Raw genomic sequence first — 57671 nt, 5'->3', positions numbered from 1 at the left:
AAGTGTTTTCAATAATTGTTTAATGGTAATACCAGGCAATTTATTAATGAAGAATAAAAAGCGATGGTGTTGACGGCTCATGTCATATTTTTCAATAATTTCATCTGCCGTTTTTATAAATGTCTTATATGCGAAGTAAAATAACATATGTTCATAATCATTTTTATTACTATCCATAAGCTTCTTTCCTTTTCCATTTGTGAATGATTACCCACATTATAATCAATTTTCAAAAAACAGTCGAAAAAAGGTCAACATGATTGACTTTATTATTTAATGTATTTATATTGTAAGTGTATTCTAATTTATAAATAAAGGTGGAATGAATATGAAACAACGTGTAGGACAATACTTAATGGATGCAGTACATCGTGCAGGTGTCGATAAAATATTTGGTGTTCCTGGCGATTTCAACCTAGCATTTCTAGATGACATCGTGCGTCATGACGGTGTGGAATGGGTTGGCACAACTAATGAACTTAATGGGAGTTATGCTGCGGATGGCTATGCACGTATCAATGGACTAGGCGTGCTTGTTACGACATTTGGTGTGGGTGAATTAAGTGCGGTTAACGGAATTGCAGGTTCGTATGCTGAACGTGTCCCTGTTATTGCGATTACAGGTGCACCAACACAAGCAGTAGAACAAGCTGGTAAATATGTGCATCACTCATTAGGTGAAGGTCGTTTCGATAGCTATCAGAAGATGTTTGAACATATTACGACTGCACAAGCGTACATTACTGCTGAGAATGCTACAACTGAAATTCCTAGAGTCATCAATGCTGCTATTCATGAACGCCGCCCAGTGCACATTCATCTTCCTATTGATGTTGCAATGACTGAAATTGAGGTGGAATCATCATTTGATGTGACACCAGTACCAGACGTGAACGTTGAGCGCTATATAGATATGGTTGCAGAAAAATTACGTTCTGCATCACAACCCGTCATTATTACAGGTCATGAAATTAATAGTTTCCATTTACACGAGGCACTTGAGCAATTTGTTAATCGAACACAGATTCCAGTCGTTCAATTATCGCTAGGTAAAGGTGCTTTTAACGAAGAGAATCCATATTATATTGGTATTTACGATGGCAAAATTGCAGAAGAGCAAATTAAAGATTATGTCGATAACAGCGACGCAATTTTAAATATTGGAGCTAAATTGACTGACTCAGCTACAGCCGGTTTCTCTTATGAATTTGATATTGATGACGTCGTTATGCTTAATCACCATAACTTCAAGCTGAACGAAACAACTGCTGAAGACGTAACGCTACCTCGCTTAATCGACGGCTTGAATACAATTGATTATCGATATGAGGGTACATTCCCTCCTTTTGAAAAGGAAGCAACAAATGAAATGACTTTATCAGATGATATCTTAACGCAAGCAACTTACTTTGACATGATGCAACACTTTATTAAAGATGATGATGTCTTATTAGCTGAACAAGGTACATCATTCTTCGGTGCGTATGATTTAGCTTTACCGAAAGATATGACATTCATCGGACAACCATTATGGGGGTCTATCGGTTACACACTACCAGCTACTTTAGGTACGCAAATGGCTGATCCAAATCGCCGTAACATCTTATTAATCGGGGATGGCTCATTACAACTTACAGTTCAAGAATTATCTACGATGATTCGCCAAGATATCAAACCGATTATCTTCGTGATTAATAACGATGGTTATACAGTAGAACGCTTAATCCACGGTATGGAAGAAACATACAATGATATCCGTATGTGGGATTATAAAGCGCTACCGAAAGTATTTGGTGGCGATAACGTTGCTGTGCATGACGTGAAGACTTCTAATGATTTACAGAACGTCTTTGACGCCATTAACGCTGCACCAGAGCAATTACACTTCACTGAAGTTACAATGAAATGGGATGACGCACCAGCCAAACTTCGCGACATTTCAAAAGCCTTTGCAGCACAAAATAAATAAAAATATTGCTTCTGCTAAACAACAACAGGCTGGGACATAAATAATATAATAATGCTATTTTGCAAATTCGCAGTAGCTGACTGAACTGAGAAGGCACTTAAATCAGGCTTTTCTCAGTTCTAGTCATCCTTGCGGGGGTGGGACGACGAATTTAAAAGAATTCTGTCCCACTCTCTTGTTTGTGTATAGCTTTATTTATATACTCTTTTCATCTAAATAGTCGGAATCAATGACATCTTTCGTTATATCTTGGAGATGTTTAAGATTCCATTGACTTTTATTGTCGTGTCTCAAACCATGTTGTTGCGCTAAATCCTCATTATAATCATCTAAGTTGTACACTTCAAAATCATGTCTCGTGTCTTTATCGGTTTCATCCCACTGCTGATAGTGATTGACCATACTTGTCCACTTCACATGTTCTATGCGTGCACCTTTAGGCGCTTTAACGATATCAAAATTCAATCTTCCTAATAATTGATTATGTTCATTTCCAGTATCTTGTCCATTCAGAAAATTACCTAATGAATACGCAACCAATGTTTGATGATGTCCATGTTGACTCTTTACCCACTCAATCGGTTGTATGACATGGGGGTGCGTGCCTATTACGACATCTACGCCTTCATTCGCAAATAATTGCGCATATTTCCTTTGTGTACGATTTGGCTCATGATGATTCTCTAACCCCCAATGGGCCGACACCATCACGACATCACTTTGTTGTTTAGCTTTTCTTACTTCTCGTTTAATCGTCTTTTCATCGAACGTTTTAACTGTATAAGGATATTTTGAGTTCATATCATTCGTACCGTATGTATAACTTAGTAAACTCACCTTAATGCCATTTACAGTCATGACTGGTATCGTTTGAGCGTACTTTTCCGAATTAAAAATACCTGTAAATAAAACATGATCTTCAAATGGTTTCCAAGCCTTAAGATGGTTTAAGACCCCTTCATCACCTTGATCTAAGGCATGATTATTGGCACCATTGACCATATCAAAGCCTGTTGCGACGACATCTTGCGCAATTTGGCTTGGTGTATTAAAGTGCTTAAATCCAGAAAATGGGCGATCATCACCACCTAAAGGAGATTCTTGATTAATAAACGCAAGATCAGGTGCTTGTATGTCCTGCTTAATGTGTGAATACATAGGTTTAAAATTAAACGTGCCATCTTGTTGCATCGCATCATTATACACAACGGGATGTATTAAATTATCTCCGACTGCAACCACTGACGCCTCATCAGTCACATCTTCGGCTAACGTCATGCCACAAAGGATAGTAAAAGTAAAAAATAATATTATACAGCTGACATAATATTTAACCACAATACGTGCCCTCTTTCATTGAAGCATTATAATGTCTTTTATATTCAGAACATCTTTAAATAAATTGTATAACGCTTTATAATCATAGTTTTTATTTAATTTTAGTAGATTACTTATTTCGATGCAATTTGAATAAGAAAATAGTTTAATATATCATTTAATTGTATATTTTTATTAATTATTATAGGGAGTTATAACATGATATTATTACCACTAAGCATCATTATGGGGTGCTTTGGTTACATCTTTAAATGCCACCCACCTACCGAGCGCAACGGTTGGTACGGTTATCGAACAAAGAAATCCATGGCCAATGATCGTAATTGGATTAAAGCACAAAAACAATATGGCATCTATTCTCTAAAATACTTATGGGTAATCATATTGTTTGGAATTATCGGACTCGTGATTGAAATTGTAGGTATAGTGAGAAACAATGATTTAATCATTATGGCCGGTTTAGGCATAGAGTTGGTAGTAATGGTATGGTATTTATTCATCATCTATTGGAAAGTCGAGAAGGATTTTTAGTTTAATTTTTTAATATACGTTGAGTTGTCAATTTAAGTGCAACAACTCAGAATTTAAAATTTCATAAGACGTCTTCCAATTAAGACACTTTCTAGGACGATGGTTAATAGAGTTTAAAGCATAATCCAACTCTTCTTGAGTTACCTTTGATAAGTCTGTTTTCTTAGGGAAAAATTCTCTAAGTAATCCATTAGAATTTTCATTAGTTCCACGCTGCCAAGCAGAATATGGTTCAGCAAAATAAATATCGATCTCAAATTGAGATTCAATATTTTTGTAACATGAAAACTCTTTACCACGATCTACAGTAATCGTTTTTACAGCGTTGTTAGGCAAAGATGAAATAAGTTGTTTTATAGCTACTTCCATTGATTTAGAAGAGCGATCAGGCATTAGAAAACTAATGTAATAGCGAGATTTTCTTTCTACGAAAGTAGCCAGACAGCCTTTACTTTTCCTCGGCTTGAAACAACTGTATCTGCCTCCCAATGGCCAAAAGTATTGCGTTTTTTAATATCCTTAGGACGTTGAGATATTGATTTACCAATGTTGAAACGACCCCGGGTTTCTTTAGGTCGTTGTCTCTTGCCTTTTTGTCTTAAATAAGGAAACAAATCTAACGTAAATGAATTGGCATTAATCCATCTATAAATTGTTTTAAAACAAACCTTTTTTTGAAGTAATCTTCCAACAATTTGTTCAGGTGACCAATGTAATTTTAGATGATGGATAATTGTATTAATCAGTTCATTTGTTAATTTGGAAGGACGACCACAATTCTTTTTTCGAGTTTCATAATTAGTTTGAGCTGTTTCAGCAACATAATTATGAATGGATTTATTTCTTTTAATTTCGCGAGAAATGGTAGAAACCGAACGGTTTAACCGTTTGGCAATAGCTCTTAAAGAATAATTTTCTTTCCTAAGAATCTCTATACTTGCACGCTCAGTTATTGTAAGATGAATGTAGCTCATATTGGCACCCCTTGTATGTGTTTTTGTGGTTATTAACATCTTACAATAAAGTGCCAATCATGGGCCTTTTTATGGAATTTTATTAGTGTTGCACTTAATATTACAATTCGTCATACAAAAAAATGCACTCCATAAAATTAGATATTTTCAATCTAATTTTTGGAGTGCCATCATATTAATTATGCTTTTTTAAATCTTTGTTTATTTTGCTCATCGGATTTCAGTTTCCATATCATATCATAAACTTTATTTGATAGAAATTTATCAATTTCATTCTTAAATATTTTATTCACTACTTTTTTATCGTCATTATCCTCATTTAATATTTCAATAAGTTCTTTGTTTTGTTCATAAAATATTTTTCTTTTTTCATTCAAATCTTCAGTGTATTCAATTGGATCCTTTTCTTTTACTACTTGAGTAACACTATCAAGTATTTCATTTATAATATTATTTTCAGAAAAAGATTTCATCGTATTTCTCATATAGTATTTACTTGCTACTTTATTACATACGTACTCTATTTCTGCACCAGATAAGTTTGTTGATTTATTAGCTATTATTTCTAAATTATTGTTAGAAATATTTATACCCCTTTTTTGTAAATGGACATTAAAAATTATTTTTCTATCCTTAGATGATGGATTATCTACGTAGAAAATTTCATCAAATCTACCTTTTCTAATTAACTCTGGTGGTATATTATTGTCAATAGTATTTGCTGTCGCTACAACAAAAACACTTTTATTATCATCACTCATCCAAGTTAAAAATAAACCTAGAATTTTTCTCATCGTATCATTATTTTCATTATTTATTCCAGCAAAGGTTTTTTCAATTTCATCGATCCATAACACACATGGACTCATTGTTTGGACAATTTGAAGAGTACTTTGCATTTTCTTTTCACTTTCACCGACATATTTACCAAGAATTTTGCTTATATCAAATTTAATTAAAGGCATTTTCATCTCACTAGCAGTAGCTTTAGCTAACAAGCTTTTACCATTACCTGGTTTTCCAAGTATCAATACTCCTTTAGGGAGATTGATTTGCATTTCTTTTAATTGATTCATTTTATCATACTTAAGCTTAGTTTCGTTTATATAAGATTTTAATTCTTTTAGTCCACCAATGTCATTAAATGAGTTTAAATTTTCAACGATTGATAAAGTTCCATTTTTCTTTATGAACTGACTCTTCATTTCGTTTATTTCTTCTAATATTTTTTCTTTAATTTCATACTCATACAATAAATTAATACTATTTTCATAAAATAACATTGCTAACGTTTGTTCTATTTCAAATTCATTTAAACCTATTAAAGCATTTATCAAATATTTAGGTGGACGAATTTTCATATCCAAATCATCTACTTGAAAATCTAAAAATGTTCTAACTATTTCATGTATTTCGGTATAACTTGGTAATTCTTTATTAATAACTACTGAATATTTCTTTAATTTCTCTGGTATCTCAAAATTGTCGCCAATAAATACCAAAGTCAGATTCTTGTAAATAGATTCAATAACATTTTGTGAAACATCAGCCAGTAAATTAATAGTTTCGATATCTTCTTGTGCTAATTCTGTTTCAAAACCTTTTAATACTATTAAATTATTTCCTACTTCATACTGAGTCAATTTTTTCGAAATTTGATTTAAATTAGTTATATTTTCATTTTCTTTTATAGCAAAATCATAATGTTGGTTAGTCAGCGAGTTATATATATATATATTATCTTTAATCTGAAAATCATATAAATTGTTAATTACATTTTGTGAACTATACATAGAATTTTCAACAAACACTAAAGGAAAACCTACTTCAATGTACTTCACAAGTTTGTTTAAAATAGTTTCATTCATTTTAGTACCCATAACTTTCGAATTTATATTAATTCATTTTATTAATTTTTGATTTAAATGCTTTTGATAGCTCATGACCATAATTATCCATTAACTCTTTAATAGTTTTTTTATCAATACCTATAGAATTTATTCCACTTTCATTCATGTTTTCAAAACTATCAATAATAAACACTTCATATTTTAGTAAATTTTTTAAAAGTTTTTCTCTATGTGTATTGGAATAGACATCTTTAAGACTTAATTCTTTTATGATTTTCTTATAGTCATTGTAATCTTGTACATAATTATCATTAAAATTGGGAATAATTTTTTCCAATAATACATAATACAAATTACCATATACTGGAGTATTATTAATAAAATTCGTTAAATGACAATATTCTTTATTTGTTATAATATTCTTTCTAAGCAACCAAAAAAACACTTCAGTACTTTTACATTTTTCAAATAATTCTAATGATAATTTATACTTTAAAAGTTGCCTAGAATTACATATTATCTCCTCTTTAATTGTTAATTTGGGGGTTATTTTCTTTTTCATATTTTTTTTGTTCTATTTCCTTGTTATTTATGTTTTGCATATTGGAATTCTTATCAAATTCTTTATTTAAATCTATTTTAGCTTCTTCAAACTTATTATTTATGTCTTTATTAAAAATATGGCTACTTAATTTGAAAAGTGTTGAGATTATTGCTCTTGGTTTATTACCAAAAGTGAAATCTAAAATTTCAGTAGAATATTCTTGGATTTTAATATCTTCTTTCAAAAACTTTACTACTGAAATTGTATAGTTTTGCACCGTATCTTTAACTCTACTTATAAATCCAAATCTATCAAATTTATCTTTTGCATATTGATACGTAATTTTTGTAACTTTTAATCCCATAGTTATTGGAAAGGATACTAGTTTTATATATTCTTCTTCATCTAATTGATTTTGTAATTCTTTACTTTTGATAATATTCAATTCAATTATTTTACTTACTAATTCTTCTAATTTTTCATCTCCATCACTAGCTAAATACTTTTTGAAGTTTACTAGAAATTCTTCACCCTCTTTTAATTGATTCATAAAAACATCTGTGCTATCTTTAAAACCATTTTTCAATAAATTATTTATTTTTGATTTTACAAAATCATAATCGTCAGTTAATTGCGTTATTATTTGATTATCTGTCAATCCGCCAGATGTCATTTCTTGTTTCTTTTTGTTTACTTGATCATAAAATTTCATAGCATTAGCAACTATTTTTTTTATTTTTTCAATATTCATTATGCCACCTCAAACTTCAATTTTTCTAGTTCTTCTTTAATTGCTTTTTGTTTATCATCAACTTTGGCTTTCTCTCTTAATTCTGCTTCAACTTTTTCAAGTTGTTCATCAAATAAATCTACATTCAAAGCATTAATAGTATCTTCCCAATATGAGTTTGCTTGATATAAGAAAATTTCTTTTGGAGTATACCCTCTAAATGTTTGATCTTCATCTCTTTTCGGTTTTGATGCTTTATCATAACCTTTAACCAACTTTTTAGCTAAATCTTTCTTCCAAGCTGTTTTACTTATTAAAGTTTTTATAGTCATCCCTGCTACAATTGCTATACCTATTGCAATTGTCATCGGACCCCCGATCACCGAAACTGCTGAAGCTACACTAGCAGTTCCACCAACTGATATACCTAGTGATGTCAATACTGAAACAGCTTGTGAGATAAAAATGTAACCTCCTAAATTGCCTAAAGAACTAAAATATACGCTAAATGCCCCTACAGTAGCTAATGAACTTAATCCACCTACAAAATTTGCAACAAAATTGAATCCACCTACATTAACTTTATTTAATTCCTGTTCTGCTATATAATTTAGCTTTTTATTTATCATTTCTGAAAATGTTTGAGAGTGTTTGTTAATGACATCATTAATTTGAGATTCTATTTCATTTTGAAACCATTGTACAAATCTTTCTTGATCTCTTTTCTTTTTACCAAAATCCTTCATATCTATTAGATATTCAACATTACTTTCATTAATCTCATTTCTATAGATGTCTTTAATCTCATTGATAGTTTCAATTTTGAGTTCTTTCGCTGTTTGAGTAATTGAATTAACTAATTCTTCATTCTGTTGTAGGTGTTTTTTTTTCTCCTCTAGAAAATTTTCTAAATTTTTTTTTGCTTCTGATTTTTCACTTAAATTTTCAATAGTATTTCTTAACTCTACGTTATACTGATAAAATAATTCTTTTTCATATTTTTCTAAAATTTCATATCTATTATTTGTTATTTTTTGTAATAGTTCTAATAAAGCGTTTTTCAACCTTTTTTTAGCGCGCTCAGTTTCCACATCAAAATCAAATGCTCTTTCTCTAATAGAAGTAAAATTAAAATCTATACCCTTTTGCTTATTAAAGTATTTCTCTGGTATTGTTTCATAAAAATCGTTTATTCTTTTATCTAGAATTTCATCAATAGATTCATTATTATCGCTACCTCGCTTGATTTCATTAGCTTGGCTAGCTATTATAAAGAAATTCTCAAACAAATCGGTTTTATCATATCTATTAACAAAATCAGGCGCTTCCTTTACCAATTCTTTTATGTAAGCCATATCCTCTAATTGCATAAACTGTGAAGCTTTCGATAAATATAAAGTAATATCCGCTCCTTTTGTTGAATTTTCAGCTATAATGTCGTCTTCCTTTTTAGCATTTGTACCTGGAATGTCCCAAATATCACAAGCATGTAAAATTGGTTTATCTAAATAACAAACTATAGTATAGTTAAATTCCAATTCCTTTATTTTATTTTCTTTATATTTTTCACCACCGTGTTTACCAAAATCTTCAATTAAATTATAATCTCCCTTTGTTAATAAATGTTCTTTGAAATATTCTTTATTATAAAGTTTATGCGTTTCTACAAGATTATCTTCAAATTTTGATGTTTTAAAAACACCTACATTACTTTCACCCATATGCTTCGGTTTATCTTCTAAGTGAATAATTTTTGTACTTACACTTGTGGTAGGAGTCCAACTAGTTGGCAAAGTCTTGTCCCCTAAAATATGGTTAATCATTGTAGATTTTCCAGAACTACTTGCTCCAAATAATGTAATACTTGGTTTTTTTATATTATCTAGTAAGCTACTAATTATTTTTACTTTTCTATCATTAAAATCTTTCAATACTGGACTTTTAATTATTTCTCTTTCATCTAAAAGATTAGTTAACAAAAAATTATAAGAATTAATTTTATCTTTAATCATTTTATCTTTTTCTGGAATGTTTGGGACCCAAGCTTTAAATTGAATTTCTTTGTAATAATAACCTTCTCTACCTACTTCAAAGATATCTACACCCGTTTTTTCTACTATTTGTCTTGAAAGTTCTTCCGATAATGATTTTGAACCATTTTCATATTCTACGATTTCATTGAAATCTAAACCAATCATTTCCGATAATTCTTCTTGGCTAACTTCTAACATTTCTTCTCTAAATTGTTTTAATTTTAAAGGCATTTTTGGTTCCTCATTTCATTAATTGTTTTAATTTATCCCATCGTGGGTCTTGTTTAGTATGTTTGTGATCATGGTTTTGTTTTTTCATTTTTAGTTGTTTGATATCAACTTGTTTTTGAATTTCAAGTTTCTCTTTGAAGTTGGTGCTGTAATTATCTAAGATGTCTATCCAATTGACGAAGGTAAATGTTTCATCTAATGTGTCTTCAACTTCTTCTTTGAACTTTCGATCGTTTGTTTTAAATCGATGTATATCTTTATGTAAGGCGTATAGTAAACTTGTAAATTCACCTTTATTTTTCTCTAAAATATCTACGGTTTTTAATCCATATTCACTAAGTGTGTGATTGATGCTTGCTTGTGACAATGCATCAAAATCGTCAAAATGTATAACTCTGACATCATGTTGGTCTTTTAAATTTTTAAATACACGCGCTACATTTGAAAATTCTTGCGTATTACTTTGCCATTTTAGTATTTCTTTTTCTACAACATCGGAAAATTGCAAATAACCGTAATATGAAATAATTCGTTCGTAATAGCCTGACAATATAAGATAAACCCATATATCTGTATCAACGATTGGCGGCGTCATACCCTTATTAGTCATGATTGAGCACCTCTATTTTGTCGATAATTTCATTTATCTTCGCTCCAGAAACGAGCCCTTCATTATAGTTATGTTCTAGCACCGTCATAATATTAGGCGAGATTTGAATATCATTTGTCGGTTCTAAGATATCTGTTGGTAAATCATTATCTGTGTAAATTGCATACAATTGAGCCTTATGATCTATACGAGAGAGTGCACTCAATTGTTGATACGTATCATGTGGAATAGGATTCAGCTGCATTGCTCTTATCATAGCAGCACCAAAACTAATCTGATAATGTACACTCATGCGCGCAATCACATCGGGGCGCATAATATCATCATATGCTGCCATCCATTTTTGAATTTCTGTATTTGGCAATAACACAATACCTGCAAATATTTCTGCTTCTCTTTCTTCTAATGACTTATGATTAAAATCACTAATTCCATTTTGATGATTCATGTAATGGTGGTATACTTCATGCCACAACGAAAATTGTTGACGGCCTTTACTATGATTTGTATTCACAAAGATGAACGGAAATCGATCCTTCTTCATATAAAAACCAGATAAATTATTAGGTGCTTGTGCTTTTACAATGTAGTAGCCCATTTCAGATAACACTTGTGTTGAATTCGTTATCGGATATTGGAGTTGGTGATCTGAAATGAATTGTTCTGCCACTGGAATAATACGTTCTATTGTTTCACGGTATGATTCAGTCACGTGACTCACTTCCAACCTTTAATTGATATGTCAGCAATTGGAAGATGTCATCGAGTTGTTTGACTCTGTGGTTAATTTCTTCAGTATTCTCCAATGCACGAAATGAAATGCTATCTAAGTCTTCTTGAGGTAAATGTTCTAGAAGTATTTCAGGTGTCGTCTTTAATATTGTAGCTGCACGTTGATAATCTTGCGCTAACCATATTAAGTTTGGACTTAAAAGCTTACGCAGTTGCTTAGTATCATAATCATGATGTTTAGCAAATGTCACTTGATCTAAACCACTGAATTCTATTTCTTTTTGTATGCGCTTACTTATTTCGACTTGCGTGTATTTGGGTATCATATGTATTTCCTGCTTTCGTTTATGAATGATACATGTTTATTATAATTATTAAATTAATATTTTGCTATACATTTTATATTAAAAATAAGGTATCTATCCAATTTATTTAACTGCAAAAATTAGAAGATTTTCTTTTTACTACCTTTACAATATACTTCCCTTTTAATCATTGTAATGATGACATTTTCTACGTGTGTTCTTAGAAATTTAGGTTTTAGTAGTGCTTTTCTAGCTAACTTCTTTGCGTCGTGATCCAATTTAATCATAATTACAACTCCTCTTTGACTGATTTAATCATAGTTTATCGCACTACATAGACAAAAATTGTCTACCTATAATTCCCAAGTATCTTTTCAATTTCAGCTATATGTTTCTCTTTCAAACTATTAGGCGATAATACTTTCACTCTTGCGCCTTGTGATAACAGCCACATTAAAATGCCATCGCCAATGACTTCAATTTCTACTACAAATCGGTTATTGGTGTAATCTTTTTTCAATAATTGTGCAGTTGGGAAACGATCAAGCACTGACTCAATAATCCCGCCATTAAATTCAAAGCGTACTTTCTTCCAATGGCCGCCATACATGAAATAGATACGTTGTTTCAAAGCGCCTTCTCTAATATATGGTGAATTCGGAACGTTAAATTTAGTGTTCAATACTTTATATTCTTGAATTCGATCTATCCTAAAAATGAGTACCTGTTCTTTATCATTAACCCCTACTAAATAAAAGTACAGTTCAGAAAATGTAATATACATTGGTTTGATGACATGTGTACGCCCTTTGTTCATTGCATTAAAATAGTTAAATTCAATCACGCGATTTTGTTGAATAATATGATTTAAATCCCAAATTTTATTTAATAATGGCTCGCCATGATTCATGGGCTCATAATAAACTAGTTCAGATTGAATGGCCTTTTCAATTACACGTTGATTCTCATCAGACATATGTTTCGTAAGGTTATTAACAATCATTTGTAATTCATCTTCAGATAGTCCTCTTGTTGAAATAAGAATTTTTAATATCGCTAGCACCTGTGTTTTATCAAAGGTTTCACTACTATTGTGGACCATTTCATATTTACGGTCTGTCGTATTCATCGTTATCTTCAAATGCGCCATATCCGTTCTGTTAGCAAAGAAGTCATTTAAATGCGCGATATAACGCTGCACGGTTCTGTCAGATTTTTTACCTATGATGTCGCCTATTTGTGCCTTAGATAAGCGTTCGCCAGACATAAACTTTAAATATAGCTCTAGCGTGTCAGTTGTTTTAGTCATAGTTACCTCCCATTTTTGGAAAATGAATGATTCTACTTTATTAAACAACAATAAAATAAAAAATGTAAGATACATCTTTTTACTACGACAAAAATTGACGCACCTTGGAGGTATACTAAGCTCAAGCAGTTCAAAACACTTAGAAAGTTGGGAATAAAGAATGAATTTGCAAAACCAATCCAAACATCCGCAAATGTTTAACCATGTTTCAAAAGAAGATAAAACACTAGCAATGATTATGTGGGTCTTAACCTTTTTCACAAGTTTTGTAGCACCTTTAGTGATTTGGTTAGTCAAAAAAGACGAATCTGAATACATTGATAAGCAAGGGAAAAATTGCCTGAATTTCGCTATTAGTTACGGTATCTATGGTATTGTTAGTTTCTTATTGACTGTCATTTTAATTGGTTATTTCGCTCTAATGGCTTTAATCATTGCCAACATCACTTATACGATATTAGCAATTGTTTCATGCAATAAAGGTGAAGATTATGTCGTTCCATTCACAATTGAAATAATTAAATAAATCAAAACAAGCCTTCCACTTCGTTTAAACTTCGAAATGGAAGGCTTTATTTATGTGCTTTGTCGTTCTACGATATTTAATTTTAATACGTCATGATTACTTTCAAACGTTGTATCTTCAAGCAATGCCAATAAATAGTGAATTAATTGCTTACCAATGTCATTAACTGGTTGATTCACTGTCGATAAAGGAATCTTCAATAAACTAGAAATGGGTTGGTTATCATATCCCATAATCGCGATTTGATTAGGAATATCAATATGATGCTCAGTTAAAAAATGAATTAACCCTAATGCGACTTCATCACTGCCAGTAAATATAGCATCTGGCAACATGTCTTGTTCTAGCAATGTTTCCCCTATGCGTTCACCGTCTTCAATCGTATGCACATTATTAAAAATCCACTCTCGTCTAATGTCTAAACCATTGTCTTTCATTGCCTCTCTAAACCCAATATTTCTAGGCTTATTGAAACAATGATCATAGTAATGATTATCTGTACAATACGCTATATGACGATAGCCTTTATTAATTAAGTATTGAATGGCATCATATGTCGTTTGACGTTGATTAGTATGTATGATTTTCACTTTATCTGACTGAGTTGATTGATCCGCCGATAATACGATAGGACCATATTGCGTATACGGTTCTAAAACCTCTATATCATTTTCAAGCGTACCCATAATCACGCCAGCGATGTGCTTTTGTTTAAGCATATTTAATAACCGTAATTCTTCATCTTTATGATTATATGTCTGCATGATTAACGTATGATATGGCGTATCTTTAATTTCTTTGTCAATTGTATCTATTAAGTATGCGAAATACGGATTCGTAATTCTAGGTACAATAATACCAATCGTATAAGACTTGTTAGAGCGCAATTGCATCGCGATTGAATTTGGAACATAATCCAGTTCATCCATCGCTTGTTGGATTTTAATTTTCTTTTCCTCAGAAATATAGGGATGATGGTTCATATACCTTGAAACCGTCGATATGGATAATCCCGCTCTCTGAGCTACATCTTTAATTGTCGCCATAGTACCCACCTTTAATGAAACCGTTTTCATTATTTATGATAGGTTGTCGCTACATTTTTGTCAATCACTCAAGTTAGATATTCAACAGTAAATAGGGTGTGGAACAGGATTCTTTTAAAATTCGTCGTCCACTCCCAGCTTGCTTTGCTTGTAGAATTTCTTTATGAAATTCTCTCTGCTGGGGCCCCACTCCCAGCTTGCTTTGCTTGTAGAATTTCTTAGTGAAATTCTCTTTGCTTGGGCCCCGCCCACCTCCGCAAGAATGATTAGAACCGAGAAATGCTTGATTTAAGCGATATCTCAGTTCAGTCAGCTACTGTGAATTGGCAAAGTAGCATGATTATATTGTTTATGTCTCAGTCTCGAAGACAGCATTTTATTGGCACCATCTTCGTATAATGATGAAATCATTTGGGTTCCCTATTTATGCTTCCACTAACCATTCAATTGTACGTTTAATCGCTTTATCCCAGAAGGCATAATCGTGTTCACCTGGGCTTTCTTCGTATTGATAGTCTATCCCTTTATCATCCAAGTAGGCCATAAATTGTTGGTTGTCTTCGTATAAGAAATCTTCTGTCCCACATTGAATGAATAACTCAGGTAGAGTTAAGCCTTTGTCAACGGCTTCATCAACTAAATGATATGTATCGAGTTCAGTCCCTTTGATATTGGTATCTTCCCCAGTAATCGCTTTAGGTGCGAAATCAGTATAATCAAGTTCCATTAGTCCTTGTGCTTGAAAGACTGCAGATAATGGTGATGCTTTAGCGAATAGCTCACCTTGTGTTAATGCAAATTTCATCGTGCCATACCCACCCATTGAATGTCCTGCAATAAAATTGTCTTCACGCCGTGTCGATAATGGCAGTAACTTATGCGCATAGTGATACACTTCCAATATGTGGTCATAATAACTATGACCGTACGCCATATTCGCATAACCACTATGATCTGCATTTGGCATAATAATGGCTAATCGATGTTCATCTGCATATCGCTCAATACTTGTGAAACGTGTATACGATGTTGCATCACTTGATAATCCATGTAGTAGCATCAATGTTTGATACGATTTCGGCGATGGTGTATCGTCGAAGAAACTCGCGTCTTCTGGAATGATTGCTACAAACGATTGTTGCATACCTAAAGCTGGTGAGAAGTAATTGATTGTCATGAGTGCCATATTCATTATCATCCCTTCTAATAATAAATCATTATATCCATTTTACACTTTTTTCGACAAAGGTGTCACCAAAGCGCGACTCCTTCAGTCATCTCGCCAAGTTACTTTGCATTTCTATATCATTTCATATAAGAATGCTTAAAAAAATAAGGCACCTTTCGCATCATCTAACTTAATGAACGAGGTGCCTTATGTATCCAGGAACTTTATATCCCGGACTCAAAGTAGCAATTGTGTTTATATCGGTTTTGGTAGTTTAATATAAACGTTCTTTTATATAAAGGGGTCTTTGTGTCTTATTGTATTACTTTATAATCATCCAATTTTTGCCATTTTTTATTAATTTTTTCTCTTCTTTTAATTCATGTACAATATGGCCTGTTGTTTCACGTGAAATACCTGCTAAATCACTTAGTAGTTGAATGGTCATGATATGATTAATTTCGTAAAATTCATCATGATCGTATCCTATTGCATGACATAAATAATATAGTACTTTCTCAATACGTTCTCTCGCCAATTTTGTAGTTAATGCCATATTGTATTCCATTAGAAGTTCAAGTTCGTTATTTAACTTTTCGAACAGTGTAACAAATATGTCGTCATGATTTTTACAAAGATATTCCAACATATCTTTAGGTATGCCTATTACATTACATGGTGTAATAGCTGTACACATCTCGTTTAATTCCATTTTCCGAAAGAGATGATTTAACGGAAATAATACCTGCGATTTATTCAGCTTACGATAAGCGTCTCCATCTTCATTTATTGTTTCACGCAAAACAATCCCGTCTAGTAACAAATACACATATGTAGGTTGATCAGATGAATAATATATGATTTGTCCTTTATTGTAATGTCGTATGAAACACTCACTCTTGAATGCTTGAATGACACCTGTTGGAATATTTAAGTAAGACGCTAATTGTTTGAGTCCTTCACTTAAATCATTATCTCTGTTGTTGATAAATGTCTTTCCAGCCATTGAGATACACTCCTAAACCTTTTAAAACTTTTTATTAGAATACTGAAACGCTACCCATCGCTAAGCGAATAATACCTATTATTGCAAGTATGATGATGACTGCAAATAAGATATAATCACCTTTCGTTAACGGTTTATGATTATTACGTTGTACGAAACGATAAACAAATAGACCAGGGATATAGAGCAACATGGTTAATAACAAGTAATCAATACCTGCAGCGTACACAAGCCATATCGCATAGATAGATGCAATGATACCGATTGTCCATTGTTTCACTGTAGCGTGTCCTTTATGTTCAATTGTATATTTCAATTGATAAAAGGCACTAAACATATACGGAATTAAAATCGCGCTTGATGCAAGTGAAAATGCAAATTGATATGCACTATCTGTAAATAACATGCTGACTAAGAATATTTGTACTAAAATATTTGTAATTAATAATGCATTAATAGGTGCTTTATTTTTATTTTCTTTAGCAAACCATTTCGGGAACAAGCCATCTTTGGCCACTATGAATGGTAGCTCACCAGCTAATAACGTCCAACCAAGCCATGCACCTAAAACAGAAATGATTAAACCAATGTTAACGAGAACTGAACCCCAATGACCAACGATATGTTCTAAAACTTGTGCCATAGATGGACTTGCAAGATCAGCAATTTGATTTTGTTGAATGACACCTTGTGCTAAGACGGTCATTAAGAAATAAATAACGAGGACTGAAACAAGTCCAATAACGGTAGCAGTACCTACGTCTTTTTTCGATTTAGCACGACCTGAGAATACCACTGCACCTTCAATACCAGTGAACACCCATACGGTTACAAGCATTGTACTCTTCACTTGAGACATTGTATCGCCCCAACTAAATACACCTGTACCTCCACTTGTCATGCCATAGAATCCTGCTTTGAATGTATCGAAATTAAATACTACAATCATACAAATAATAACTAAGAATATAGGAATTAACTTTGCAACAGTTACAATACTATTGATGAAAGCTGCGGTTTCAACACCTCTAAGTATTAAGAAGTGCACACCCCATAGCAAGAAAGAAGCGACGATAATACTTGGTAGTGTATTACCACCTTTGAAGATTGGGAAGAAGTTACCTACCGCTGACATCAATAATGTTGCATAGGCTACGTTACCTAGAAAAGCAGCAAACCAATAGCCCCAAGCACTTGAGAAACCAATAAAGTCACCAAATCCAGCTTGTGCATAACTGTAAATACCGCCTTCTAAGTCCGGTCTTACATTAGTGAGATTTTGGAAAACAAATGCGAGTGAAATCATTCCAATTGCAGTGATGATCCAACCAATCATAATGGCTAAACCACCGGCTTGACCACCCATATCAGAAATGATGTTGAACGCACCGCCACCAATCATAGAACCAATAACTAAACCAATGAGTGACGTTTTACCAAGTTTGTTTGTGTCTGATTCATTCATAATTCATTTCCCCTTCTAAGGAGGATTACTTTTAAATTAAGGGCTTGAAGCATCGTTATTCAATTGATTGGCAATTTGCTTCAAACCCTTCTCCTTGTGTTATATTGCTACATCACTTTCTCAGCGATGTATTTTCAAAATAAGTCCTTATAGTTGCTCGAAATACTTTAAATGTCTTCTCTAAATAATGGTTGGCTCATACATCTTGGGCCCCCACGTCCACGAACAAGCTCACTACCTGTGATTTCAAGTACTTTAATACCTTTGTCACGAAGTAATTGGTTTGATACGTAGTTTCGGTCGTAAGTAACAACTACACCTGGGCGGATACATAATGTATTTGAACCATCATTCCATTGTTCACGTGCACCGTCGATAACATCACCGTTACCTGTTGGAATAAACTCGATTTTTTCAACACCAAGTACATCTGCAAGTGTTTCACGTAATTTATTAGAATGTGTGATTTTAATGTCGTCTTTGGCTTCATCGTATTCAATTGTAAATAAATTCATATTATTTTCTTCTTTGAAAATTGCTGAATGTACTGTGAATTTATCGTAGTCAATCATTGTGAATACGGTATCTAAATGCATGAATGTACGGCTATTTGGAATTTCAATCGCAATCACTTTTTTGAATGTTGTAGATTCATCTTTGAATATATTACGTGCTAAGCGTTCAATCGCTTGTGCTGATGTACGCTCTGAAATACCAATGGCTAAAGCATCTTTAGAAAGAATTAACTCATCGCCACCTTCGATGTTAAATGGTGAATTTCTGTCTAACCATACCGGTACATCTGCATCTTTAAATCTTGGGTGGTATTTTAGAATGTATGTCATAAATAGAGATTCTCTACGACGTGCTCTCCAATACATTCTGTTGATTGTCATACCTCTACCTACTGATGCTTGAGGGTCACGTGTAAAGTAAAGGTTAGGCATTGGGTCTAAATAGAATGGATATCTATCATCCATATATTCAACGAGATGTGTTGTTTTAAGTTCAATTTCTTCTTTTCTTACACCAGCCATAATTTTGTCGATTAATTCTTGGTCAGATAATGTCGCAAAGAATGTTTTAATTTCAGCTTCATGTCCTAAGACTGTTTTTTGAGATTCTGCAAGAATATCATCAATAAATTGTTCACGCACATCTTTATCTGCAATGGCTTCAGCTGCTAGTTTTTCTAGATAAACAACTTCTACACCTTCATCACGAAGTGTTTGTGCAAATTTGTCGTGTTCTTCTTGTGCCACTTTTAAATAAGGAATATCATCGAATAGCAAGCCACTTAAGTGATCTGGTACTAAATTTTCTAGTTCTTTACCAGGTCGTTTGAGTAATACTGTTTTCAATCTGCCGATTTCACTGTTTACTTGGATAGGTCCTTGAGTCATATTCATTTCCTCCTTTATTTATCTACAACTAGAGTATAAAGCGCTTTCAGATTTCATTATGTGATTGTTTTCACATTCTAAATGTGTGTTAATTCATGCTTTTTGGTTATTCAATGCATATTTTTGATTGAATATACAATAATGTTAGGTAATTAGTGATTATTATGTATATTTCATTCATGTTGACATGCTGATATCTAACCGAAAAAGTTTTTTATGCATCATTCTGTATTTATAAACACTTATCATTTTTACGTTTAACACGATGAACGCTCAAGATGTGAACATTATATTTTAAGCGTTTCACACACTATTATAGATAACATCAAAACGTAAATCCACATTATATTTTATGCATTAATTTGAATATTTATGATTAAACAGTTTATAGTGAACATATTTTGCCATTTCCTCTGAATTTGTAAGTACCATTAATGTGTCATTGCCCCCCACTGTTCCAAGGATTTCTGCAATATTCATGCGATCAATAAAATAATTTATACCTTGTGCAAATCCAGGAGAGGTTTTGATTAGTATGTAACTATCTTTGATGATGATACTTTGAATTTCATTATCGTAATAATGAAGTAGTTTCGTTTTAGCATCCATTTGTTGTGTATTATCTAACTTTTTATAATACGATTGGTTACTTACTGCTGGGACTTTAAATATCTTTAATTCTTTTAAATCTCTTGAAATTGTAGTGATGCTATAACGTACGCCAAAATGTGTATCAATATAATCTGCAATCTCTTCTTTTTTATTAAAGCGATTATTCTTAACTACCGTTTCGATGAGATCTAGACGTTTACTCTTTTTCATATTATAAACTCCTCTACCCCTATACAGCATAAAGCTGTATGTATTCTTACCTTTAACGTATCATCTTTTCGTATATCGTGGTGTTGGCTATTTCATGAATTTTGCTATCATTTTTATTTATTTTCACAAAAAAACTCCAAAAGTGAGCATTATTACTCAACTTTCGGAGTGTCACCATTATGCTATTTCGTTTCTTTCATTGCTTGTTTCACGGTACTATAGCCCATTACTACACGATCCACTTTACCTTTTTCTACATCAAACCAAACTGTCATTCCCTTTGTATTGGGTTGGTAGTAGTAAATGCCCGTTGTATTATGTTTATGATTATCAATTTTTTGTAAGTCTTTACCATAAACTTTATTTAATTGGTCTAATGATAATTGCCCAGTCACCTTTAAATCAAGTAATGATGCTGTTTTACCGTCTTTAGATACATTTCTGAAATATTGATCATATTTTTTAACATTTTTAGTCGATGATGTTGACTTTAATTTAACACCATTAAATGTGACATTCTCAGCTTTTACTGCATTTTTAAAATATTTGTCTAATACAAAAGATACGTCTTGACCCGCATACCCTTTATAATTGTAATAGGCAGATGTCGCATTGGCTTGAGTAGTCGTTGTGTTTGACATCGTTTTAGATTCGGCATGTGCGATAGATGTTTCCGTTAATGTACCGGTAACACCTACACCTAATAATGTACTTAATGCCAAGGTTGCAGTGACGAATGTTTGCGTTGATTTTCTCAAATGAATAGCCTTCTTTCTTTATAACTAAACATATCATACGCTATTCAAAGTGGTTATACAATTTTTATTCTTTGATAAGGAAAGCGCATTTGTGCTTAATCTGTGAATGTTATAAATTATACAAAATTAAATTTCACAAATCGTTAAATAATGTTTTTATATAAATTATGTTATACTAAATGTAGGAGTAACATCCCCATTAACTCCTTCACAAAAAGTTATATTATGTAATGACTATAGCCATAAGTTTACTTCCCCTTTGTTAAACTTATGGCTCTTTTATATAGTCTTTTTTACTTTTCCGCCATAAATATAAAATTCATTTATATTGTAAAAAACCTCTTCCAAAGTACGAACATATGTTCTATAATGATGTTGAGGTGGTTAACATGATTCCAAATCCTAATGCGCCAGATGAATATAAATATGAAACAGATTATCGTAAAATACCAAGACAATATTTAGACGCTAATATTCCTCAAGGACGTGGCATGGTGAAGTGGGCGCCATTTGCGACAATGCCAGAACAATATCAACGGTTGAATGATTTTATTGAGGAACAGAATAAAATTGCCATGCCTTCTTTATCAGATGATCAATTTGAAATGATTAATCGTCAGCTGACTTACAAGTTCACACAGCATCAACTGGCGATGATTAGTTATTGGAGAAATGGTTATATTCAATCCATTGCAGCCTATATACGTCGGATTGATTCATTGAATCGATGCATCACCATTAGTAATGAGAATGGCTCACAAACAATGAAACTCGACTTTGCGGTTATTTGTAATGTGGAGTAAGTGTGGTACGCAATGAGTGATGCTTATCACTGAACCAGGTATTGCGTTTTAGCTAAATTGAAATAAAGGGAGTAGAACCACATTCCTTTCGACTGTGTTGTTCCACTCCCAAATCTAAAGTTATTTACTTGTTGTAAAGCCTGCATAACTAATATCTACTTCTACAACTTTGCCTTCATTAAGTACGAATGATGCCGCTAAACCATTTTTATTAGGTTTGTATACGTAAATACCGCTACCTTTGGCATTTTTGTTACCTTTTACTTTTTTCAAATCTTTACCATATGCTTTTTTAAGTTGATTATACGTTAAATCACCTTTGACTATAAATTGTAACTTATTCGCTTTTTTACCGTCGCTCGTTACACCAGTAAATTTCTGATTATACTTCTCTTTAACTGTTGTACTGTTCGTTTTAGCAAGTTTAATACCGTTAAATTTAATGTTGTCATGCTTAATTGCGTTAATAAAGTTTTTATCTGTTAAGAATTTAGCATCTTTATCAACGTAACCATTATAAGCGTAATAATACCCTTTCGTTTGAGTTGCTGCATGGGCAGTATCTTGTACTGGTAGTACTGCGCTACTCACTCCTAAAAGTGTTCCAAATGCTAATGTTGTTGAGGCAATAGTTTTAACTACTTTATTCATGTTAGTCCTTCTTTCTATATTAGAATTACACTTCACTTATATTATCGCACAATACATACAAACATTCACTGTACTTAAGACCTATTTATCAAAATTTTAGTAAACAAAATTTAATATTATAAAGTTGTGTTAATACTATCTATTTTATGAAGTTTTATTATAATAAGATAAAGAAATGAATTAAGGACGGAGGACACACTTTGAAAAAAGTATTGGCAGGTATCATCATTTTATTACTTATTGTTGCTTTAGGCTTTTCAATATTTTTTGCAGCAACTGGTACTAAACATTCAAATTCGAGCGATGACCATAAAACTGAAAAACATGATAAAAAAGACAAAAAAGATAAAACAAGTGAAACACAAACTGAATCACAATCTAATGCGTCTGATAATGGGGAAAATGCACAATCAGAGCCAGCGTCAAACAATAATGTAAATACTCAACAAAATGATTCGACACAACCAAATAACTCTGCAACACAATCATCTAAAACAAAAGAAAACAGTTCTAGACAAAATAGTTCAGAAAGTGCTACTTCAGAGAAAAAGACGAAAGAAACACAAACAACACAACAACCAAGTACACAACCATCGACACAACAACCGGCAACCTCTCAACCGAACACTCAGAACAAAACAACAACTCAAAGTAGTTCAACACAAAGTTCAAGTAGTTCAGCTAAAGCAAATAATTCTAATGGTACAAACCAATAAAATTTGAGTGAGCTAACGCTAAATAGATGTTACCAAAACATCCGGGGCATAAAGTTCCAGGATAAGTAAATAAAGAAGGGAGTGGGACGACGAATTCAAAAAGAATTCTCTCCCACTCCCTATTTTGCTAGGAATTTTGTCCCAGTCGCTTCCTACTATCTAAATATCATTTTTGCGTCTATTCAGTAACTTTACTTTCATCTACACGTTTAGAAATTTTACGCATTACTGGATCTAACACTGGTTTGACTAAGATACCTAGAATAAAGAATCCTAATCCGAATAGTGCTAGGATAAGCATTTTTGTGATTAATATTTCCGGTACAATGCCACCTACTGTTTCACGTAATGAATCTATCACATACGTGAACGGTAAATATGGTGAAATGGTTTGGAAGAATTTAGGTGCTGTAACGACTGGGAAAGTACCCCCACCACCGGCAATTTGTAGTACTAATAAAATAATTGCGATTGCTTTACCTGGGTTACCAAGTAATGATACGCATGTATACACTATTGTGTTAAAGACAATCGCACCACATAATGCAACTAAGATAAATAGTATCGGTGATTCAACTTGTGCTTTCAAAATCACTAAGTCCCCAATGGTTACAATCAGTGTTTGAATGATTCCCATCATGATAAAGAATGCACCTTTACCTAAATAAATTTGACGTTTCGTCAATTCGTCTCTCAATGATTCATGTTTATTATCTACAGACAATAAACTTACTAATAGCAAGGCACCTACCCATATAGATAATGAGGTATAGAATGGTGTCATACCTGAACCATAATCTTTAACTGGGAAGACATCCACTTGTTTTTTATGAATTGGATTGGCGATCACATTAGCTTGTTTCTTCAAGTCATTCTTCAACGCATCAATGACTTTATCAACCGCATCGTCTTCGTCTAATTTCTTGAAGATTTTATTCGCTTTGTCTAAATCTTTTTCAATATCAGGCAAACGATTTTCAGAGAAATTCGCTAAGTTAGCTAATGCCTCTTTCGCACGTGGTTGATTTTGATTTAATAAATCAACTGCATTGTCATACTTATTAAACAATGTTGGTAAATTCGCATTTACAGTTGCTGTCGCATTAGCAAGTTGTTGCTCTAACTCAGGTAAATCATTACGAACAAAGTCTGCTGCATTCGCTACGTCTGCTTTTACAGTCGGGAAGTAGTTCTGTGCCGTTTGCATCGCATTAATATATGTTTGTTCTAAAGCCGGCAATTCGCTTTGAATATTAGCAATGCGATTTTGCCCATCCGCTACAATATCTTGACCCGCAATGATAACACGATTAATTGTATTTAATTTAGATTGAACGTCTGATAGCGTATTCTGACCTTTATTTAATTCTTGCGTAATTTGATTAGATACGACTAACAAACGATTGTTTAAGTCATTTTTAATAAAGTCACGGTAGTTACCTAACGCTTTATTTAAATCTGGTAATGAACGTAATACATTAACCGCTTCTGCTTTTCCTGAACTGCCATTTTTCAAGGCATCAATAAGTTGATTCGTTGAACGCAATGTATCACTGATGCGATTATTTGCACTTTCTACTTGTTTAATTTGTGATGATAAATCGACATGTTCTCTTTTTTCTAATTCCTTTAATACGTCGATCAGTTGTTGGTTATTTTTCGAGCTGTTTTCAAGACGTGTTTTTAAATTTCGTAACATCTCATTAAATTCAGTTGGTCGATTAGAACCGATGACGCCATAGGATATCGTTTTCAAGGCATTGATGTCTGACTGTGTCGCTTTCGCTTGAGTATCAGAATGACTAGAAAGTGTGAGTAACGCTTCTGCAAGCGCACTGTTCATCGACTTCACGTCTTTGTCTGACACAATTTGATTATCGTTGACAGTGTCTTGGCTACTATCCGTACTCAACTTCTGAATATCATAGTGTGGCAATCCCGATGTACTTTGTTGACGCAAGCTGTTATTAGCTTGATTATTTACCTCTTGTGCACGATTGGCCGCTTCTTGGTAATCACCTACACGTTGCTGCGCAGCTGTAAGATATCCTTGTGCATCGTTCAGACGTGAATGTGCTAAATCAAGCCCTTCACTAGCAATATCTACACCTCTATTAATTTTAGGGAACTGTGCTGGTATATCATTAGAAGCTACATTTAGCAATTTCTCAATATTTGGCATATATTCATTAAGTGCTAAGATGAGTTTTGCTTTCTCGTTTAATGATGGTATGGCCGCATTCACATCATTCAGTTTTTGTTGTGCATCTAAAACATCACCTTTATAATTACCTAGCGCACGAAATTGATTAGCATATTTATCAAGCTCATCTTGATGATCATTCAAATATTCAATACGATCTGCAATTTTATTAATTTCTGGTAATGAATTATGTGCTGCATAAACTGCATTTTTAATCTTATTAATTGTAGGCACTTCATCTTCCAGTTGAATACCTACTTTATTCGCTTCTTGTAGTAACGCTTTCGTCACTGTCTCATTGAATTGTTTGTTTGCTTCGTCAACAATGACCGTTGAACCTGTATCTGTCATTTTCGGTGCAACCGCATTAATTTTCTGATTAACTTTATATTCAATATCTGCTTTTTGCGGTTTCTTTCTCAATGTCCCAGTAATTTGATGTGAGAATTCTTTCGGTATGTATATGCCGGCATAGTATTTCCCCATTTTGATTTCATGGTCTGCCTTTTCCCGGCTAACGAATTGCCAATCAAATTTATCATTCTTTTTAAGATTGTTCTCAAGCGTATTACCCACGTTAATGTTCTTACCGCGAACTTTGTCGCCTCGGTCCTCGTTCACAACAGCGACTTTGATATGACCTGTATGACTATATGGATCCCACATGGCCCATAAGTTAAACCACGCATAAAAAGATGGTAATATTGCCAGACCAGCTAGTATGACCCAAACTGCTGGCGTCTTAGCCACACGTTTCAAGTCCGTTTTAAATAGTTTTAGTGCGTTTTTCATTTTCACACTCCTAAAAATGAAATATTAAGATTTTATCTCAAAATGATTTTAAGCATTGTTTTTTTCTTTATAGAGTTAGTATAATACTTTTATTGAGTAAAGCAGAAATTAGTTGATAGTGGTCAACTAAAAACCATAATAAGTATTATATCAAATTCTGATATATTCGCATACCACTATAATTTATTTGATAGGAGGCAAAGCGCGTCATGTCGAAGCATAAATTTATCATCTATTTTTTAACTACAACGCTAGTATTACCAACATTTACAACTAGCATTGCCCATGCTGAAGACACACAAGCAAATGCTAAGACACAAGCATCCACTACATCAAAAGAAGCAACTTATGATACTGAAGATGTAGATGATAACCATACGAATGAAACGACTGAATCAAATGACAAACAATCAGATAGTCCCTCTTCAGAGACACCAACTAAAGAAGCGTCAAAGAAACATAATAATAAAGAACAAAATAAATCTACACATACGTCATCAGAAAGAAGGGATGACGATAACAAAAACGTATCTCGTAGTCATCAAACGCGTGATGAAGACAAACAGGACACTTACCGTACACCCCTTTCTCCTATTTTTGACGAAGCACAATCTAGCGGCTTGTTTTCATCTAACTTTTTAAATCCTGATTTATATCAAAATGGATTTAGTTTAACCAATTTAATTGCATCACTATTCCATTTCGACAGTGATATTTCAGATTATGAGCAACCCGCAAGTTCTAGTGAATCAACAGATGACGACCATATCACAGATGAACACGATGCCGACACAGCTCATCGTGAGCATCAAGATGTGAAGCAAAACGATGAACAAGCTAATCAAACAGACCATTCAACACAACAAGATGACACGGCGACGAACCAGCAATCAACAGCTAATCAAAATAAAGATGATGCGAGCGTGAGCAAAGCATTAGATGCTATTGATGATTTCGTTTCTGATACCACAGATGATCATCAAGCAAGTCATGATGTAGCTAACACTGACCGTCAACACGAATCTACTACGGATGATGCAAGTACTCGTACTAATGATGACGCTAATCATGCCTCATCTTCTGATAGTAAGTCTTTAACTGAATCCGCTTTAGATTCTGTACTGGATCAATACAGTGAAGATGCTAAAAAGACGCATCACAATTTTGAATCATCTAAAAAAGATAACATATCAGACACGTCTAAAGATGAACAAGATAATGATGATACGACGACATCTAATAATCCACAATTACCAACTAAAGACGAACTTGAACATAAGACAGCACCCGCACAATCGTTTGAAGATGACTTTAAACAAAGCAACACACGTTCAACTAGTCTCTTCCAAACCTTACCTCAATTTAATGGTAATGAAGTAACTGACGGAGACATAGCAGTAGTTGAAAATAAAGATACACGTGACTTTATTAAATCTATTGCTAAAGATGCACATCAAATTGGTCAAGACAAAGATATTTATGCCTCAGTTATGATTGCACAGGCTATTCTTGAGTCAAGTTCAGGTAATAGTGCTTTAGCACAAGCGCCAAATTATAATTTATTTGGAATTAAGGGGAGTTATAAAGGACAATCTGTTAACTTTAATACTTTAGAAGCTGGCAGTGATCAAAGTATGTTTAGTATTAATGCCGGTTTCCGAAAATACCCAAATACGAAGGCATCATTGGAAGATTATGCTGATTTAATTAAACATGGTATTGATGGTAATGCCACAATCTATAAATCTACCTGGAAGAGTGAAGCTATAGATTATCGTGATGCAACACAACATTTGAGTCGTACATATGCTACGGATCCGAACTATGCTACTAAATTGAACAGTTTAATCAAGCACTATCACTTAACAGATTTTGATAAGAAAACAATGCCTGATTTAGATCAATATGCTAAACAAACATCGAGTGGCAAAGATACTTCAGGTCGTGGATTTAAATCATTCGAAGTAACGGATGCGTCTTCACCATATCCTCAAGGTCAATGTACTTGGTATGTATACGAACGTGTTCAACAATTTGGTAAGCAAGTCAGTGGTGACTGGGGCGATGCACATCATTGGGATAATCGCGCAGAACGTGATAACTATGATGTCAGTCAAACACCTTCAACTCATAGTGCCGTTGTCTTTGAAGCAGGACAAGCTGGCGCCCATGACGTATATGGTCATGTGGCTTTCGTTGAAAAAGTAAACAGTGATGGCTCAATCGTCATTTCAGAATCTAACGTTAAAGGTTTAGGCATCGTGTCATATCGCACTATTGATGCAAACACAGCTAAAACCTTACATTACATTGAACCAAAATAACATTGCAATGGATGGAGTAAATAAACTGTTACACAAAAAAGGTGGTGCACCCTACCCGGGTGAACCACCTTTTTAATTCATTTATTAAGAGTAAATTAATACTTGAGTGATTAGCATGCCACCACCAAAGATGAATACGAAGGCAACGACTGGCCATACGAATTTCAACCAATGAGAGTACTTCATGTCTAACATTTGTAATGTTGCCATAATCAATCCTGTTGGTGCTAAGAAGAGCATTGCATATTGACCAAATTGATATGCTGTAACAATTACAAATCTAGGAATTCCTACTGTATCAGCAAGTGGTGCAAAGATTGGCATTGCGAGTACTGCTAATCCAGAAGATGATGGAATAATGAAACCTAGGAAGAAGAAGATAATCAACAATATTACAATGAAGATTGGTCCACTTACACCCTGTACAAGTGATGAACTGAAGTTCAAGATTGTATCTGAGATTAAGCCATCATTCATAATCATATTGATACCACGTGCTAAGCCAATGATAAGTGATACCCCTACCAAGCTTGATGCCCCTTCAACAAATGCATCGACGACGACTTTCTCGCCGAGTCCATCTTTACCTAATGCAACCATTAGCATGATTACAATCGTAAATGCTAGGAACATTGAGGCCATGATTGGGAACCACCAACCTTGTGTCATAACGCCCCACACCATGATTGGGAATGGTAGAATGAATAAAATTAAAATGATTTTTTTGCGTAATGTAAATGGTTTTTCAGCACCATCATCGTTAATAACTGACCATTGTTTTTCGAATTTAGCTTTATCTTCATAAGTATATGATGCTTTTGGATCTTTTTTGATTTTTTTAGAGTACCAATATAAATAACCTACTGTGAATATTGTAGCTACGATTAAGCCCGCGATTCTCCAGTATAAACCGTCAACGAATGTTGTACCCGCTGCATTTGATGCGATAACAACTGAGAATGGGTTAACAGTTGAGAATGTACTACCCACAGAACTCGCAAGGAAGATTGCCCCAACACATATAATTGAGTCATATCCCATTGCAATAAAGATTGGAACAAGTATTGGATAAAATGCTACCGCTTCTTCTTCAATACCACAAAGCGTACCGCCTAATACCATTAATACAGATACCATGAATACAAGTAAGAATTCATGACCTTTTGTTTTTTTAGTCAGTGCTAAGAGTCCTGATTCGAATGAACCACTCTTTTGTACAACACCAATAAGTCCACCTAATACGAGAATAAATACCATTACGTCTACGGCTTCAATCGTACCGTTGACCATACTTGATGTAATTTGGTCTGGTCCAGCAGGATTTTGATCTAATCGTTCATATGTTCCAGGAATTGAGATAGGTTTATTGATGGCACCTGATTTAAATTGGTCTACATCAATTTTTACACCTAATTTATCTAATTGCTCTTGTGTTCCAGGGACTGTTTTTGATTTATTATGCGCATCAACAATTTTGAATTCTTGCGCACCGCCATCATATGATAACTTAGAATAAGCACCAGCTGGTATGATCCACGTTGCCATAACCGCAATTACAGTTAAAATAAATAAAATTGTAAATGCGCCGGGCATCTTAAGCGAGAATCGTTTTTTCCGTCCTTTGCTTGTGCTGTTAGTTACGTCATTAGTATGTGTCATGCGTTTCAACCCCTTCAAGTATTTTTTATCTATGAAAATGCTTACACATTCAAAACTTATACTTTATTGAAATATGTCAAATAAGTGACTTTGTGAAAAAATTATCAATTTCTTTTTCCACTATTAGTGTATGTCTAATGCAATTTACAATCAATATGAATATATATAAAAGTGTAAATATTTTAGATAAATTCATAATTATTTCACACAACTTTACCAAGAATTTCTCGAAATTCGCTTGCTATTTTTGGTAAATTGTGCAAACGCTTTCTTTTTCTAATCCTCGTTTCCTAATTGAAATGCGCAAGTCAGAGTCAACATTCCTCATGGCTCTATTAAATTCGTTTATACTCATAAAAAAACTGAGAAAAGCTTACTATAAGCATTTTCTCAGTTTAGCTTGTGCTACATTACGTGTGCAATGTAACTTACAATATAAGTTTATATTTATTGTTTTGTGTGTTGTCGTTTGCGGCGACCTAACCAAATCAATGTACCACCCGCTACCACTAATAGCATGGTTATCGGTAACCATGATTTCTTAACTACTTCCCCGGTATTAGGTAAAGATAAATTACCATCATCATCAAATAAGCCACTTAAAAAGCCATCATCGTTTCCTAAATGTCCTAAAGATAACCCTTGTACTGGATTAGGAATGTCTTCAATACTATCTAAAAGATGACCACCTGAATTAAGGCCATTTAATAGACTGCCACCAGTTAATCCATCTAATACATGAGACCCTTGGTTAAGAAGGTTTGAGTTAGATGTAGTATGATTTGAAGTACCATTAATACGATCAAGTAGTGATAGTCTTTGTGTAATCGGTGCTAAGATATAATTTAAATTCTTTTTGGCATTGTCGAGTTGATTTTGTAGTTGAAGTAAATCGCTCGTAGTACCATTTAACGCATTCTTCACTAAATCTAACGTGTTTGCTTTACCTGTTTGTGCTCTAGCAATGATATCTGCCAATGCTTTTGCTTGTGACTGATTTAACTTTGTCGCTAACAACGTTTCAATCGTTTGTTTACGGTCTGATGATTTTTCGAGAACATCTTTAAGAATATCATCTGCAGTCACTGTTCGTTGTGCATTGATTTCTTGTTTCACTTTATTGACTAATTCTGAATTAGACAGTTGTGCTTTAGCAAGTCGTTTCGCAATTTGTGATGCCTCACTATTGCCTAAACGCGTTGAAAGTAATGTTTTAATTAACGCTTCTTTATCTGGCGCTTGGTCGAACATGGATGCTAAGATGTCATCGCTTGTCGTCGTTTTCAAACGATCTAGCTGTTTCATCACTTGGTCTGTAATTTGCTTATCTGATTGACCTTTAGTGTTAATCTCTTTGGCTATATGTTGTGCCTCATTTTTACTAAAGACACTTCCGATGATTTGGTCAACTGTTGCTCGTTTATCTTTCGATTGTTCTAGGCGATCAAGAATTGTATCTCGATTTGCTTTAACATCTTGTCGAACATTTGTTATATCATTTTCAACATTTTGTTTCTGTTTAGTTGTCAAATTTTGGTTTTGTTTTACTTGTTGTTCGAGTTGTCTTAATTGCTCAAGTTTACGATTACTATATCGTTCAGTTGTATTGTCTTGTGCACCTTCTACTTTTGAAATAGCTTGGTCAATTTTTTGAGTAGCTGATAACTTATCATTCAATGCGTTAAGTGCATCACTTTCTGAATGATTCGTGTTTGCGTGATGATTTGTGACATCCTCTTTATCCATTTGTTTAACATCATTTAAAACACGTCCATCTGAATGGGATTGTGCCGTATTCTCTGAAGAAGATGGTGCTGATTGGGTATCTTGCGTCGTAGATTCTACATCTCTTTCAGTATCTTCCACTGATGTATGCTGATTGTCTTTGACTGATTCGACATCATTTTTCAGATCGTCTAATTTATCTAAGACGGACGTATCATCACTTTCTTTTTCTAAATGGTTTGAATCTCCAGACGTTGATGGTTGATCACTACTTAACTGTTCATGATCATTAACTGTTTCTTCTGACTCCAAATCATCATTTTGTTGATGAGTATCAACCTTTTCAGATAAAGTATTTAAATCTGTGATGATTTTATCTAATTCATCTAATTGATTTTCTTCATTTACTGACGAATGTTTAGACATTGAATGTGCGTCGTTCGTTGAAGGTATTTCGTTGTGATCCGCTTCTTCAGTACTTTCTTCATCAGATATACGATTTTCTGCTTGTGCATCCCTTACAATTTGATCTATTTCAGATTGGTTACGTGCATCTTCAATATCTTGTTTATAGCTTTTAATTTCGTTCGTTTTTAAGTGTTTTAAACGATCAATTTTCGTCTTCGCTTTATCTATCGCTAGATCAAGTTGGCCTTGAACCGTTTTCACTTCACTTGAAGTGTTGTTAGCATGGTCATTTGATTGCGCAAAGCTATCCTTTGTAAATCCATAGCCTACGAATGTTCCACTCATTAACAATACTGAACATGACACTTTTAAGTACGAACTGAATTTAGAATGTTGTTTATGCTTATCCACGCATGTCACCCTTTTTTATTAATATTCCACTACATTATATAACATTTATTTTAAAACTTATACTTCTGTTTATTGAAATCTAATACAAGCTTTCCTTTTTTGACTAATCGCAAATGTTTATAATTTAATACTTTTCGTGTTAATGCTACTCATATCTGTGACCTTAACAGAATATTGATACGCATTCGTTAAATCTATAAGCGATAAGAATTTATTATGACCTGCACCTGTATCAATATCTAATATATTTTTCTTTTGATATAACTCATCATTTTTAAGACCATAGCGATAATTAGGGATATGACCATGGATCAAGTATTTATTTTTAGGGATGTTTCTATTTAAATTGTGATTATAATGCCCGTTGTGTATTCTTTGATTTGTTTATTTAAAGGCTTTGACGTATCAATGCCAGCATGCGCAAATATGTACTCATCGATAACCTCAATCGTAGACAATTCTCTTAAAAACTTATGCCATCGTTTAATTTTTTTATCTTTACTTTCCAACCAACGCATCTCATGGTTTCCAGCTAACGCGCGCGCACCTCGACGTTTTAACCGCTTCACTAACTTTAAAGTACCAAATGAGTCAGGACCATTATTAACATAATCTCCCATTAAAACCAGTTGATCTTTTCTAGCATTAAAATTTACTGCTTTCAAAAGAGAGACAAGCGCTTTCCGATGTCCATGAATATCAGAAACCACCAGTATCCTTTCTTTCATATGCCTTCTCTCCTAACCTACTGCTAAATGCATACTAATATAAAACCACTGTTTAACTAACTTTAAACAAATTATTAACGTGTGCTCAAAATTCTTTATTTATTATAGGAAATAGTATAAACAAAATATATATTTTGGGGAATCAATTTATGAATACAAAGCAATTACACATTTTTAAACATTTCGTTGAAGCACAAAATGAAAACGCCGTCGCTGAAAAGCTCGGCATCACACAACCAACAGTAACATTTCATTTAAAGAACTTAAGTAAAGAATGCGGTTTACCACTCTATTTCAAGAAAGGTAAACATTTCAACCTGACTGAAGCTGGAGAATTACTTTATCGAAATGCGACTAAAATGATTAATTTAATTGAAGAAACCACAGATATGATGGACGATTTTAAGCAATCTAAACGAGGTACATTGAGAATTGGAGCTAGTCATGCACCGATTTATAGTATTTTGCCCTCAACCTTTAAAAACTATATGCATGAACATCCAAATATAGACATTAACTTAACGGTAGATACCGCACCAGTCATTATTGATCAAGTCAAAAATCGTAAAATTGATATTGCTGTCATAGCCGAAAAAGGCTTTAACGAAAGTGAACTACAAGTTAAACGTCTTCACGACAACCCACTCGTACTTGCTATGGATAAACGTCACCCGCTAGCTCAACATAAACAATGTACAATTGAGGATATTAATAACTATCGTTTCATTATACATAACGGTGGTTCAACTCGAGACAGTATTAATGAATGGCGAAAAAAGAACTTTATCAACTTAGATGTCCATATGGAAACAAATAGTATTAGCAGTATTCTAGCAACGATTAAAGATTCTAATTACTTAAGTTTAGTGAGTGAAAACGCCATTCGTCATCATCCTAATATTATTAGTAAACAATTGCCTAACGCCCCAACGACAAGTTATATATCACTCATTTATCGAAATGATAGACATCTGACTACAATCATTCAAGACTTTATTACGTTAATATATAACGCTAAATAACTTTCATATACCTTAGCAATCACGTTGATTAGACTTTCGTTAACGCGATTGCTTTTTTATATACGTACTATTCCGATGACGATGTTCCTTGATGACTCATTCATTCAATTTAAATACTTATAGTTTGAAAAATCAGTTTATTATTATATTTATAAAATATTAAGATAGCATAAAGTTTGTTAATAAATATTCTAAAAAACAATAACAATTTTACATTATATTAATAAATCGCTATAAAAAATTGTGTTCACATAATATAATAGATTTGAATGAAAGATATACATATTAATCAATTTGCTATTTTGTATATTATTGATTAGGAGGCAATGTTAATGCTCGTTCTTTCCATCACCTTATTACTCCTAGGTCTTATTCTAATCGGTATTAGTCGATTTGTTGCATATCAGCGTGACATTGATCTTAGAGAAAAAATTTATATTCCAGGTATTATTTTTGTATTAATTGGCGCATTACTTCTCCTGTTTGATTTAATGAAATAACCACAACTTAATACATGCACCCTATTATCTTCAGGTACACCAGCTTCAAGCGGTTACCTGTTTTTTTATTATCCCCACGAAATCATGCTATTTTCTCCAACATTTCTTCCAAAGTGTTGCATTTTCCAACGTCATATAACTTTTAATGGTACCGAACAAGGGTATAACTTGTTACATTATCAAATGTAACATTTTAAATAAGCTTAATTTGCGATGGTGATGTAACATCCTTGCTCACAATTCATCAACACACTATCTATAGGTTAAGCAAATAAAATCATAATGAAATAGGGGGAAATGTCTTGGCAAAGCTATTATATAAATTAGGAAAATTTATAGCTAAAAACAAATGGCTAAGTGTCATAGGATGGCTTGTCATTCTAGGTGTCATTATTACGCCTTTAATGATCAACTCACCTAAGTTTGATAGTGACATTACTATGAACGGCCTTAAGTCATTAGACACAAACGACAAAATCAGTAAAGAATTTCATCAGGATAGTGAAAAAGCCTCGATGAAAATTGTCTTTCATTCTAATAAGAATGATGGATTGAATAATAAAGATACGAAGAAAGATATTGAAGATGCACTAGATAACATCAGACAAAATGATGATTACATCCAAAACATCTCAAATCCATATGACACTGGACAAGTTAACGATGAAGGTGACACTGCGATTGCTAACGTAAGTTACGTCGTTCCACAAACTGGATTAAAAGATTCATCTAAACATATCATCGACAAAGAATTAAAAGATGTAACAGATAACCATAATGTTCAAATCGAGAAAACACAAGGTGGCGCTATGAATGCCGAACCTGGTGGTACATCTGAAATTGTTGGTATCGTCGTAGCATTTGTAATTTTACTTATTACTTTTGGTTCGCTGATTGCAGCGGGTATGCCAATTATTAGTGCAATCATCGGCTTAGGTTCAAGTGTTGGTATCATTGCGTTATTAACTTATATCTTTGATATTCCAAACTTCACACTTACACTAGCCGTAATGATTGGTTTAGCTGTTGGTATTGACTACTCACTCTTTATTCTATTCAGATTTAAAGAACTTAAGAAAAAAGGTGTCGATACTGTAGAAGCTATTGCAACTGCAGTTGGTACAGCAGGTAGTGCAGTCATATTTGCTGGTCTTACCGTTATGATTGCTGTTTGTGGATTATCACTCGTGGGCATTGATTTCTTAGCAGTAATGGGATTCGCTTCAGCAATTAGTGTATTATTCGCAGTATTAGCAGCATTAACATTATTACCTGCACTGATTAGTATCTTCCATAAGAGCATTAAAATTAAAGATAAACCATCTAAAAGTAAAGATCCTAAAGATCACCCTTGGGCAAAATTTATTGTAGGCAAACCAGTTATTGCAGTGATTGTGAGTTTAATTATTTTAATCTTAGCTGCGATTCCAGTCAGTGGCATGCGTTTAGGTATTCCAGATGACAGCTTAAAACCAACGGATTCATCAGAGTATAAAGCCTATAAATTGATCTCAGATAACTTTGGTGAAGGTTATAACGGACAAATCGTTATGTTAGTTAATACAAAAGATGGTGGCAGTAAAAACACTATCGAACGTGACTTAAATAATATGCGTAGCGATTTAGAAGATATCGACAATGTAGATACCGTGTCAAAAGCGCAATTGACTGACAATAACAATTACGCACTATTCACAATTATTCCTGAAAAAGGACCTAACGCTCAATCTACAGAAAATCTCGTATACGACTTACGTGATTATCACAGTCAAGCTCAAGAAAAATATGACTATAGTACAGAAATTTCAGGACAAAGCGTCATTAATATCGATATGTCCGAAAAATTAAATAACGCTATTCCAGTATTCGCTGGCGTTATTGTTGTATTAGCATTCTTCTTATTAATGATTGTATTCCGTTCAATCTTAGTTCCATTAAAAGCAGTACTAGGATTCATCCTATCATTAATGGCTACATTAGGTTTCACAACATTAGTTATTCAAAACGGCTTTATGGGTGGCTTATTCGGAATTGAAAATACAGGACCATTACTTGCATTCCTTCCAGTGATCACAATTGGCTTGTTATTCGGACTTGCCATCGACTACGAGTTATTCTTAATGACACGTGTCCATGAAGAATACAGCAAGACGGGTGATAACGACCATTCAATTCGCGTCGGTATTAAAGAGAGTGGACCTGTCATCGTAGCAGCAGCACTCATTATGTTCAGTGTGTTCATTGCATTCGTCTTCCAAGACGATAGTGCAATCAAATCAATGGGTATCGCACTTGGATTTGGTGTCTTATTCGACGCATTTGTCGTACGTATGACGTTGATTCCTGCGCTAACTAAACTGTTTGGCAAAGCTTCATGGTACCTACCTAAATGGTTAGGTTCAGTATTGCCAAATATTGATGTAGAAGGTAAAGCTTTTTCAGAAGATCAACATCAAGACGCATCTTCTGAAAAAGATCATGACAACGATAGACATGGTGAATACGCTAGCCCAGACAAACAAGATCATCGTTATCAAAATGGTAGCCGTCACGATAATCACAACTATAATGATGAAGATTATAATCGTTCTGTACATCTAGGTCATCATCACGACACCCGCACGCACCAACATCATTACTATGATAACCAATATGATGATATTGATTATGCGTCACTTTACACGCAAAATGGCGATTATAGTCAGCACGATAAATATAATGATCGTGCGCGTCGCGATCGAGACAAATACGATAGACAAGATGAAAATCGTTATAACAGTGATGAACAATACAACGATCGTCATCATGAGCACGATTCAAATTTCGACAAAACAACAAATCTTTATAAAGAATTAACTGATAGCAATGTCGATCAAGATGTATTATTTAAAGCACTTATGTTATACGCTCGTGAAAATAATAAAGGTGTTTACGATAGATATAACCGACCATCTCACCATCGTCACGATGACGAATATAGAGACTAATGATTACAAAGGAGGAAACACGTTATGTTAAAACGACGTAGTTCGAAAGTGATAGGACTACTAGCCACACTTGCCTTAGCCATAGTGCTAAGTGCTTGTGGTAATAGTGGTAGCGGTAGTGGTTCATCTGACGATAGTCAAACATCACTTGGTAATAAAGAAATCGAAATACCCTATATCGCGAGTGATAATTCCACACCACGTTCACTAGTGATAGCAGAAGTATTGAAAAAAGCAGGTTATGATGTAACGACTACACCTGTAACAGCAAGCGGTCCATTATATGCTGCTGTCTCAGAGAACACTGATTCATTCCATGCATCAGGTATCTTCCCTACTACTGATAAAAGTTATTACGATAAATTCAAAAGTAAGTTAACTATTTATGATGACAAACATTTAATTGATAACGCAAAAGTAGGCTTAGCAGTACCTAAATATGTACAAGACGTTGATTCAATTAGCGACTTAAAAGATAGTGATTTCGGTAAATCTGTAGATTGGACAATTCAAGGCACAGATGCACGTAATGGTGTGATGAAAGAAACGAAAGATGAACTTGATAGTGACAATCTTGATAAATATAGCTTGAAAGAAAGCTCTGACCAAGAACAATTCAAAAAAATCCAATCAGCTTATAAACAACAAAAACCAATTGTCTTCACAGCAATGGAACCAAGTTGGTTCTCTAAAGAATTAGACGTTAAAATGTTGAAAGATCCCGACAACATTTATGGTAATAACAATCAACATATCGATTTAGTATTTAACAAAGACTTTGAAGAAGCACATCCTGCAGCATATACAATTGCAACACGTATCGCAGATGACTGGAGTAAATCTGATGAAGAAAAATTAGCTAAACAAATCTTTGTTAATAATAAAAATCCAGAACAAGTAGCTAAAGACTACGTGGACGGCAATGATAATAAAGTGGATGAATGGTTAGACGGTATTGATACAAAATAACCTTTCACATGGGAGAAATTAAATAAGGGGCATGCTTGCTTGATATAGCATGATTTAAAACGGGAGTAAAATGGAAATCTCTATCACAATTGATTTCTATTTTGCTCTCATTTTTTGTATACATTAACCTTTCATAACTATAAACGTGTTGCGCACATATTTTACTTTTTATTTTTGATTCATATTCAATTGCACTATCCACATATGTAATCCCATTACATAATGGTTATTTTTGGAAATATAAAAGTCATTGTGATAAATTACTCTTATTACGTCAGGCTATCTGACAAGATTAAAGATATAGGAGCATCAGATAATGCCGTCAGCAAATCAAAAACGTATGATTAAACATATACATGAAACTGTGTTTGTACTTTTACATGATTATCATTTTGATGAAATCACTGTTCAAAAAATTTGCGATATTGCAGAGATTAACCGTAGTACGTTCTACAGATACTTTCAAGATAAATACGATTTACTCTACACCCTACCTGATTTCATTACTCAACAAATTATAGCTAAAGGTGACACGTCAGCCAATATTACAACACCAGAGTCGTTTGAAGATTTTATATACTTTATTGGCAATAATAAAAAGATTTTCAAGCATTTATTAGTATCATCGCGTCAAGCTGATGTATTTAGAAGCTTAACCAATGTAAGTCGCGATATGATGCTTAATAACTCCAAACGTCAAGATGATCCATTAGCTAAGAAGATTAGAGAAAGTAAACATCCTGAAATTGTAGCCGATTTTTATAGTAGTGGCGTAATAGAAGTACTACGCCGTTGGGTCGAAAATGACTACAATTACAATGTTGAAGAAGTGTTTGAAACATTAAACAACGTGCTTGAAACATCTCTAAATAGCCATAACAAATAAAAGCAATCTCACACAAACCAGGCGTGAGATTGCTTTTTAATTGATTACTTCCGTTTTCTATCTCCTGTTGTTTTATAAACCATGAAGATACTATTAGCAATGATTAATAGTGCTAGTATGACCATTGGCCAAACACCTATATTAACCATATTGAATACAATAAGTATTATCATCAAAACAAGATTTAGTGCATTTGAAATCAACATTAATCTATCCACTAAAATCACCTCTTATTACGTTATCCCCTGTTCCACTCAATTTAATTACAATTTTACGTCTACGATTGAAAGTTTTGTTTTTTCACAAATTGATTACCTACTAATTATGCTGTGCCGATAAGACGAATAAACAACATCGAACTTATTTCGTTTGAAATTGAAATGAAGTGAGAGGTTACTCAGTGTTATCTTACTTCATTCTTCCTACGTGGCAGGCATAAAGCAATTATGATAGCTATAATGCCAATGACGGCAATGATATTAAACTGGATTGTAAAGCTTGAAATCGCATTTAACACAATACTTAATACTGGTGCAATCGCTGTACCTAAAAATAAAATAAATGTATTAACTGATAAAAAGAAGCCTTGGTTACCATTCACGGTTAACCCTACTTTAGAAATCGTTGATGGGATTGCGAAGGCAATGCCACTTACAAATAGCACACTCCAAAATATGAGTAATACGATATTCGTTGTCATAGACATCAAGATAAGCGAACCTGTGCTCACAATCAGTGCACCTAAGATGAGATTTTTAACGCCAATACGGTCGCTAATACGCCCCGCTACAAGTGACAGTAGCATACCTATAATACCGAACAATTTAGCGTTAATCGCAGTCGTTTCATTTCCACCAATCGTATCGGACGTGACGTAATTATTAAACACTGTATACATACTAATAAACATCGTTAATAGTGTTAGTGACACACCATAACATAGTAGCACTGCTTTATTTGTCTTAAAATCACTAAAATTATTAAAGAATTTAAGTAACTGAATGTTTGGATTTTTCACTGGGCTTTCAGGAATTTGTTTAAGAATAACGAAAGCTAGGATAATATAAAGCACCGTTAATGTGAAATAAACCATGTGCCAATTTGAAAAGCCAACGATAATTTCACTTAAGTTTTGACCAATAATCCCGGATAGCATAAAACTTGTACTAATAAAGCTGATCGCAGTCATACGTTTAACCGGCGCGTAGGTTTCTGTGACATATGTGATAGATATGGGTGAAAAGGTAGCGGCAAATATGCCTTGTATGGCTCTTAAAATAACAAGTATCGTGAAAGAATGTACAAATCCTATAACTAAGCAAATAAGCACTAACCCACTAATACCAAATAATATAGTACGAATACGTCCATATTTTTCTGAAATAGTACCATAAAACAAACAACTCACTGAATATGTAATGGAAAATGCAACACCGTTTAACGTTGCAATGGATTGTGGAATTTTAAAGTCTTTCGCAAATTCTGCTGTTAATGGGATAGCAGTATATAAACTACTCATAACGATAATTCCAGCAATAAAAAATATGGTTGTTATTTTGTTATAATTCATTGGTTTTTGGATAGACATTTTGCTTCTCCCTTCTTCAATGTTTTCTACAACATTTCTATTATGACACTTTCGACTACTTTTCAAAAGACCACTTAAAATTGACGAAATACTTTTAAAGTTCATGCATTTAATAAATTTATACATCACCCTTTTCAAAAAAATCTCTAATTCGAAACATTTCTATTGACTATTCCTAAAATAAGGGCTACAATTCTAGTATAAATTTTATACCAATGGAGGTGACGTGTTGAAAATAGAATTAGGTTTGACTTCATTTGCAGACAATGGTGATATGGTGATGCCTGATGGTACACAACCCGCCGTGTCAAATGCGCAAAGAATTCGCGATATTGTAGAAGAAATTGAATTAGCAGATCAATTAGGTTTAGATATATATGGATTAGGCGAACATCATCGTCCTGATTATGCTGTATCAGATCCAGTCACTGTGCTTGCTGCTGCAGCATCGCGTACGAAGCATATTAAATTATCTTCAGCAGTAACTGTGTTATCATCAGATGACCCAGTACGTGTGTATCAACGCTATGCGACATTAGATGCTGTATCTAATGGGCGTGCTGAAATTATGATTGGTCGAGGGTCATTCATCGAATCTTTTCCATTATTCGGTTATAATTTAAATGACTACGAAGATTTATTTAATGAGAAATTGCAACTGTTATTACAGATTAACGAACATGAAGTCGTAAGTTGGGAAGGTAAGTTACGTCCAAGTTTCGACCCAACAGGTATATATCCTCGTGTCGAGCATGGTAAATTACCTATTTCCATTGCAACTGGTGGCACACCTGAATCCTCATTAAGAGCAGGTGCCTTTGGATTGCCGATTACGTATGCGATTATTGGTGGTAATCCTAGACGATTTACACGTAATATTGAGATTTATAAATCCGTTGCAGAATCATACGGTCATAATCCAGATGAATTATCTGTATCGGTGCACTCATGGGGCTACATCGCTGAAACTGATGAAGAAGCTAAGAAAGAATTCTTCCCTTCTTTGAAAGCACATCATGACATTTTAGGTCGCGAACGTGGTTGGCCTAGCTTTGATGAGAATATGTTAGAACGAGAAATTGGAAGTCACGGCGCAATCTACCTGGGTAGTCCTGAAACAGTTGCCCAAAAGATTATTGATACTGTGGAAACCTTAGGTCTTAACCGTTTCATGATTCATACACCTGTAGGCTCAATGCCTCATGCGAATGTAATGAAATCAATCCGTCTATTTGGCGAACGCGTTAAACCTATTGTTGATAAATACTTTGAAAACAAATAAAAAGGAGATTTTAAATTATGATTTTACGTTATGCTGCAAACTTAAAACTTGCTAAAGAATTATACACTGCTTCAAAACCTAAATTAAAAGGTGACCAAGAAATGAAAGACACATTCCAAAATGTATTTGGTTTACCAGAAAGTTCAGTTAAATTAGCTGGTACTGTAGAAGCTGCTGCTGCTGCTTTTTATGCTGCAAGTTTCTTAAACAAAAACTTATCACGTTTAGGTTCAATCGCTACTTTCGGTGTATTAGGCGTTGCTGCTTACAAACACTTTGAAGCTGGCCATGGTAAAGAAGGCGCTCAACACGCTTTAGACTTATTAGGCTTAGCTGCTTTAAGTTTCGCTGATACTTTCGATTGCGATAACAAATAATACAATTTAACTATAATATGAAAGTAGGACGTGTGATTAATGCTATCACACGTCCTACTTTCTTTATTGATCACTTTTCAAAAATTCTGGGAAAGTTTGTGGTTTATCATGAACAAGTTGTTCAAAGTCATCTGAATGTTGGTCGAGTAAACCTCTTGCACCCGCATCGTACATTGACGCTAGCAATGCGCCAAATCCTTTCGGTTCATCGTACATTTCTGCAAAAGTGTCAAAAGAAACAGGATCGTACTCAATCTTAGTACCTGATGCTTCAGAAAGTATTGCTGCTAACTCTGTCATAGAATAGCTATAACCTGATAGTAAATATCTCTGTCCAAACTTATCCGGTTGTTGTAATAACGCGACAATTCCTCTGGCAATATCGTCTCTTGAAATATAATTAATACGCCCTTCTCCTACTGGATAAATTAATTTATGCATTTTTGCAAGTTCTGGCAAATAAGGTTTCAACGGATCCATATACATCGCCATTCTGACATACGTATAATTTAAGCCACTTGAGGCTAGCAAACGTTCCGCATAGCCAAAGTATGGGCTCATATGAAATGGATTATTATGTTGATCTGCATAATAACCAATAAACATGATGTGTGAAACGTTGGCTTCTTGAGCTGCACTAACTAAATTCTCGACTTCTGGAAGTCGTTTAAATGATGGATGAATGATACTTGGAATAAATACAACTGTATCAATACCTTTAAATGCCTCAACCATACTTTCTTTATTAAAATAATCTAACTCTCGAACATTAACTTTATCTTTCCAATGCGCTGGCATTTTATCTGGATTTCGTATACCAATATTGAAATCAGATAACTGTTCTTTAATAGCATGTTCCGTTATATGTGAACCAAGATGGCCTGTTGCCCCAGTGAGTAAAATAGTCATATTTATCGCTTCTTTCTCTTTATATTTAAATAATTCTTATTTTATTATACTTCCTATAGTTATGATATTGCCTAAATAAGCTTTGTTATGCATAATCTTTTCTGAAAAAATATTGAAGGACGTTATAGAATTTAATATTTTGAGCAAACTTGATCGTAGTTAAAGATATTTTTGCAACATCTCACGACTAATATGACAATATGAGATATCCTCTGGATGTTTATCGAGTCGGTCCTGATGTTCATCCGCACTTGGAACATAGTTATTTAAGGGTAATACCTCTACAGCAATACGCGCCTTATCGGGTCGACTAGAAATGAAGCTTCGTGCTTCTTCAAGATGTTCCGCCTTCTCACTATATATCCCTGTACGATATTTTGGCCCTTCATCTACACCTTGTTTATTAATACTATACGGATCTATAATTTCGAAAAGGTAATTCATTAAATCAGTAATTGTTAATACCATAGGGTCAAACGTCGTTTTAACACATTCTGCATAACCGTCATATGTATCACTCCGTTGCGAGGAGGTCCCATTTGCACGTCCCGCTTCGGTCGTTAAGACACCCGGCAATGTTTTAATAAATGCTTGGACACCCCACAAACATCCACCTGCAATATAAATTGTTTCCATCTCTAGCACCTCATTTCTAATCTTAATTATAAAAAAATAGAAGGCACTTTGTTATCGTTTCCTTCTATTCCATCAAATTATTTTCTAACTAACGCAATGATTCCTGCAACAATAATTAAAATGCCTGATAAATAACCCATAAATTCCATTAAAAATATGTCTAGTAAGCCACCAACGATTAAAATAATTCCTATAGCTATTCTATCTCGTTCAATTAGACAGCTTAATATTAAAGTAAAGATACATAATAATAACGCGCTAAGTGCTATTACAGTCATTTTAAATGAATTTTGAGTTCCTAGTATCCAACCTATAGTTACGATTACCATTCCAGTTAGACCACCGATAATACCAAGTGCACTACCTAAAATACCTAATGTTTTTTCAGCAGTTCGATTCGTTGGTTTAGGTTTATTCATGTCTATATACGCCATTGTTGTCTCCTTCTTTATGCTGCATCATCTTCAGAAGTTGCATCTTCTGAATGACTGTCTACTGGTGGCTCATCAGAACCAGGTCCACTTGAATTGTCATCAGACTCTGATGCTTCATTGGCAGCTTCTTCAGCTTGTTGCTGTTCATATTCTTCTTGTGCCAATTGATCTTCATATGCTTGCATTGCTTTTTCATATTCCTTTTGTGCTTTTGCATTTTCTTTTTCATATAATGCTTCTACACGTGCCTCTAATTGATCATATTCAATTTCTAATACATCTTTAGAGACATGGTTCATCTTTTCCCCGTCAGTAAGTGAATTATATTCATCTACTAAGGCATTATACATATATGCTGGATACGTCACACCAACATCAGCTTGATCTGTATCTTTAGTTTTATTATTAGTGGTTGAGTCTGACTCATCTTCAACATCAGTAGTTGAGTCAGCCGAAGTATCTTTGCTGCCATTTGAATTTTTAATTTCTGATTTATTGATAATCCATTGGCCTCTTATTTTATTGAGGTTAGGTACTGTATCTAACTCTAACGTGTATTGATCACTATCGGGTACATCATAGGTAATGTAGCCTGAAGCCGTGTTATTATGATTCAATTGATGGCTGAACCCTTCATGCATGTCTTCGCTTCCATACCATTCTTCATAATTCTCATTATTCACTTTCATACTAAAATCTGTATTATCCATTAAAACTTGATCATCATTATTATTTCTAAATTTTATGTATAATCTCAAGGCTTTGCCATTTTCAGGCGCATTGTAGTCAGTGTAATGATCAATAAATTCCGCTTTAACAACTTTGATATCTACACCATCAGCATCCACAACTTGTCCTATTTTAAATTTCTTCATTTTGTCCGTAGCTTTTGCCTTGCTATTTGATTCTTCACCCTCAGCCTCATCCTTGTTGTCGCTGAAAGAACATCCTCCTAAAAAAATTAAAAATATAATACTTATAAAAAATAATCTTTTCATATTAGCCTCCTCATCTTTTTTGTAAATTAAAAGAATACTATTTACATATATTATTTTATATTTTAAAACTTAAAAAGCAATATATTTTTTATATTTAATTTAATTAATTTAGTCGATTAGTGCGTTACAAAATTTTGCAAACCAAAATAGATGTTTATTCATAACTTTTTCAGAATTACTTTTTAGACTGATATTACAAATTGGATAAAGGAGTGCAGACAAATGACTAATATCATAGCTTCAATATTATTACTCATTTCAATGGGGAGTTTAGCAGTAGCATTTCTTACAGGAATTTATCAAATACTTTCATGGTTAAGAGACAAAGATTATTCTCCTAGTTTTAAATTACCTATATTATTCTTTTTATTATACGTGGTATTCTATATCCCAACATTTATATTAATCAATTAAACATAAAGGTGGTTTATATGAAATGATTCGTTAAACTCCCTCCTCAATTCCTAAAATTAAGTGTCTGGATATGATTACTAGAGAAATAGGAAGGGAGTGGGACAGAATTCTTTTGAATTCGTTGTCCCACTCCCCGCTTGCTTTTCAACAAGTATGAAACTTTAAAGTTCTCTCTTAAAATTATTGTATCGCATCATTAACTATCGTTTTAAATGCACGTTGATCAATGCTATTGTTCTTCTCTTGTTGCGCAACAATACGTTGTTTGAATTGTTTTTTATCTTGTGCGACTTCGTTCAATATTTCAATTAACTGTTGTGGCTCACTTTGCTGAGTGATATTCTTTTCTGAAATAAATGCACGGCGATGTGCGGTTTCATCATAAGCTATAATCAATTGATTATTAAGCATTGCACGCTCAATGGCATTTACAATTTCGCCACCCTTATTGATATCTAAATAAACATCGCAAGTTGCGAATAAGTGATGAATCTTTTCTTGAGTAATGGTTGGATAGAGTTTAACGTTATCATATTTGCCTAAGTCCATTAACTTAGCGGACATTTCAGTAATCGCACCTATATGAAATTGATAATCTTTACATTGCTGTATGATCTTTTCCAAATTTGGAATATCATCAGAATTTGTTAAATTGAGTATTTGTTTCGTATATTGATTGGATTTCTGATAATCATACACATAACCCGCTTGACAAATCAATGGACGATAATGTGATGCAATATTGGATGTAATATTTTCAAACTCTACACGATCTGGGATAATTACACTTGCATGAAAGCGCCCATTATCTAGCAATAAGTTCATATTTCCCGGGACATCTCCATAACTCTGTTCTTGCCAAAATAACACTGCATTTGCAATATGATTCGATTGGTATAATACAAAGAAAGGTGTCGCTAATGAATTAATAAAGACGTCTGATGTATCAACATCTAATTGTTCTAAGAAGAAGCTGATAAAGTCCTGCTTCGTCGCAAAGAAATGCGACTGACCTTGCCAATCTAAGACGATATCATTAGTGACAAAGTTCTCGTATAATACCTCATTGCCTTGTCGATCCACATACGTTTTCAAGATTGCCGTTTTATTTAAATCATATATCGTTTCCGCATATTTAAAGCCATCTTTATTGTAAAAATCAACCGACCGCAGTTGACCATTTGTATCAAACCATTCTACAAAGTTTACGATTCTATTTTTAAAGTGTTCACGATAAAAGATACGACCTCGAACATGACCGTTATCTATAATTTCAGCTTGATCATGATTACCTTTAATTTCCCATAATGGTGGTACTTGAACTTCATTGAAAAAGGCTGCTTTATCACTATTCTTATGTTCGTAATTTGCAAAAAATTGATAAGGTGATATAAAGCCATCAGGTAAAAAACCATCATCGTCCATCACAATAGTTTGATGCTGAAAGCCTGCTAGTTGAAGTGATTGTTGAAGTTTTTGTGATGCTTCATCATATTTTTCAAATAAATTAATCATATAGCACCTCATCGATTAGATTTTGCCATTTTTGCGTAATATACTCGGTTTTAAATGATTCTGCTATAGTATATGACGTGTCATGTGGTTGCTTAGGTCCATCATTAAAATACTGCACGATTTTCTCAGCCATATAATCAGTAATAACCTCGATATCTTGGTTATCCCTATCGATAGGAATGAGGTAGCCATTTTCACCATGCTTAATAAAGGTTGGATTGCCATAATTCACATCAAAACCTATCATTCCAAGTCCTGAACCTACCGCTTCCATTAGCGTTAAGCCAAAGCCTTCACTTGTTGATGCCGACATAAACAAATCATAGTTGGCATAGATATCATCTAATTTCACATGCCCTTTTAACTGAATATAATCTTGCGCTTGATGTTCCGTAATAATGTCTTCAATCTTCGTTCTTTCGTTCCCATGACCATATATATCAAATGTTAACTGTGGTACCTCTTTTTTAGCTTTAATGACCGCTAGCGCTATCCAATCTACATGCTTTTCACTCGCTAATCTTGAAGCTGTAAGCATTGAATATGGCTTTCTCTCCGTCTTTGGATAACTCAATTGATGTAAGCTACCAACAGGTATGGTACGAACACGAGGTTGATGTGCGGTATAGGTTTCGAATTGTTCTGTTAGAATCCGGTTTTGTAGGTCTGTTGCTGTAATGTAAAAATCAATATAAGGTGCTTGCGTAAAGACATATTCATAATAATTATTCCACAAAATATAACGGTCATCTGTAGCATTGTCACTATAATGTTCTGCATGCACAACGATGCCGACTTTACTTTGTCCTTTATGTTCCAAAATCGCTTGCCCCACTTCAGTTGAACGATCGATAATGACAACATCATTCGCGTTTAAGTTTAATTTCTCCATGAAATAAGCTACAAACGCTTGTTTACTGTATAAACGTGCATCATCAAATACATACACACTGGATTCTCCGTCAATATGTTCCTTATAAGCAATAGAACCATCTTCATTATAAAACTGTCTCTTATATAACTTGGCACGATTTTCATATGGTGCATAATACTCTGAGAATGTACGTACATAGCTATAGTAATCCTTTCGCACTAACATACCGTTAATGACAAATTCTGCACGATCGACAATTGTGTCATTTTCATTTTTTAAATAACAACTCACATATGAATTATCATTTCCAATGTATAAACGAATCGTTTTACCCGTGATGGTTTGGGCAGTGACAGGATTACCTAAATCGTTAATCAAATCATCAATAGTATACGTTGTTGGTGCAATGGGAATATCACTAAAATATTGATACAACCATATCACTTCATCATCTTTAAACCCGATATTGGCTGTTAACGTTTGAATATTTTCTGCGGAAATAAAGTCCAGAAAAATAAATTTAGCTGGTTGATTGACCGCTCTTAATAATTTAGCACGATAAGCTTGGGCATATTCTACACCACTGCTCGCCCATCCAATGCCAAAATTGATATTATATATTGTCACTTATGAACACCTCATTTTAAGGGAAATGTACTACTAAATCTTGCGCTTTATCAAACGTTAAAATACTTAAGCATAAATTACGAATGATTCCTCGTTTAATATTAATCAGCATCATGTCATAGGTTTCTAGCGCTACTTTATGATACTCGAAAATCGCATTACGTTGACCATTTTGTCGGTTATTGACACTCGCTTTAAGTTGTTGCAATTGATCAACTTGACTGATCCATTCAGCATCGATTGCTTTTAATATCGCTTTTTGTTGAAAACGTAATTTAAAATAATCATTATCTGCAATTTCCATATTATATTTTAGTTGCTTGTTGAATTGTTGTATTAAATAATCGATGGTTTGGTCACGGGTTTGTATATGTTGGCTAATTGATGTGTCATGGAAACTAAAACTCAATTGCTCATATATATAACGCACAATGTCATCTTCTGTATAGATTCCCCTTGTTCTCAAATCATAGTCAAAGACATCACGCGCTAATGTATCATAGTCAAATGCACTAAAGTCAGATGTTTCAAGGATACGATTGCGTTCTTCATACACACGATCACGTTGAATACCAATACTTTTTTCAAATTCATTCGCCATCTCACGTGCCATCATTGCAGTTTCTTCAGATACACGCTGTGCTTTCGAAACAATGCCCCTCACTTTATTTCTGAAAAAGGGACTATTTTGTAATTTCACTGAATCAATATTTCTTAGTTTCTCATTTTCAGCTAACTTCGACTTACTCCATCGTTTAACAATATAGTCATCTAATGACACATATATCTGTGAAACGCCTGGATCACCTTGGCGACCTGAGCGTCCACGTAATTGTCTATCAACTCTACTATTCTCCATATGTTCATTGATAATCACAGCTAAACCGCCGAGTTCATGTACGCCGTCACCAAGTTTAATATCTGTACCTCGTCCTGCCATACTCGTTGATACTGTAACAGCACCAAGTTGTCCTGCCTCAGCAATCATTTGTGCCTCTTTGGCAACATTTTGTGCAATCAATAGATTATTAGGAATATTTTGTTTAAACAATTGTGCTGAGAAATATTCAGCCGCTTCTGCAGTTCTTGTAATTAAGAGTACCGGCTGTTTAGTAGCATGAATATTGACTACATTTTCAAGTATTGCCTTATTCTTATCTTCGGATTTCGCATAAACACGATCTTCTTTATCATTACGTATAATCGGATTGTTAGTTGGAATTTCTACCACTAATTTAGAATACAAATCGAAGAATTCCTTTTCACCTAACTTGCCCGTTCCCGTCATTCCTGAAAATTGATGAAATAACTTAAACAAATTTTGGAACGTAATTGTCGCCATGACACTTAAATCTTGTGATAAATCTACAGATTCTTTCGCTTCAATAGCTTGATGTAGACCAGATTGTAGTTTCGTACCTGGCAACATTCGTCCTGTAATACGGTCAATCAGTACAACTTCACCATTGTATATAAAGTAATCCAAATTATCTTTAAATAGATATTTTGCACGTAATGATAAATTGATGATACGTACTAAATCAAAATGTTGTGGTAGATAGATATTATTCACTTTAAAATAATGATTCGCTACATCAATACCTTCATCTGTAAGCCATACTTCTTTTTTGTTTAATTTTACTTTGAAGTGCTTATCCTCGACTAACGTTTCTACAAACATTTTTACAATGTGAAATAAATTTGATTGGACACGTGGCGCACCAGAAATGACTAGCGGTGTTTGTGCAGCATCCAATATAATAGAATCTACTTCATCAATAATCGCAAAGTTTAATTCAGGTAAATATTTAGCGTTAATATGATCTGCTAGATTATCAAATAAATAATCAAATCCTAAACGGCCATTCGTAGTATAAATAATATCATGATGATATAATGCTTGCTTTTCATTATCGGCATAGTCATAGTCGGGACTATCAACAAATCCAAGCGACGCTGTTAAACCTAACCATTCATACAACGGTCTCATTTCTTGAAAGTCACGATTAGCTAAATAATCATTTGTGGTAATTAGAAACGCACTTTTACCAGTGAGCGCGTTTAAATAGAGTGGCATAGTTGCTGTTAACGTCTTACCTTCTCCAGTTTGCATTTCTGCAATGTTGCCTTGATGCATAACAATCGCACCCATCACTTGAACATCTTTCGGATACATGCCTAATACACGTTTTGATGCTTCACGAATCGTTGCGTACGCTTCAGGTAACAATTTATTTAAAGTCGTTTCATTATTAGCCAAACGTTGTTTAAACTCAGCCGTCTTAGCTTGTAATGCTTCATCTGAAGATTGACGCATTTGTTCACTTAATCGATTGACTGCTGTCAATTGCTTCTGTAACCGTTGCAAACGCATTGAATTAATCACGTTACTTACACGACTAGCCATTTTGACCACCTCTCATATCGCTTCTTACGCCAAATATGACCCGATTTAATACGTCTAAATTCACTTCACTATCTACATTCTCATGCGCTACAGTATCCGCCTTACCTATTTCTTGAATTTTAATATTTTTGAAAAAGAGATGCGACAAACCAGCATTAATTAATTCAATTTTATAAGCATAAGCTTCATCAGGAAATTGAAATGTAGTATCGCTATGTTTAATAATTAAGTACGAATGTTCAGTATCATTTTTACGATAAAATGTCATCTTAATATAGGCACTTCCTTGAGGCTGCGCATCAAAGTTCAACAATACATTATAGTGATATCCCTTTTTCAAAATAGGAAGTGAGGGCACAGTCTTATGTTCACTAAATGTGGTTAACATACGCCAATCATGTATCACAGTTCCTGACGGCATTAATGGATTATTAAAATCCGTCCCCTCATCTTGAAAGCGCAGTTTCGTACCATACATAAACGTTCCCGTATTAATATGACGCCACAATAATGTGTAACTATTTAATACTGACATTGCTATCTCTCCCGAATTGATCTTTTAGAATAATGTTATAAAAATTGACAAACCAGCTAGTAATGGTAGGTGAATCATCATTATGTCGTCCTGGTACACCACGGCTCATCATATGTGCACCTTGTTTCTCCAATACTTGTGATACATTTTGGAAGGCTTTGGCATCGTAATCATCATTGTGCATGTATGCAATAGCAAAGATTGTATGCGATAAATGACTCGCTTTTAATTTTTCCCAAAATCGTGTATCCAAGCGTTGAATGTTTGGCATTGCGTTATCTCTTTCATTCGCTAGTAAAACATCATTCGCTGTTCCAAATTCATTAGGCCGTAACAATTTCATATTATCTGCTATCGTTCCAATATTTAATAATGGTTTCCCTACTACAACTGCAGCTGGTTCTAATTGAGCTGCATAGTACAGCGCACCAAATGAGCCCATCGATAATCCTGATAGTATGAGCTCATCATGTTTAAAGCCTAGAAAGTCTAAAGCATGGCGTATTACGTCGATGATCCCTTGTTCAAATGTTTCGGATCCAAGGTAAAATGAACCACCTTCAAGTCGAGGATCTCCAATTAAAATAAATGGCGCATCCATCTTATTCATCATAAAATAACCTTCAAATCCTTCAGCAGGTCGATAACCACTAAAATACACATTGAGCGGTGGTTTCATATCACCTGGATTGAAATAATGAATAAACTCATCTCGCTTCTCATCAGCAAAACGCTGTCCACCCATAATAAATTGTCCCATTTCTAATCGTGACCAACGTTTATGAATCGCACCAATACGTAACTTACCCTTACCTTTCGCTTTAAGCGATACACTTATATTGGCTTGTTCTGACCACATTGGCATTTGAATAGGTTGCGTTAAATCGTGCTGTAGATAACGCAAGGTCACATCTGGAAAGTTTGCGGACCATATTGGCGTTAGTCTAAAGGTATATTCAATTTCGACGTCCCCTTCAATCACATACTCCGGCCAAATTTCATTAACGATGTTCTTATCATTAACTAAATTTTGCGTCCACGTAACTAAAGGTTTAAAAGCGTCACCAAAGTCTCCTTCTAGAACGAGATATTTATTTCCTTCATATTCATACGTTCCTTGAAAATTTGGATTAACCATCGTTTTAATTGGTGATATCCTATCACCATATTGCCCAGGAAATGTCACAGCTAACAATTTATGATGTAGCTCTTCCTCAGTTTGATAATTAAGTTTCTTTACAAATTTGTGTTGGATCAATGGCTCATCATCATATTTTGGAGACCACATTTGTGCATCAATGACCGTATTATGAGGTGTTGTGACGATTTGCAATAATGCCAGTAATTCGGATGAGTATGCACTTTGCACAAATACTAAATCAAAGTTACCAAACGTTTCTATGATACTTTTCACAGCCTCAATATAACCACTATCGAATGTGAATAATGCATCATCTAGATAATCCCATTCAACACCTTTTTTATTATCAAATAATGGTTCTAAATCTTGCCCACCCACTTGTAAAATTCTAAATTTACGTGCCATGCATTTCACCTTCAATCAAACGATGTAATCGTTGAATAATCTTTTCTGAACTAAATTCATTACTCAGCTTTATAGAATGCGCAAATGAATAGTTCCAATTCTTTAAATTGACTAAGAAATAATCTAAAGCTGTACTCAATTGTTGAATCTCTTCAATGACTAAACCATTTAACTTATGATCAACATAATCCGTTTCTCGCATATTTATTTGAGGTACACCCGCACTAATACTTGAAATTTGTAAATATAAATCCGGTTCTCGATTTAAATCTACAATCACTCTCAATCGCGACATTTCTTTGATTAAATCTTCTTCGAAAGGCACATAAATCAACTTAACCTTCTCCACTTCGTCTTCAACTAACTCCGTTTGTAATATATCTTGAACCTCTGGCGAGAATGACTCAGCCTCTGTATTTAATACTTTATTTAATTGGTGAATCTCATCTTTGAACCATTGTGGTATATCACTTTCAACTGAACGCGTTAATACATGTAGCATTGTTTGCTCATGTTGATTAATATATTGACTCAGTTGATCCATAACTGAGCGTAAGTCGTTATCCTTAAGTTCACCTAACCAAACACCAATATTTGTTTCATATAATTGGCTACTCATATTAGGTAATATTTGTGCATCAAAGGGTGTCACACGCATTGTTTCAAAAGGTAAATAGTTAGGATTTTGAGCTATAAATTGGTCTAACAATATCGTATTCTCTTGCGTATCCACGATACAGTGATTCGCTTTACCAATCGTCTCTAATAATGCAACATTGATCGTTTTATTTCTCTGCTTAAATATCGAGAAACACATATTCTCTGGTTTAAATGTATCTATCATTAAATGATTATGTCGTTCATCTGCAGCAATAATTATTTTATCGTCATCTGCTAACGTCGACATATGATATTGCTGTAATTTTTCATGGATAAGTTCATCCATATTTTTATACGCTTTCTTTTGAAAATGATCATCAAATTCTGATTGAATCTCTATCCTCTGCGTCGTAAAATTTTGAACCATCATACATTGACCGTCTACATTTAAATAATATCTATTCACAGGTGCTTGCGCCTCATTGTATGTCTCAATAGCTGACACAAACCCTCTGTCATCAAATATAAATTTACGACTAAGCCTATTCTGTTCATATGCTTCGATATAGAGTAAATAGCCTTCTTGACTAAAAATAATTTTGGAAAATTGATTATCACCCGTAATAGCTATCACTTGATAAGGTGTATAGATAAATTCCGTATCCTCAGGCCAAGATAACGTTCTAAAATCAATCGCTATAGGTGTGAGAGACGTCGCCCCTTGTATGTCATCAAACAGAGACCAGTAATTTATTTCATAAAGTTCATGACGATGTAAAAACAGACGCAACATAGGAATATAATTTAAGATGATTGTATTAAATGATTCATCATTTTTATGGTGCATTGACATTAAACTTACCATGTCATCAAATTCTGTCGTTTTTCTTTTTATGAAAAAAGGCGCAACAGCGCTATCCCACCAATTGTTCGAATCATACCATGCAGGTATAAACTGTTTCATAATTATCTCCTACCAATATTTATTCAAGATTTGCTTGTATCGATCAAAGTATAAATAGGTGCGAATCGTCTCACCAATATTAATACTGATATAAACTAAAATAATTAATTGCATTGAAAAGTAAATTTCTGTGGATAGATTAGGCACTAACAATGTTGAATATAATGGCACTGCTAAAATCAGAGCAACTAATATGGCGCCAGTCCAACATACCTTTCTTGCTTTACTATTTAAATATTGTTCTGTCTCACGACCCGGACGTATAGCATCAAAATAATTTCCATTCTTTAGAAATTCATTCGCTTTTTTCTTAGTATTAATTAAGAAACGTGACAGCGAGTAACTTAGTACGATTTGTAACACAATATAAAATGTAATGCCTATTGGACTAGCAAAACTTAAAAATTCTAAACTTGCATTAGTACCAAATAATGATGCTATTAAATGAATCAAGTTATTAAGCAATACATAAACTGATAAACTGATCATAATTGAAATACTCCCAGCCGGATTCAATTTCCATGATAAATATGTTGGTGTCTTCTGCGTCGTGTTATTCATCAAGTCTTTATAAGGAAGTCGATATTCCGATAACTCAATAAATAATAAAACGAGTAATGCGACGAGTAATGTCACAATGACTAATATGAGTAATACGACACTTACGTTAAGTTTAAAAAAATGTTGATTATTAAATAAAGACTTAATCAAACTCGTTAATACAATAGGCATAGGTCCACAGATACCATATGTGATGTTTTGATCAGCTAACCAAACTAATAACATTGTCCCTGTAACAAGAACTAGCATAAGTAACATGACATTTGAATCTTTAATAAAGTTATTATGAATATACGTATTGATTACAAAATAACTTTGAAATATCGCAAACACTATCGTTATAATTCTTTCCTTGTAATGCTTTTCAGAACGTGTTTGTTTCGTAGCTTGATCCAAATTTCGATAATTCAATAGCATAATGATAACTAGCGACGTTAACCAAGGACCAAGACCTAATGAGAACACATTTAACGTATGAAGATCTCCACCCACATTCGAAACCGCTAATTTAAAAAATGTGTCTTTATTATCATATACATCGTTTGAACCTACGATTGAAATATGACTCCCGAAAATGTAGACAACCAATATAAAACAGGTAAATACAATCCTCTTATATAAAACCTTATATTCACGATTTTTTATCATAATTCCACCTAAAATTTTAAAAATAAAGTTTTTTACATTATATCAAAGAGGCTAAAGATATTAATTAGTTTGGTTTATACATACATTATTCCAACCAATAATTATACTTTAGCCTCTTTTTTTAAGGATAGACAATCACCTTATTGACAAGTGATTATTTTATAAATCTATCTCCCTAATGAAATAGTTTATTGTTCTGATCCTTTATTCTTTTTATCTTTCTTATTTTTACGAGAATTTCTAACTAATCCTAACCCCGCTAACATTGCTGCAACTGATGATAATAATCCAGTCGAATTAGATTCTTTACCACCTGTTTCTGGCAAGTCGTCTTTAGCATCATGTTGCTGTGCGTTGCTATGCATTTGTGAGTCATTGTTACTTTGTGATTCCGAAGTGCTCATCGACGTACGGCTTGTTTCACTTTCTGATGTTGATGTTGAATGACTTAGTGATGTACTTGGATTTGTTGATGTGCTCGTACTTTCTGATGTTGTTCCACTAGTTGATGCACTTGTACTTGTTGATGTGCTTGAACTTCCTGATGTTGAATCACTTGCTGATGTACTTGGACTTATCGATGTGCTCGTGCTTGAACTTCCTGATGTTGAGCCACTTGATG

Annotated in this window: 50 protein-coding genes and 2 pseudogenes (1 of these 52 running past the window's edge); 14 read left to right on the top strand and 38 right to left on the bottom strand. The window is 33.7% G+C overall.

All coding sequences use genetic code 11. The features are described 5' to 3' along the window. Positions 1-177, bottom strand: the beginning of a protein-coding gene (locus tag KA909_RS04430) for a MarR family winged helix-turn-helix transcriptional regulator (protein WP_053028986.1). It extends 270 nt beyond the left edge of the window; 177 of the gene's 447 nt are visible here — the first part of the coding sequence; the start codon lies at positions 175-177; its stop codon lies beyond the left edge, outside the window. A gap of 151 nt (positions 178-328) precedes the next feature. On the opposite strand from KA909_RS04430, the gene KA909_RS04425 reads away from it, so the two are divergent. Continuing rightward, entirely contained in the window at positions 329-1969 is a 1641-nt protein-coding gene (locus KA909_RS04425) for an alpha-keto acid decarboxylase family protein (protein ID WP_193838857.1), read from the top strand. A 195-nt stretch (positions 1970-2164) separates the two neighbouring features. Here KA909_RS04425 and KA909_RS04420 read toward each other — a convergent pair whose 3' ends face one another. Further along, positions 2165-3307 (bottom strand): CapA family protein, encoded by a 1143-nt coding sequence (locus KA909_RS04420; RefSeq protein WP_210129991.1) that lies wholly within the window; start codon positions 3305-3307, stop codon positions 2165-2167. Between the two features lie 198 nt (positions 3308-3505). Between KA909_RS04420 and KA909_RS04415 the strand changes: the two genes are divergently transcribed. Further along, on the top strand, positions 3506-3838 hold the full coding sequence (locus KA909_RS04415) for an SdpI family protein (RefSeq protein WP_193838855.1): 333 nt from the start codon (positions 3506-3508) through the stop codon (positions 3836-3838). 27 nt (positions 3839-3865) lie between these two features. Here KA909_RS04415 and KA909_RS04410 read toward each other — a convergent pair. The 10 genes and pseudogenes from KA909_RS04410 to KA909_RS04365 form a co-directional block, all read right to left on the bottom strand. Continuing rightward, positions 3866-4812, bottom strand: a pseudogene (locus tag KA909_RS04410) (IS30 family transposase). Between the two features lie 179 nt (positions 4813-4991). Beyond that, positions 4992-6680, bottom strand: a complete 1689-nt coding sequence (locus KA909_RS04405; RefSeq protein ID WP_193838854.1) for an AAA family ATPase — start codon at positions 6678-6680, stop codon at positions 4992-4994. 28 nt (positions 6681-6708) lie between these two features. Continuing rightward, positions 6709-7224 (bottom strand): hypothetical protein, encoded by a 516-nt coding sequence (locus KA909_RS04400; protein WP_193838853.1) that lies wholly within the window; start codon positions 7222-7224, stop codon positions 6709-6711. Continuing rightward, positions 7190-7957, bottom strand: coding sequence for a hypothetical protein (locus KA909_RS04395; RefSeq protein WP_210129990.1), 768 nt, complete (start codon positions 7955-7957; stop codon positions 7190-7192). The genes KA909_RS04400 and KA909_RS04395 overlap by 35 nt, the downstream gene beginning before the upstream one ends. Further along, entirely contained in the window at positions 7957-10200 is a 2244-nt protein-coding gene (locus KA909_RS04390) for a helix-turn-helix domain-containing protein (RefSeq protein ID WP_210129989.1), read from the bottom strand. Before KA909_RS04390 ends, KA909_RS04395 begins: the two co-directional genes overlap by 1 nt. Before the next feature lie 10 nt (positions 10201-10210). Further along, complete coding sequence (locus KA909_RS04385; protein WP_193838850.1) at positions 10211-10810, bottom strand: hypothetical protein; 600 nt, start codon at positions 10808-10810, stop codon at positions 10211-10213. Next, positions 10803-11522 (bottom strand): ImmA/IrrE family metallo-endopeptidase, encoded by a 720-nt coding sequence (locus tag KA909_RS04380; protein WP_193838849.1) that lies wholly within the window; start codon positions 11520-11522, stop codon positions 10803-10805. Before KA909_RS04380 ends, KA909_RS04385 begins: the two co-directional genes overlap by 8 nt. Next, the gene (locus KA909_RS04375; protein ID WP_228480732.1) at positions 11515-11868 is read right to left on the bottom strand and encodes a hypothetical protein; all 354 of its coding nucleotides are present in this window, start codon (positions 11866-11868) and stop codon (positions 11515-11517) included. The genes KA909_RS04380 and KA909_RS04375 overlap by 8 nt, the downstream gene beginning before the upstream one ends. 119 nt (positions 11869-11987) lie before the next feature. Continuing rightward, the gene (locus KA909_RS04370; RefSeq protein WP_193838848.1) at positions 11988-12134 is read right to left on the bottom strand and encodes a hypothetical protein; all 147 of its coding nucleotides are present in this window, start codon (positions 12132-12134) and stop codon (positions 11988-11990) included. 62 nt (positions 12135-12196) lie between these two features. Continuing rightward, positions 12197-13156 carry a helix-turn-helix transcriptional regulator gene (locus KA909_RS04365; protein WP_193838847.1) on the bottom strand — a complete coding sequence of 320 codons (960 nt, stop codon included), beginning with the start codon at positions 13154-13156 and terminating at the stop codon, positions 12197-12199. Positions 13157-13316: 160 nt separating this feature from the next. Between KA909_RS04365 and KA909_RS04360 the strand changes: the two genes are divergently transcribed. Further along, positions 13317-13682: a DUF4870 domain-containing protein gene (locus KA909_RS04360; RefSeq protein WP_193838846.1), complete on the top strand. Its 366-nt coding sequence runs from the start codon at positions 13317-13319 to the stop codon at positions 13680-13682. A gap of 50 nt (positions 13683-13732) precedes the next feature. Here KA909_RS04360 and KA909_RS04355 read toward each other — a convergent pair whose 3' ends face one another. The 7 genes from KA909_RS04355 to isaB (KA909_RS04325) form a co-directional block, all read right to left on the bottom strand. Continuing rightward, positions 13733-14728, bottom strand: a complete 996-nt coding sequence (locus KA909_RS04355; protein ID WP_193838845.1) for a LacI family DNA-binding transcriptional regulator — start codon at positions 14726-14728, stop codon at positions 13733-13735. A 424-nt stretch (positions 14729-15152) separates the two neighbouring features. Next, positions 15153-15914, bottom strand: a complete 762-nt coding sequence (locus KA909_RS04350) for an alpha/beta hydrolase (RefSeq protein ID WP_193839944.1) — start codon at positions 15912-15914, stop codon at positions 15153-15155. Between the two features lie 304 nt (positions 15915-16218). Then, positions 16219-16902, bottom strand: a complete 684-nt coding sequence (locus tag KA909_RS04345) for a Crp/Fnr family transcriptional regulator (protein ID WP_193838844.1) — start codon at positions 16900-16902, stop codon at positions 16219-16221. 34 nt (positions 16903-16936) lie between these two features. Beyond that, positions 16937-18367, bottom strand: coding sequence for an arginine-ornithine antiporter (gene arcD, locus KA909_RS04340; RefSeq protein WP_193838843.1), 1431 nt, complete (start codon positions 18365-18367; stop codon positions 16937-16939). 167 nt (positions 18368-18534) lie between these two features. Beyond that, positions 18535-19770: an arginine deiminase gene (gene arcA, locus KA909_RS04335; protein ID WP_057504864.1), complete on the bottom strand. Its 1236-nt coding sequence runs from the start codon at positions 19768-19770 to the stop codon at positions 18535-18537. A 357-nt stretch (positions 19771-20127) separates the two neighbouring features. Beyond that, complete coding sequence (locus KA909_RS04330) at positions 20128-20592, bottom strand: arginine repressor (protein WP_053029001.1); 465 nt, start codon at positions 20590-20592, stop codon at positions 20128-20130. Between the two features lie 182 nt (positions 20593-20774). Next, positions 20775-21350 carry an immunodominant staphylococcal antigen IsaB family protein gene (isaB, locus tag KA909_RS04325; RefSeq protein WP_210129988.1) on the bottom strand — a complete coding sequence of 192 codons (576 nt, stop codon included), beginning with the start codon at positions 21348-21350 and terminating at the stop codon, positions 20775-20777. Between the two features lie 389 nt (positions 21351-21739). On the opposite strand from isaB (KA909_RS04325), the gene KA909_RS04320 reads away from it, so the two are divergent. Continuing rightward, positions 21740-22153 carry a YolD-like family protein gene (locus KA909_RS04320; RefSeq protein WP_075108818.1) on the top strand — a complete coding sequence of 138 codons (414 nt, stop codon included), beginning with the start codon at positions 21740-21742 and terminating at the stop codon, positions 22151-22153. A 120-nt stretch (positions 22154-22273) separates the two neighbouring features. On the opposite strand, the gene isaB (KA909_RS04315) is transcribed toward KA909_RS04320, so the two are convergent. Further along, the gene (gene isaB / locus KA909_RS04315; protein WP_075108817.1) at positions 22274-22804 is read right to left on the bottom strand and encodes an immunodominant staphylococcal antigen IsaB family protein; all 531 of its coding nucleotides are present in this window, start codon (positions 22802-22804) and stop codon (positions 22274-22276) included. A gap of 200 nt (positions 22805-23004) precedes the next feature. Between isaB (KA909_RS04315) and KA909_RS04310 the strand changes: the two genes are divergently transcribed. Then, the gene (locus KA909_RS04310) at positions 23005-23520 is read left to right on the top strand and encodes a hypothetical protein (RefSeq protein ID WP_193838840.1); all 516 of its coding nucleotides are present in this window, start codon (positions 23005-23007) and stop codon (positions 23518-23520) included. A 178-nt stretch (positions 23521-23698) separates the two neighbouring features. Here KA909_RS04310 and KA909_RS04305 read toward each other — a convergent pair whose 3' ends face one another. Next, positions 23699-26515: a YhgE/Pip domain-containing protein gene (locus KA909_RS04305; protein ID WP_193838839.1), complete on the bottom strand. Its 2817-nt coding sequence runs from the start codon at positions 26513-26515 to the stop codon at positions 23699-23701. A gap of 209 nt (positions 26516-26724) precedes the next feature. Here KA909_RS04305 and KA909_RS04300 point away from each other — a divergent pair, with 209 nt between their 5' ends. Further along, positions 26725-28839, top strand: a complete 2115-nt coding sequence (locus KA909_RS04300) for an amidase domain-containing protein (RefSeq protein WP_193838838.1) — start codon at positions 26725-26727, stop codon at positions 28837-28839. Positions 28840-28923: 84 nt separating this feature from the next. Here the strand turns inward: KA909_RS04300 and KA909_RS04295 are convergent, their stop codons facing one another. The 3 genes and pseudogenes from KA909_RS04295 to KA909_RS13705 all read right to left on the bottom strand — a co-directional run bounded on the left by KA909_RS04295 (position 28924) and on the right by KA909_RS13705 (position 33770). Next, positions 28924-30498: a YfcC family protein gene (locus tag KA909_RS04295; protein WP_075109178.1), complete on the bottom strand. Its 1575-nt coding sequence runs from the start codon at positions 30496-30498 to the stop codon at positions 28924-28926. A gap of 447 nt (positions 30499-30945) precedes the next feature. Then, the gene (locus KA909_RS04290) at positions 30946-33042 is read right to left on the bottom strand and encodes an LPXTG cell wall anchor domain-containing protein (RefSeq protein ID WP_247878224.1); all 2097 of its coding nucleotides are present in this window, start codon (positions 33040-33042) and stop codon (positions 30946-30948) included. A 117-nt stretch (positions 33043-33159) separates the two neighbouring features. Beyond that, positions 33160-33770, bottom strand: a pseudogene (locus KA909_RS13705) (metallophosphoesterase). Positions 33771-33919: 149 nt separating this feature from the next. Here KA909_RS13705 and KA909_RS04280 point away from each other — a divergent pair. The 5 genes from KA909_RS04280 (at position 33920) to KA909_RS04260 (ending at position 40134) form a co-directional block, all read left to right on the top strand. Continuing rightward, a complete protein-coding gene (locus KA909_RS04280; RefSeq protein WP_193838836.1) occupies positions 33920-34792 on the top strand; it encodes a LysR family transcriptional regulator in 873 nt (290 codons plus the stop codon). A 332-nt stretch (positions 34793-35124) separates the two neighbouring features. After that, positions 35125-35292 (top strand): hypothetical protein, encoded by a 168-nt coding sequence (locus tag KA909_RS04275; protein WP_193838835.1) that lies wholly within the window; start codon positions 35125-35127, stop codon positions 35290-35292. 302 nt (positions 35293-35594) lie between these two features. Next, a complete protein-coding gene (locus tag KA909_RS04270) occupies positions 35595-38279 on the top strand; it encodes an MMPL family transporter (protein WP_210129987.1) in 2685 nt (894 codons plus the stop codon). A 24-nt stretch (positions 38280-38303) separates the two neighbouring features. Beyond that, positions 38304-39248, top strand: coding sequence for a glycine betaine ABC transporter substrate-binding protein (locus tag KA909_RS04265; RefSeq protein ID WP_193838833.1), 945 nt, complete (start codon positions 38304-38306; stop codon positions 39246-39248). Positions 39249-39564: 316 nt separating this feature from the next. Further along, entirely contained in the window at positions 39565-40134 is a 570-nt protein-coding gene (locus tag KA909_RS04260; RefSeq protein ID WP_193838832.1) for a TetR/AcrR family transcriptional regulator, read from the top strand. Between the two features lie 44 nt (positions 40135-40178). Here KA909_RS04260 and KA909_RS04255 read toward each other — a convergent pair whose 3' ends face one another. Together KA909_RS04255 and KA909_RS04250 are read right to left on the bottom strand one after the other, a co-directional pair. After that, complete coding sequence (locus KA909_RS04255) at positions 40179-40352, bottom strand: hypothetical protein (protein WP_193838831.1); 174 nt, start codon at positions 40350-40352, stop codon at positions 40179-40181. 185 nt (positions 40353-40537) lie between these two features. After that, entirely contained in the window at positions 40538-41716 is a 1179-nt protein-coding gene (locus KA909_RS04250; protein WP_193839942.1) for an MFS transporter, read from the bottom strand. 235 nt (positions 41717-41951) lie between these two features. Here KA909_RS04250 and KA909_RS04245 point away from each other — a divergent pair, with 235 nt between their 5' ends. After that, on the top strand, positions 41952-43004 hold the full coding sequence (locus tag KA909_RS04245; RefSeq protein WP_193838830.1) for an LLM class flavin-dependent oxidoreductase: 1053 nt from the start codon (positions 41952-41954) through the stop codon (positions 43002-43004). Between the two features lie 17 nt (positions 43005-43021). After that, entirely contained in the window at positions 43022-43381 is a 360-nt protein-coding gene (locus tag KA909_RS04240) for a DoxX family protein (RefSeq protein ID WP_037538195.1), read from the top strand. A gap of 63 nt (positions 43382-43444) precedes the next feature. On the opposite strand, the gene KA909_RS04235 is transcribed toward KA909_RS04240, so the two are convergent. The 4 genes from KA909_RS04235 to KA909_RS04220 all read right to left on the bottom strand — a co-directional run bounded on the left by KA909_RS04235 (position 43445) and on the right by KA909_RS04220 (position 46358). Next, on the bottom strand, positions 43445-44290 hold the full coding sequence (locus KA909_RS04235; RefSeq protein WP_193838829.1) for an SDR family oxidoreductase: 846 nt from the start codon (positions 44288-44290) through the stop codon (positions 43445-43447). Positions 44291-44449: 159 nt separating this feature from the next. Next, positions 44450-44926 (bottom strand): peptide-methionine (S)-S-oxide reductase, encoded by a 477-nt coding sequence (locus KA909_RS04230; RefSeq protein ID WP_193838828.1) that lies wholly within the window; start codon positions 44924-44926, stop codon positions 44450-44452. Between the two features lie 77 nt (positions 44927-45003). Further along, positions 45004-45360: a hypothetical protein gene (locus tag KA909_RS04225; protein ID WP_193838827.1), complete on the bottom strand. Its 357-nt coding sequence runs from the start codon at positions 45358-45360 to the stop codon at positions 45004-45006. Positions 45361-45374: 14 nt separating this feature from the next. Then, entirely contained in the window at positions 45375-46358 is a 984-nt protein-coding gene (locus KA909_RS04220; protein ID WP_245339341.1) for a DUF4352 domain-containing protein, read from the bottom strand. 222 nt (positions 46359-46580) lie between these two features. On the opposite strand from KA909_RS04220, the gene KA909_RS04215 reads away from it, so the two are divergent. After that, positions 46581-46772: a hypothetical protein gene (locus KA909_RS04215; RefSeq protein ID WP_193838826.1), complete on the top strand. Its 192-nt coding sequence runs from the start codon at positions 46581-46583 to the stop codon at positions 46770-46772. A gap of 180 nt (positions 46773-46952) precedes the next feature. Here the strand turns inward: KA909_RS04215 and gtfB are convergent, their stop codons facing one another. The 8 genes from gtfB to KA909_RS13465 all read right to left on the bottom strand — a co-directional run. Further along, complete coding sequence (gene gtfB / locus KA909_RS04210; RefSeq protein WP_193838825.1) at positions 46953-48287, bottom strand: accessory Sec system glycosylation chaperone GtfB; 1335 nt, start codon at positions 48285-48287, stop codon at positions 46953-46955. Further along, the gene (gene gtfA / locus KA909_RS04205) at positions 48280-49788 is read right to left on the bottom strand and encodes an accessory Sec system glycosyltransferase GtfA (RefSeq protein WP_210129986.1); all 1509 of its coding nucleotides are present in this window, start codon (positions 49786-49788) and stop codon (positions 48280-48282) included. Before gtfA ends, gtfB begins: the two co-directional genes overlap by 8 nt. Positions 49789-49804: 16 nt before the next feature. Beyond that, positions 49805-52195 carry an accessory Sec system translocase SecA2 gene (gene secA2, locus KA909_RS04200; RefSeq protein WP_210126026.1) on the bottom strand — a complete coding sequence of 797 codons (2391 nt, stop codon included), beginning with the start codon at positions 52193-52195 and terminating at the stop codon, positions 49805-49807. Continuing rightward, positions 52188-52730 carry an accessory Sec system protein Asp3 gene (asp3, locus tag KA909_RS04195; protein WP_193838822.1) on the bottom strand — a complete coding sequence of 181 codons (543 nt, stop codon included), beginning with the start codon at positions 52728-52730 and terminating at the stop codon, positions 52188-52190. Before asp3 ends, secA2 begins: the two co-directional genes overlap by 8 nt. Then, on the bottom strand, positions 52714-54276 hold the full coding sequence (gene asp2 / locus KA909_RS04190) for an accessory Sec system protein Asp2 (protein ID WP_193838821.1): 1563 nt from the start codon (positions 54274-54276) through the stop codon (positions 52714-52716). The genes asp3 and asp2 overlap by 17 nt, the downstream gene beginning before the upstream one ends. Further along, positions 54266-55840, bottom strand: coding sequence for an accessory Sec system protein Asp1 (gene asp1, locus KA909_RS04185; RefSeq protein WP_193838820.1), 1575 nt, complete (start codon positions 55838-55840; stop codon positions 54266-54268). Before asp1 ends, asp2 begins: the two co-directional genes overlap by 11 nt. A 9-nt stretch (positions 55841-55849) precedes the next feature. After that, on the bottom strand, positions 55850-57049 hold the full coding sequence (gene secY2 / locus KA909_RS04180) for an accessory Sec system protein translocase subunit SecY2 (RefSeq protein ID WP_193838819.1): 1200 nt from the start codon (positions 57047-57049) through the stop codon (positions 55850-55852). A 188-nt stretch (positions 57050-57237) separates the two neighbouring features. Further along, positions 57238-57671 (bottom strand): LPXTG cell wall anchor domain-containing protein (locus tag KA909_RS13465; RefSeq protein WP_245339340.1); only part of this gene is annotated, 434 nt, incomplete at its 5' end.

Source organism: Staphylococcus sp. GDX8P54P (assembly GCF_017893165.1).
Lineage (GTDB): Bacteria > Bacillota > Bacilli > Staphylococcales > Staphylococcaceae > Staphylococcus > Staphylococcus borealis.
The sequence above is the reverse complement of the archived record's forward strand: the minus strand, read 5'-3'. Positions and strand labels throughout refer to the sequence as shown.

What these genes read in the sequence shown, in the direction of transcription:
- KA909_RS04300 (WP_193838838.1), top strand. Translation starts at nt 26,725, where the DNA reads ATGTCGAAGCATAAATTTATCATCTATTTTTTAACTACAACGCTAGTA.
- KA909_RS04395 (WP_210129990.1), bottom strand. Translation starts at nt 7,957, where the DNA reads ATGAATATTGAAAAAATAAAAAAAATAGTTGCTAATGCTATGAAATTT.
- KA909_RS04390 (WP_210129989.1), bottom strand. Translation starts at nt 10,200, where the DNA reads ATGCCTTTAAAATTAAAACAATTTAGAGAAGAAATGTTAGAAGTTAGC.
- arcA (WP_057504864.1), bottom strand. Translation starts at nt 19,770, where the DNA reads ATGACTCAAGGACCTATCCAAGTAAACAGTGAAATCGGCAGATTGAAA.
- KA909_RS04230 (WP_193838828.1), bottom strand. Translation starts at nt 44,926, where the DNA reads ATGGAAACAATTTATATTGCAGGTGGATGTTTGTGGGGTGTCCAAGCA.
- KA909_RS04215 (WP_193838826.1), top strand. Translation starts at nt 46,581, where the DNA reads ATGACTAATATCATAGCTTCAATATTATTACTCATTTCAATGGGGAGT.
- KA909_RS04220 (WP_245339341.1), bottom strand. Translation starts at nt 46,358, where the DNA reads ATGAAAAGATTATTTTTTATAAGTATTATATTTTTAATTTTTTTAGGA.
- KA909_RS04235 (WP_193838829.1), bottom strand. Translation starts at nt 44,290, where the DNA reads ATGACTATTTTACTCACTGGGGCAACAGGCCATCTTGGTTCACATATA.
- KA909_RS04355 (WP_193838845.1), bottom strand. Translation starts at nt 14,728, where the DNA reads ATGGCGACAATTAAAGATGTAGCTCAGAGAGCGGGATTATCCATATCG.
- KA909_RS04370 (WP_193838848.1), bottom strand. Translation starts at nt 12,134, where the DNA reads ATGATTAAATTGGATCACGACGCAAAGAAGTTAGCTAGAAAAGCACTA.
- KA909_RS04295 (WP_075109178.1), bottom strand. Translation starts at nt 30,498, where the DNA reads ATGACACATACTAATGACGTAACTAACAGCACAAGCAAAGGACGGAAA.
- gtfB (WP_193838825.1), bottom strand. Translation starts at nt 48,287, where the DNA reads ATGATTAATTTATTTGAAAAATATGATGAAGCATCACAAAAACTTCAA.
- KA909_RS04375 (WP_228480732.1), bottom strand. Translation starts at nt 11,868, where the DNA reads ATGATACCCAAATACACGCAAGTCGAAATAAGTAAGCGCATACAAAAA.
- KA909_RS04240 (WP_037538195.1), top strand. Translation starts at nt 43,022, where the DNA reads ATGATTTTACGTTATGCTGCAAACTTAAAACTTGCTAAAGAATTATAC.
- KA909_RS04385 (WP_193838850.1), bottom strand. Translation starts at nt 10,810, where the DNA reads ATGACTAATAAGGGTATGACGCCGCCAATCGTTGATACAGATATATGG.
- KA909_RS04405 (WP_193838854.1), bottom strand. Translation starts at nt 6,680, where the DNA reads ATGAATGAAACTATTTTAAACAAACTTGTGAAGTACATTGAAGTAGGT.
- KA909_RS04305 (WP_193838839.1), bottom strand. Translation starts at nt 26,515, where the DNA reads ATGAAAAACGCACTAAAACTATTTAAAACGGACTTGAAACGTGTGGCT.
- asp3 (WP_193838822.1), bottom strand. Translation starts at nt 52,730, where the DNA reads ATGTCAGTATTAAATAGTTACACATTATTGTGGCGTCATATTAATACG.
- KA909_RS04350 (WP_193839944.1), bottom strand. Translation starts at nt 15,914, where the DNA reads ATGGCACTCATGACAATCAATTACTTCTCACCAGCTTTAGGTATGCAA.
- KA909_RS04330 (WP_053029001.1), bottom strand. Translation starts at nt 20,592, where the DNA reads ATGAAAAAGAGTAAACGTCTAGATCTCATCGAAACGGTAGTTAAGAAT.
- KA909_RS04365 (WP_193838847.1), bottom strand. Translation starts at nt 13,156, where the DNA reads ATGACTAAAACAACTGACACGCTAGAGCTATATTTAAAGTTTATGTCT.
- asp2 (WP_193838821.1), bottom strand. Translation starts at nt 54,276, where the DNA reads ATGGCACGTAAATTTAGAATTTTACAAGTGGGTGGGCAAGATTTAGAA.
- KA909_RS04400 (WP_193838853.1), bottom strand. Translation starts at nt 7,224, where the DNA reads ATGAAAAAGAAAATAACCCCCAAATTAACAATTAAAGAGGAGATAATA.
- secA2 (WP_210126026.1), bottom strand. Translation starts at nt 52,195, where the DNA reads ATGGCTAGTCGTGTAAGTAACGTGATTAATTCAATGCGTTTGCAACGG.
- KA909_RS04320 (WP_075108818.1), top strand. Translation starts at nt 21,740, where the DNA reads ATGATTCCAAATCCTAATGCGCCAGATGAATATAAATATGAAACAGAT.
- KA909_RS04260 (WP_193838832.1), top strand. Translation starts at nt 39,565, where the DNA reads ATGCCGTCAGCAAATCAAAAACGTATGATTAAACATATACATGAAACT.
- secY2 (WP_193838819.1), bottom strand. Translation starts at nt 57,049, where the DNA reads ATGATAAAAAATCGTGAATATAAGGTTTTATATAAGAGGATTGTATTT.
- KA909_RS04275 (WP_193838835.1), top strand. Translation starts at nt 35,125, where the DNA reads ATGCTCGTTCTTTCCATCACCTTATTACTCCTAGGTCTTATTCTAATC.
- isaB (WP_075108817.1), bottom strand. Translation starts at nt 22,804, where the DNA reads ATGAATAAAGTAGTTAAAACTATTGCCTCAACAACATTAGCATTTGGA.
- asp1 (WP_193838820.1), bottom strand. Translation starts at nt 55,840, where the DNA reads ATGAAACAGTTTATACCTGCATGGTATGATTCGAACAATTGGTGGGAT.
- KA909_RS04415 (WP_193838855.1), top strand. Translation starts at nt 3,506, where the DNA reads ATGATATTATTACCACTAAGCATCATTATGGGGTGCTTTGGTTACATC.
- KA909_RS04360 (WP_193838846.1), top strand. Translation starts at nt 13,317, where the DNA reads ATGAATTTGCAAAACCAATCCAAACATCCGCAAATGTTTAACCATGTT.
- KA909_RS04425 (WP_193838857.1), top strand. Translation starts at nt 329, where the DNA reads ATGAAACAACGTGTAGGACAATACTTAATGGATGCAGTACATCGTGCA.
- arcD (WP_193838843.1), bottom strand. Translation starts at nt 18,367, where the DNA reads ATGAATGAATCAGACACAAACAAACTTGGTAAAACGTCACTCATTGGT.
- KA909_RS04225 (WP_193838827.1), bottom strand. Translation starts at nt 45,360, where the DNA reads ATGGCGTATATAGACATGAATAAACCTAAACCAACGAATCGAACTGCT.
- KA909_RS04345 (WP_193838844.1), bottom strand. Translation starts at nt 16,902, where the DNA reads ATGGCTGGAAAGACATTTATCAACAACAGAGATAATGATTTAAGTGAA.
- KA909_RS04265 (WP_193838833.1), top strand. Translation starts at nt 38,304, where the DNA reads ATGTTAAAACGACGTAGTTCGAAAGTGATAGGACTACTAGCCACACTT.
- KA909_RS04280 (WP_193838836.1), top strand. Translation starts at nt 33,920, where the DNA reads ATGAATACAAAGCAATTACACATTTTTAAACATTTCGTTGAAGCACAA.